This is a genomic window from Herpetosiphon sp. (assembly GCF_003512625.1).
Classification (GTDB): domain Bacteria; phylum Chloroflexota; class Chloroflexia; order Chloroflexales; family Herpetosiphonaceae; genus Herpetosiphon; species Herpetosiphon aurantiacus.
In genome coordinates, this window is the sequence record NZ_DOPT01000089.1 from 1 (window position 1) to 46,497 (window position 46,497).

General features: G+C 51.6%; 37 protein-coding genes. 16 read left to right on the forward strand and 21 right to left on the reverse strand.

Annotated elements, in window-relative coordinates:
- Positions 1-347: 347 nt before the first annotated feature.
- The 7 genes from ychF to DEF47_RS18900 all read right to left on the reverse strand — a co-directional run bounded on the left by ychF (position 348) and on the right by DEF47_RS18900 (position 10,547).
- Positions 348-1,430 carry a redox-regulated ATPase YchF gene (ychF, locus tag DEF47_RS18870; protein WP_012192214.1) on the reverse strand — a complete coding sequence of 361 codons (1,083 nt, stop codon included), beginning with the start codon at positions 1,428-1,430 and terminating at the stop codon, positions 348-350.
- Between the two features lie 13 nt (positions 1,431-1,443).
- Positions 1,444-4,035: a hypothetical protein gene (locus DEF47_RS18875; RefSeq protein ID WP_012192213.1), complete on the reverse strand. Its 2,592-nt coding sequence runs from the start codon at positions 4,033-4,035 to the stop codon at positions 1,444-1,446.
- Entirely contained in the window at positions 4,036-4,803 is a 768-nt protein-coding gene (gene surE, locus DEF47_RS18880) for a 5'/3'-nucleotidase SurE (protein WP_012192212.1), read from the reverse strand. It lies immediately after the preceding gene.
- Between the two features lie 114 nt (positions 4,804-4,917).
- Positions 4,918-8,031 (reverse strand): transglycosylase domain-containing protein, encoded by a 3,114-nt coding sequence (locus tag DEF47_RS18885; RefSeq protein WP_012192211.1) that lies wholly within the window; start codon positions 8,029-8,031, stop codon positions 4,918-4,920.
- A 140-nt stretch (positions 8,032-8,171) separates the two neighbouring features.
- Entirely contained in the window at positions 8,172-8,681 is a 510-nt protein-coding gene (locus tag DEF47_RS18890; protein WP_012192210.1) for a GNAT family N-acetyltransferase, read from the reverse strand.
- Between the two features lie 21 nt (positions 8,682-8,702).
- Positions 8,703-9,737, reverse strand: coding sequence for a type 2 isopentenyl-diphosphate Delta-isomerase (fni, locus tag DEF47_RS18895; RefSeq protein ID WP_012192209.1), 1,035 nt, complete (start codon positions 9,735-9,737; stop codon positions 8,703-8,705).
- Between the two features lie 12 nt (positions 9,738-9,749).
- Entirely contained in the window at positions 9,750-10,547 is a 798-nt protein-coding gene (locus tag DEF47_RS18900) for an NYN domain-containing protein (RefSeq protein WP_012192208.1), read from the reverse strand.
- A gap of 215 nt (positions 10,548-10,762) precedes the next feature.
- Here DEF47_RS18900 and DEF47_RS18905 point away from each other — a divergent pair, with 215 nt between their 5' ends.
- From DEF47_RS18905 to DEF47_RS18935, 7 genes are all read left to right on the forward strand, one after another.
- Positions 10,763-11,830: a deoxyguanosinetriphosphate triphosphohydrolase gene (locus DEF47_RS18905; RefSeq protein WP_012192207.1), complete on the forward strand. Its 1,068-nt coding sequence runs from the start codon at positions 10,763-10,765 to the stop codon at positions 11,828-11,830.
- Between the two features lie 344 nt (positions 11,831-12,174).
- Positions 12,175-12,402, forward strand: a complete 228-nt coding sequence (gene secG, locus DEF47_RS18910; protein ID WP_012192206.1) for a preprotein translocase subunit SecG — start codon at positions 12,175-12,177, stop codon at positions 12,400-12,402.
- A 4-nt stretch (positions 12,403-12,406) separates the two neighbouring features.
- Positions 12,407-14,101: a peptide ABC transporter substrate-binding protein gene (locus tag DEF47_RS18915; RefSeq protein ID WP_012192205.1), complete on the forward strand. Its 1,695-nt coding sequence runs from the start codon at positions 12,407-12,409 to the stop codon at positions 14,099-14,101.
- A gap of 52 nt (positions 14,102-14,153) precedes the next feature.
- Positions 14,154-15,974 (forward strand): M3 family oligoendopeptidase, encoded by a 1,821-nt coding sequence (locus tag DEF47_RS18920; protein ID WP_012192204.1) that lies wholly within the window; start codon positions 14,154-14,156, stop codon positions 15,972-15,974.
- Between the two features lie 39 nt (positions 15,975-16,013).
- Positions 16,014-17,090 (forward strand): sugar ABC transporter substrate-binding protein, encoded by a 1,077-nt coding sequence (locus DEF47_RS18925; protein ID WP_012192203.1) that lies wholly within the window; start codon positions 16,014-16,016, stop codon positions 17,088-17,090.
- A 70-nt stretch (positions 17,091-17,160) separates the two neighbouring features.
- A complete protein-coding gene (locus DEF47_RS18930; protein ID WP_012192202.1) occupies positions 17,161-17,772 on the forward strand; it encodes a guanyl-specific ribonuclease in 612 nt (203 codons plus the stop codon).
- Positions 17,769-18,233, forward strand: a complete 465-nt coding sequence (locus DEF47_RS18935) for a barstar family protein (protein ID WP_012192201.1) — start codon at positions 17,769-17,771, stop codon at positions 18,231-18,233. The genes DEF47_RS18930 and DEF47_RS18935 overlap by 4 nt, the downstream gene beginning before the upstream one ends.
- Positions 18,234-18,273: 40 nt before the next feature.
- On the opposite strand, the gene DEF47_RS18940 is transcribed toward DEF47_RS18935, so the two are convergent.
- Both DEF47_RS18940 and DEF47_RS18945 read right to left on the reverse strand, forming a co-directional pair.
- Entirely contained in the window at positions 18,274-19,290 is a 1,017-nt protein-coding gene (locus DEF47_RS18940; RefSeq protein WP_012192200.1) for a hypothetical protein, read from the reverse strand.
- A gap of 164 nt (positions 19,291-19,454) precedes the next feature.
- A complete protein-coding gene (locus DEF47_RS18945) occupies positions 19,455-20,174 on the reverse strand; it encodes a twin-arginine translocation signal domain-containing protein (protein WP_012192199.1) in 720 nt (239 codons plus the stop codon).
- A gap of 191 nt (positions 20,175-20,365) precedes the next feature.
- Here DEF47_RS18945 and DEF47_RS18950 point away from each other — a divergent pair, with 191 nt between their 5' ends.
- Positions 20,366-21,931, forward strand: coding sequence for a CYTH and CHAD domain-containing protein (locus DEF47_RS18950; RefSeq protein ID WP_012192198.1), 1,566 nt, complete (start codon positions 20,366-20,368; stop codon positions 21,929-21,931).
- Positions 21,932-22,002: 71 nt separating this feature from the next.
- Here the strand turns inward: DEF47_RS18950 and DEF47_RS18955 are convergent, their stop codons facing one another.
- From DEF47_RS18955 to DEF47_RS18965, 3 genes are all read right to left on the reverse strand, one after another.
- On the reverse strand, positions 22,003-23,397 hold the full coding sequence (locus DEF47_RS18955; protein ID WP_012192197.1) for a glucose-6-phosphate isomerase: 1,395 nt from the start codon (positions 23,395-23,397) through the stop codon (positions 22,003-22,005).
- Between the two features lie 103 nt (positions 23,398-23,500).
- On the reverse strand, positions 23,501-23,806 hold the full coding sequence (locus DEF47_RS18960) for a hypothetical protein (RefSeq protein WP_012192196.1): 306 nt from the start codon (positions 23,804-23,806) through the stop codon (positions 23,501-23,503).
- A 62-nt stretch (positions 23,807-23,868) separates the two neighbouring features.
- Positions 23,869-25,941 (reverse strand): molybdopterin-containing oxidoreductase family protein, encoded by a 2,073-nt coding sequence (locus DEF47_RS18965; protein WP_012192195.1) that lies wholly within the window; start codon positions 25,939-25,941, stop codon positions 23,869-23,871.
- A 230-nt stretch (positions 25,942-26,171) separates the two neighbouring features.
- Between DEF47_RS18965 and rpoD the strand changes: the two genes are divergently transcribed.
- Positions 26,172-27,299 (forward strand): RNA polymerase sigma factor RpoD, encoded by a 1,128-nt coding sequence (rpoD, locus tag DEF47_RS18970; RefSeq protein WP_012192194.1) that lies wholly within the window; start codon positions 26,172-26,174, stop codon positions 27,297-27,299.
- Between the two features lie 105 nt (positions 27,300-27,404).
- The gene (locus DEF47_RS18975) at positions 27,405-27,764 is read left to right on the forward strand and encodes an ArsR/SmtB family transcription factor (protein WP_012192193.1); all 360 of its coding nucleotides are present in this window, start codon (positions 27,405-27,407) and stop codon (positions 27,762-27,764) included.
- Position 27,765: 1 nt separating this feature from the next.
- Here DEF47_RS18975 and DEF47_RS18980 read toward each other — a convergent pair whose 3' ends face one another.
- On the reverse strand, positions 27,766-28,197 hold the full coding sequence (locus DEF47_RS18980; protein ID WP_012192192.1) for a PspC domain-containing protein: 432 nt from the start codon (positions 28,195-28,197) through the stop codon (positions 27,766-27,768).
- Positions 28,198-28,415: 218 nt separating this feature from the next.
- On the opposite strand from DEF47_RS18980, the gene DEF47_RS18985 reads away from it, so the two are divergent.
- Both DEF47_RS18985 and DEF47_RS18990 read left to right on the forward strand, forming a co-directional pair.
- Positions 28,416-29,009, forward strand: coding sequence for a TetR/AcrR family transcriptional regulator (locus tag DEF47_RS18985; protein WP_012192191.1), 594 nt, complete (start codon positions 28,416-28,418; stop codon positions 29,007-29,009).
- Positions 29,010-29,060: 51 nt separating this feature from the next.
- Positions 29,061-29,861 (forward strand): MBL fold metallo-hydrolase, encoded by an 801-nt coding sequence (locus DEF47_RS18990; RefSeq protein ID WP_287045294.1) that lies wholly within the window; start codon positions 29,061-29,063, stop codon positions 29,859-29,861.
- A gap of 248 nt (positions 29,862-30,109) precedes the next feature.
- Here the strand turns inward: DEF47_RS18990 and hisB are convergent, their stop codons facing one another.
- Complete coding sequence (hisB, locus tag DEF47_RS18995; RefSeq protein ID WP_012192189.1) at positions 30,110-30,700, reverse strand: imidazoleglycerol-phosphate dehydratase HisB; 591 nt, start codon at positions 30,698-30,700, stop codon at positions 30,110-30,112.
- A gap of 196 nt (positions 30,701-30,896) precedes the next feature.
- Between hisB and DEF47_RS19000 the strand changes: the two genes are divergently transcribed.
- Complete coding sequence (locus DEF47_RS19000; RefSeq protein ID WP_012192188.1) at positions 30,897-31,367, forward strand: hypothetical protein; 471 nt, start codon at positions 30,897-30,899, stop codon at positions 31,365-31,367.
- 42 nt (positions 31,368-31,409) lie between these two features.
- Positions 31,410-32,513, forward strand: a complete 1,104-nt coding sequence (locus DEF47_RS19005) for a glycosyltransferase family 4 protein (RefSeq protein ID WP_012192187.1) — start codon at positions 31,410-31,412, stop codon at positions 32,511-32,513.
- Positions 32,514-32,584: 71 nt separating this feature from the next.
- Here DEF47_RS19005 and DEF47_RS19010 read toward each other — a convergent pair whose 3' ends face one another.
- From DEF47_RS19010 to DEF47_RS19020, 3 genes are all read right to left on the reverse strand, one after another.
- Positions 32,585-33,826: a sensor histidine kinase gene (locus DEF47_RS19010; protein ID WP_012192186.1), complete on the reverse strand. Its 1,242-nt coding sequence runs from the start codon at positions 33,824-33,826 to the stop codon at positions 32,585-32,587.
- The gene (locus DEF47_RS19015; RefSeq protein ID WP_012192185.1) at positions 33,823-34,521 is read right to left on the reverse strand and encodes a response regulator transcription factor; all 699 of its coding nucleotides are present in this window, start codon (positions 34,519-34,521) and stop codon (positions 33,823-33,825) included. The genes DEF47_RS19010 and DEF47_RS19015 overlap by 4 nt, the downstream gene beginning before the upstream one ends.
- A 204-nt stretch (positions 34,522-34,725) precedes the next feature.
- The gene (locus DEF47_RS19020; protein ID WP_012192184.1) at positions 34,726-35,412 is read right to left on the reverse strand and encodes a DM13 domain-containing protein; all 687 of its coding nucleotides are present in this window, start codon (positions 35,410-35,412) and stop codon (positions 34,726-34,728) included.
- Positions 35,413-35,599: 187 nt separating this feature from the next.
- Between DEF47_RS19020 and DEF47_RS19025 the strand changes: the two genes are divergently transcribed.
- Both DEF47_RS19025 and DEF47_RS19030 read left to right on the forward strand, forming a co-directional pair.
- Positions 35,600-36,964, forward strand: a complete 1,365-nt coding sequence (locus tag DEF47_RS19025) for an MFS transporter (protein ID WP_012192183.1) — start codon at positions 35,600-35,602, stop codon at positions 36,962-36,964.
- 76 nt (positions 36,965-37,040) lie between these two features.
- Positions 37,041-38,525, forward strand: a complete 1,485-nt coding sequence (locus DEF47_RS19030) for a S10 family peptidase (protein ID WP_012192182.1) — start codon at positions 37,041-37,043, stop codon at positions 38,523-38,525.
- Between the two features lie 44 nt (positions 38,526-38,569).
- Here DEF47_RS19030 and hemG read toward each other — a convergent pair whose 3' ends face one another.
- The 4 genes from hemG to DEF47_RS19050 form a co-directional block, all read right to left on the reverse strand.
- Positions 38,570-40,000, reverse strand: coding sequence for a protoporphyrinogen oxidase (gene hemG / locus DEF47_RS19035; RefSeq protein WP_012192181.1), 1,431 nt, complete (start codon positions 39,998-40,000; stop codon positions 38,570-38,572).
- Between the two features lie 87 nt (positions 40,001-40,087).
- Positions 40,088-42,571 (reverse strand): hypothetical protein, encoded by a 2,484-nt coding sequence (locus DEF47_RS19040; protein WP_287045296.1) that lies wholly within the window; start codon positions 42,569-42,571, stop codon positions 40,088-40,090.
- On the reverse strand, positions 42,568-45,249 hold the full coding sequence (locus tag DEF47_RS19045) for an ATP-binding protein (RefSeq protein WP_012192179.1): 2,682 nt from the start codon (positions 45,247-45,249) through the stop codon (positions 42,568-42,570). The genes DEF47_RS19040 and DEF47_RS19045 overlap by 4 nt, the downstream gene beginning before the upstream one ends.
- A 6-nt stretch (positions 45,250-45,255) precedes the next feature.
- A partial coding sequence (locus DEF47_RS19050; RefSeq protein WP_287045297.1) for an ATP-binding protein occupies positions 45,256-46,497 on the reverse strand: 1,242 nt, incomplete at its 5' end.

Below are 46,497 nucleotides of genomic sequence, written 5' to 3' on the forward strand. Positions count from 1 at the left end.
CTGAAACCCATGTGCCAAATAAGCTTGGCACGAGAACGATTGTTGTTAAGCCCCCTCACTCACGCCTTACAAGGGTAAGTTTTTAACAATTCATTGATCACCACCCTTCCGTCCCGCCTCCAGGCGGGAGACGCAGTGGGCTTTAATCCCCCTGCACCCCCTCAAGGGCAATCAGTGGGATGCAAGCATTCACTGATGAACCCATGCATTCGTGGTTCGCTGCGGAAACTGACCCTTGTTAAGACCTCTAGAACCCTGCTCTCGCCGAACAGGCGATCATGACCATTAGAACGCCCCTCGCCCGCCGCAGTGGGAGAGGGGTCGGGGGTGAGGGAGCTTAAAAGACCTTACACGTTGAACAAGAAGTGGGCGATATCACCATCTTTGACGATGTAGGTTTTGCCTTCGAGCCGTACTGTGCCCGCTTTTTTGGCAGCAGCCATATCGCCAGCTTTCATCAAATCGTCGAAGGCCACGATTTCGGCGCGAATAAAGCCGCGTTGCAAGTCGGAGTGAATCGTGCCAGCCGCTTCAGCCGCACCGATGCCTTGGCGAATCGTCCAAGCTCGCACTTCGTCGTCGCCTGCGGTCAAGAAGCTGATCAAGCCCATCATGGTATACGAAGCTTTGATCACGCGATCGCGGGCTGGCTCAGTAATGCCTAAATCGTCCATAAACATTTGGGCATCTTCATCTTCGAGCTGAGCCAATTCGGCTTCAACTTTGCCTGCCAAGGTCACAATTGCGGTTTTGGGCTTGTCGTAGGCCAAGACTGGCGGCGTTTTGAGTTGCTTTTCGTCGATGTTAACCACCACCAACATGGGTTTGCCACTCAGAAATTGGAAGCCGCGCAGCACTTTGGCTTCTTCTTCGCTCAATTCTTGGGCGCGAATCGGCACATCTTGTTCGAGACCAGTGTATAAGCGTTCGAGCGCGTTGAGTTCCATCAGGCGCACTTCGCGGTCTTTGCCGACCATTTTGGTCACTTCGCCGCGCAAACGGCTCAAACGCCGCTCGATAATCGCCATATCCGAGAACATCAACTCCATATCGACCGAGGCTAGGTCGCGGGCAGCATTGACGCTATCTTGGGGATGCGGCACGCCTTCATCTTCAAATGCTCGCACCACATGCAACAAGGCATCAACTTGGCTGATGTAATTCAGAAACTGTGGGTTCAAGCCGCCGCTTTCGTGGGCATTGCCACTCATCCCGGCCACGTCGATATATTGAACATCGGCTGGCGTGAGTTTTTTGGGCTTGTACATTTTGGCCAAGGCATCAAGCCGCTCGTCGGGCACTTTGACCATGGCGATATTTGGCTCGATTTGGCCCGATGAATAGGCATTTGTTTCTGCCGTATTGCGGGTTAATGCATTAAAAACTGTGGTTTTGCCGCTGTTGGGTAAACCAATAATCCCGATTTTCATGAAACCCCTTTATTTATGGTGTTGGTGTAATTTGAACCGTTGGTGTTGTGGTTGTGCCGCCCAGGCTTTCGCGTGGTGGCGGCGGCGATGGCAACACCATCGAATAGATTCGATTGCTGTTGGCCAGATAGAGCATTTTGCTGGAGCCGCTGCCAATCACAGCAACATCGTTGAGCAATTCCAGCTTGATCGTGCTCGTGCTCGGCATTTTGAGTTGTTGCACAATCTCGCCTTGGCGATTGACCTCGACGATGCGCTGATTGACTGCATCGACGATGAAGAAATTGCCTTGATTGTCGCGGAAGGTTTCAGCACTCACTTCTTGCTCAACGAACAATCGTCGAGCACGTAATGGTGGATCAAGCGCTGGCACTGTGACGGTATCGATCAACGCTCCGCCCTCGAAAATACCAACTGTGCCATCAGGTTGGAGCATATAAATCCGCCCGTCAATCGCCACATCAACCACAGATTTGGTGTTGAAATCGCCAGTTGATGTGGTGATCCAATTTTCGGGCAAGTTGGCAAATTCGCCGGAGCGATAGCGCAAAATCTCGCCAGCAGTGGCGCTATCAGTTCGCCCCAAATCGTAGACATACAAGCCACCGCCGTAGGTCTCGATATCAGGGAATGGTTGACGCGTCCAAAGTTCGCTGCCTTGAATTGTGCGCGAAACCCAGGTTTTGGTATCGCTCAAGTAGAAATAAATGTTCGATTGAGCATTAAGGTTCGGCGGGGCATCGATCGCTGCTAGCTCGCCTTCGCGCAACATGACGCTGCGAATTGGCGCTGCTGGCAATCCGGCAATTTCATCGCCATCTTTTAATAAGCTGATCGGCGGGCTGCTACTGCCTTCGCTGTAGCTGTAGAGCGTGCCATTTTCAGTGCCAATAAAATAGAGATCGTTCTTGCCTGTATTGGGCGTGACAATCAATTTGCCAATCGTGTCGCTGGTTGGCATGGTCGTCACCAGTTTAAGATCGGTCAAGAACGAGGTGCGATCAATGCTCGCCCGCAAATTATCGGATTTTTTGCGCAAGGCCAGATAATCGGCTTTGCGGGTTGGGTTGCTCATATAGCCCTGGTCGCTACCCAAGGTTTCGAGATGGGTATCAAGTTCGCCTAATTCTTCCAAGGCGGCACGATCATCGGTCGCACGAACGGCGGCGTCAAATTTGGCATTAGCTACATTCAAACTATCTTGATAAGCGGCTTCGGTATTTTGCAAGCGGCGATCTTGTACATAGAACCAACCGCCACCAACTAACACAATCAAAAGTGCAATTAACGTCCATGGGATGTTGCGCCGTCGCGAACGCCGATACGACAAATCGCCGCCACGGGCTTGAGCAAAGCGCGGTAGTGGTGGGGCAATCGGGCGGCTACTGCGTCCGAAATTGGCAATAAAGGTCACAATTGCTGCGAGCAAATAGCGAAACGGCGCAGTAAATTTTTGCCAGCCAGTCAACGGCACAACTGGATCACGCTGTGGCACGGGCACGGCGGCAAAATCAATTGGCAACGGCTCCATGTCGGTCAAATCGATGCTGGGAGCACTGCTGGCGGCCTGAATTGCCGCGACCATGCTGGTTTCGCCTAAATATGAGCTAGGCAGCCATTGCTCTGCATCGCGCAAGCTGCGGGGGCGATAGCGCGGGCGCTCGTTGAGCCAGCCCATATCGCGTGGGTCAACTTCTTCAAGTTCGGCAGGCATTGGCGGCAGTTCGTCGATTGCTGAACTTGGTTCGCCGTTTTCATCATCTTTATCGCGGCGCACCATCAAAGCCGCATTGGCCGTTACATCGCTGATCCATTCGCCAACCACGCTGGCCGCAGCCTTGCCGCGTTCGGCCAAACCTTCAGCCGAGAGCAATTCACTGTTTGGGTCAACAAACGGCAGCATATCAATCAGCGCAACGTGGGCTTCATTTAAATTATTGCGTCGCGTAATGGCATACAATTCTTCCAGCGAAGCCGCTGCCTCGGAAAGACAAAACATGCGTTCAGCATCAGCCCGACCTAACACCCGCGCCAAACGGCTCGAACAGAGCACCAACATATCGCCAGCCTCAACCACGTTGCGAAACATTTCTGGTTCGCTGAAAAGGCTGGTGCCAAGCGCGTTGGGCGGCATAATTGTTGAGCTACTGACGTTGCCTTGCCACGATGGATTGGTTGGCAACGCCCGTAATTGGCCGCGATGAGCAATATAGGCTTGAGTTGGCTGAACTTGAGCAATATACAAATCGTTGTTGCGCAACACCGCACATGTACAACCAACCGCAGTTTTTTGGTGATGCGCGGCCTTGAAATTAAACTCATACAACGCCGTATTAGCAGTTTTCAAGGCATTGCGCAAACCTGAAGTAATACTAAATGAGGTATCGGCATAAAATGCTTTGATGATGGTTTGGGTTACCAGATCGCAGGCTTCTTTGCCGCGTGCACCTTCATTAACTGCATCGGTTAATACAAACAAATGGCCTTTGCGAGCCTCAGGTGCAAATAAATTATTGGGCATCGCACTATTAATGCGATCGCTAACATCTTGGCGCAAGCCGTTGACAATTCCAAATTGATACGTTTGTAATTTATAACGTGACATTTAAGCGTTATTCCATATCGCAGTACTTAATCGTTGCACCCAATCAAGGTTGGTCATATCGAAATGCAGCGGCGTAATTGAAACATGGTTGTTGGCCACTGCGCCAAAATCGGTTCCATCATCGGGCTTGCCATCAGGCGCGGCTCCACCAACCCAATAATAGGGGCGGCCCCGTGGATCAAGCCGCTTAATCAATTCATCACGATAAATCCGATGTCCCAAACGAGTAACTTTGGCATCGTTGACAATTTCTGCCGAGCCTTGCGGCACATTTACATTCAACAAAATATCGCTGGGCAATTGCAGTTCCATGGCGGTGGCGGCGATGCGACGAGCCCAATCGGCAGCTACGCTAAAATCGCTGCCAGGCTTGTAGCCATCAACCAGCGAAACCGCAATCGAGCGAATGCCAACCACAAGGCCTTCCATGGCCGCCGCCACCGTGCCCGAATACAAGACATCGTGGCCGAGATTGGCTCCAAGATTGATCCCCGAAACCACCAAATCAGGCCGATGATCCATTACGCCGAGCAGCGCCAGCCCAACACAATCGGCAGGCGAGCCATCACAGGCGAGGGCGGGGCTACCATCAGCAAGCTGAACTTCGTTGACCCGCAGTGGGGCAAATAAGGTGCGACTATGACTACCTGCGCTCCAATTGCGCTCTGGCGCAACCACGGTCACACAGCCCAGCTGCTCAAGTTGGCATTTCAGCGCCAATAAGCCTGGGCTATGTACACCGTCATCATTGGAAAGCAAAATGTTCATGATCGCTCCTCAGGCCATTAGAGCCTGCTCATTCGCGGGCATTATAGGGCATTATGCCACGACATGCCAAACGCCGAGCGCTTGTCGTTGTCAACAAGCGCTCGATCACGAAATTTAGGGTGTTACCACTGGAGTTGGTTGGGGTTGTTCAGGCACAGGCGATGGCTCAACTGGCGACGGCTGAATAATAATCGTCGTCGGCAATGGTAATGCCGGAGTTGGGTTAACTGGCGGCGGAGCCGTCGTTGGTTGGCCTGTTACTGGTGGAGCCGTGGTTGGCTGGCTGCCATCAGGCGAGCGAATGCCCAAAATAATCACAGTATTCAGATCAACCACCGAGCCAACCCCGGGCAGGCTACTGACCACAGCATAGGCTGGATATTGATCAAAAACTGGCCCAAGTCGATCGCGGCCTTGATAATCGACCACAATCTTATCAGGCGCAAAGCCTAAGCTCATCAACTGTTGGCGAGCTTGATTTTCGCCATAGCCAACCAAATTAGGCATCAAAACTTGACCTGGCCCCAGCACTGGTACGGTTGGGGTCAATGGATCAGGCGTTGGTGTGCCTGGAGTTGGGGTTGGAGCAATCGTATCGCAGCCAGGCAACTTATCCGGATCAAGCGCCACTGGCTCATCTTCGTCGTTGCCACTATTGCCACGATCCGATGTATAGCCCTTCCATTTGCTGAGATCGATCCGTTCGTCATCATTGCTTTCGGGCAACTTCCAAACATAAATTGATGAAATTGCGCCTTCGGGATACTCAGCACCTTCGACTGGGCGGCAGTAGGTCGTGGTTTCTTTGCCCTCAGCATCGGTGACGGTTAGCCGCACAACCGAGACTTTTTCGTAGAGATCGCACTTACCGCCAGCATCCAAGCCATCAATAAACAGCTCGTCGGTGCGACCACCGAATGGCCCGGGAATTTCACAAATGCTCTCGCGATAGACCCCGGGATACGATTTTTCGAAGCTTTGGGGCATATTTTCGATGCCACCATAGAAGCCTGCCAAGCGATTCATGATCTGTTCATTGGCAAAAATGGCTTCCATCGTGCGAGCCCAAATCACGCCACCGCCTTGGGTACTTTCAACTTGGGCGGTTTGTTCGTTATTGTTATTGCCCGTCCAGACTGTAACGGTAACGAATGGCGTGAAGCCCGAAGCCCATGCATCGCGGAAGTCGTTGGTCGTCCCAGTTTTGACCGCTGATGGTTGCGAGAGCTTCAAAATGCTATTCAGACCGAAGATTGGGCGACGTGCTTCGTTATCGCTGATCATGTTGGTGATGATGTAGTTCAAGCGACCATCAACACATTGGGTTCCATTGGGAACTCGCGCACCCAATTGATAATCCTCGCCTTCAGGAATCACACACTTGCTAGTATCGCTGACCGCATCGCTTTCGGGGTTGGCCAATGGCGTGGGCTTGAATTCTTCCAAGGTTTTGCCACGAGCATCGGTAATTTTGAGAATTGGGGTTGGCGCAAAATAGCGACCACCGCTGGCAACCGTATTGTAGGCTGTCGCCAAATCCAATGGGGTAACTTCGCCACCACCAAGGGTCAGCGCCAAGCCATAATAGCCTGGGTCGTTAGCCAAAACATTCGGCGAAATGCCCAAACGATGCAATAGATCAAGGGTTTCGGGAATGCCAGCAGCCTTCAAGCCCTTGACTGCTGGAATATTCAGCGAGTTGGCAACTGCAGTGCGTGCCCGTAATGGCCCATGAAATTGATTATCGAAGTTTTGTGGTTCGTATTTGACCCCGCGTGGGTTGAAAATCGTTGGCACATCCCACAACACACTGGCAGGGGTGATCCCGCGTGCGCCGTCGGTCGCCACATATTGCTCCATCCCCGAAAGATAGGTGAATGGTTTCAAAGCCGAGCCTGGTTGGCGCAAAGCAGTGGTGACATTGACTTTGCCATCAAGCACGTTGCCCTCTTCGCCGGGGGTTGTGGTGGTTTCGGAAAGATCATAGCCAATCGAGCCAACCATGCCCAAAATTTGGCCAGTGTTGGGCTGCATCACCACCACCGCAGCATTGTGAATATTGCGATTATCGGCGTTAAGTTCTTGAATACGAGTATAGGCGATGGTTTGGGCTAGATTTTGGGTTTCCAAATCGAGGGTGGTGGTGATGCTGAGACCACCATTTGAAACCACCTCAGCCCCATAGCGTTGTTGCAAATAATCTTTGACATAAAAGACAAAGTGTGGTGCTAATAAACTGACTTCAGGCTTGGCAAACTGTAAATCTTTAGCCACTGCTGCTCGCGCTTCGCGTTCAGTCAAATAATTGTTTTTGACCATTTGGCGCAGCACTTCGATTTGGCGACCTTTGGGTGGGGCAATCTCGCCTTTGATGTCATTGCTCAAATCGTAGAGCGGATCAATCCAAACATCTTTGGGTAATTTAATTCCTTTGAGCAGCAAATTATCGTCGAGCCACGGCATGGGGTTATAGGTCGTGGGCAATTGGGGAATCCCGCCGAGCAACGACGATTGAGCAATATCCAAATCTTTGGCATCAACCCCGAAATAATTCTGGGCGGCGGCCTGAATGCCATACGACAAGTTGCCATAGGGAATTTCGTTCAGATACAGTTCGAGAATTTCGTTTTTGCTATAAACCGTGTTCAACTCTTGGGCCAAGATAATTTCTTTGACCTTGCGGCTATAGACGTTGGGATCTTGACGCTCTTCGGTGGTCAGTACGATCAAGCGCACAACCTGCTGGGTAATGGTTGAAGCACCGCCAGCCCCAACACTTTGCTGGGTAAGGTTGGCATAGGTTGCCCGCGCAATACTGAAATAGTTCACACCAGAGTTTTCGAAGAACGAGGCATCTTCGGCGGCAACCGTCGCGTTAATCAAATGCTTAGAAACTTCTTCAAGTTTAACTGGTGTACGCCGACCTTCGCCAACAAATTCATATAGCAGCGTGCCATTGCGATCGTAAATTTTTGATGGCTGAAAAGCCGTATAGGTATGAATTTGATCAAGCCGTGGCTTGAGGTTGGCGGCAATACCGTTGTAGGTAACGGCCATGGCCACCCCAGCCACGCCCATGAGCACGAGCCCAGCCACCAACAAGCCCACAAAGGCCAGCACAATGCGGCGGCCCATAGGGCGTGGAGCTTGCTTATTGCCAAGCCGTGAGGGAATAAATCGTGTAGTGCGGCGTTGTCGCCGTGAGATTACATTTCGAGTTTGACGCATAGTAGACACATACCCCTTTATGGTGTTATGGTCGCCGGATATATACAACAAGGCGGCTCGCGCCGCCTCGGGTATTCTACCATGCTCAGATTGCCAAGTTGCAAAATTTGGGGCTTTTTCAGCTAACCATCAGTTGAACATCAGGCAGACGTTGGCGCTAAACGAGCCATGGTATAAGCATCGCTGAGCTTGCCACCACGATAGGCATAGTTGCGCAATGTGCCTTCGACCGCGAAATCAAAGCGCTTGTAGAGCGTGATCGCTGGCGTGTTATCGGTAAAAACGACGATTTCAAGCCGACTGAGGCCAAGCCAATTTTCGGCCAAATCGATCATGGCCGCCATCAAGGCTGCGCCAATCCCACGGCCTTGATAATCGTCGCGCACCGCTAATTCCAAATCGCCAGCATGTCGCCGCCGACCCTCGCCAATCTCCAAACTGATGATGCCAACAACCATGGCATCGATTGTGGCAACCAAGCGCGGCGTTTCGGTATCGGGGTTTTCCACCCGTCGTCGCCAGACATCCTGCGAAGGAAACGGCACATGCAACGATCCATCAAGCACATTTGGCCCGCTAAATATGGTTGCAAGGTCAAGGTAATCATCTGGCTCCAAAGCCCGAATGATAATATCCAAGGTTTTACTCATGAAACTACTTTCTCGAAAAACTTAGCCAACCGAGTATAAAGGTGTTTGGCGTAATTCTGCCAGATTGGCCGCTCCAGTGCAAAACATGCTGATCCGCAATTCGTCAATTACTGCCAAAATAGCTTCGTAGACAGCTTCGCTGCCGCCATCGTTTTGGGCCAACAAATTTGGCGCAGCAGATGCGCCTAAATCAGCGCCGAGCGCAATCGCTTTGGCCAAATCTAGCCCGCTGCGCAATCCACCAGAACCAATAATCCCAATGTTTGGCAACGCTGCCCGCACTTGCTTAATCGCCTCGGTGGTTGGAATACCCCAACCTGCGAAGGTTGCAGCAATCCGTTGGCCTGCCTGAGTGCGATGGCGGAAGCGTTCGACTTCGCTCCAACTTGTGCCACCAGCCCCCGCCACATCGATCGCCTGCACGCCAGCTTCAACTAAACGCTTGGCAGTTTTGGCTCCAATGCCGTTGCCAACTTCCTTGGCGATAACTGGCACGGGCAAAGCACGACAGATTGCCTCAACTTTTTGCAATAAGCCTGCAAAATTGGTGTCGCCTTCAGGCTGGACGGCCTCTTGCAACGCATTAAAATGCAAAATCAGCGCATCAGCTTGAATCATATCAACTGCGCGTAGGCATTGTTCAACGCCATAGCCATAGTTGAGTTGCACCGCGCCCAAATTGGCAAACAAGGCAATATCAGGTGCAACGCGGCGCACTTGATACGAAGCAGCAACACTTGGGTCGAAAATTGCTGCCCGTTGCGAGCCAACACCCATTGCCACGCCCAAGGCTTGAGCGGCTTCGGCCAATTGTAAATTAATTTTCTCAGTTGGCGCAGCACCACCGGTCATCGAGCTAATTAAAAATGGTGCTTTGAGCTGCTTGCCCAAAAATGTTGTGCTCAAATCAATCCTGCGCATATCCAATTCTGGCAGGGCATCATGCTCAAAATGATAACGCCCAAAGCCAGTTGTTATGCCTTTGGCGTTGACATCTTCTTTAATCACAATATTAACATGATCGATTTTACGGCCTTCGGTTGCAGTTTCTGTCATGATCCAGCCTCGTTATTGCTCATCAGCCCCAAAAAATTCGAGCCACTCATCAATCTCATCTGGGTGAACTGGCGGCGGTGGTTTATGCAGCCGTTCGCCAGTGCTAGCTTGGGGGTTTTTGCCACCGCGCGAGAGTCGTGGTCGGCCATCAGCATCACGCGGAATCGGATCAGGCTGATCTTTGCGGCGTGGTGGCAATTGCCAACGCTCTGGCGGCTGTGGCACAACAATTGGTTTAGCAGCCTGCGGCGAGCGCCGTTTGGCTTGGGTGGCGCTGCGTTGCTGCGTTGGTTGATTTGGCTTGGGTTTGCGCGTCAAGTCAACTTTGCTCTCAGCACTCTCTTTATCAATGCCAAAAAAATCTAGCCATTCTGGCAGTTGATCTTGGCGAACATGGGCATGCATTTCTTGGTGGGTTGGGGCGTTGGGGTCAGCCGCACCCATCGATTCAAGCAGCGCGGCAAAATCCCGCGCAGTAATCACCCGAGCGCCAACCGCATCAGCCACCGAGGTAATCGCCCGATCCGATGAGACTAAAACCCACTCGCTGGGCCGTGATAAGCGCACAAGTTGCGATTTAATAATCTCATCGGCATCGCTAGGCGAGCGGGCAAAACGCACACTGACCCCGCCGCCGCCAAGCGAGCCTTGGGTGTATTGACCACGATCAAAGACGACTGAAACACTCACTTTACGGGTAATCGCAAAGCGTTGCAGCAGTTGAACCAATTTGGCTTCATCGTCGGGGTCGTTCAGGCGAATAGTCGCTAGTTGACCGATTAAATTATGACCATCAATTATATAGGGCATACCAGCCTCAGTTTGGATATTTGTATGATCGCCGTAAGCTACGGATGATCAGTCGGTTTAGTTTTCGTTGCTGTAAATCAGGGATTATGATTCGCCGCTAAGCTAGTGTGCCAGTGCTTGTCACAATGCTGTAGGATATACATCATAACAAATAATTGGCTACTTGGGCGGTTTATTTCTCGGTTTGCAGTTAATTGTACGTCAAGGAGCAGGCTATGCAGCATCAATCTGTGCGGCAATTTTTCGAAGCAACTGAACGTGATACGCTCTCGCCATTGGCCGCCTTGAGTGCTCAGGCCAAACGCGATCAGCCAGAGCCAGCTTCGCCAGTGCGCACCGAATTTCAGCGCGATCGCGACCGCATTTTACATTCCAAGGCTTTTCGCCGACTCAAACATAAAACTCAAGTCTTTATTGCGCCGATTGGCGATCATTATCGTACTCGTTTGACCCACACGCTTGAGGTGACCCAAATTGCCCGTACCATTGGTCGCGCTTTGCGGCTAAACGAAGATTTAATCGAGGCGATTGGCTTGGGCCACGATTTGGGGCACACGCCATTTGGCCATGCTGGTGAAGCCGCGCTCGCCAAAGCAATTGGCCGCAAGTTTCGGCATAACGAGCAAAGTGTGCGGGTGGTTGAGCTGTTGGAGAAACATGGCGAGGGGCTGAATTTAACCCAACAAGTGCGCGAGGGTATCTATTCGCACTCCAAATCGCGCAAAGATATTACCACCGCAACATGGGGCACAGCCTCAACCCTCGAAGGCCAAATTATCAAATTGGCTGATAGTGTGGCCTACATTAATCATGATATTGATGATGCGATGCGGGCTGGCATTTTACAGCTGGGCGATTTGCCAAGCGCCTATGTGGCAGTGCTTGGCACAACCCACGCCGAGCGGATTAATACCATGGTTTGCGATATGATCGACCATAATTGGTGGGCACGCGGTGAGCAGCCAGCCCCCGGCGAATTGAGCATCAGCATGAGTCCGCAAATTCTAGAGGCAACCAACGGCGTGCGCGAATATATGTATGCCAATGTTTATTTGCGCGGCCCCGCCAAAACCGAGGATGGCAAGGTCGAGTATGTGATCAACACACTCTACGAATATTATTGTCAGCATCCCGAAGCCTTGCCAAGCGATCTGTTGGCAATTTGCGAGCAGCGCGGCGAGCCAACCGAACGCGCCGTGATCGATTATATTGCTGGCATGACTGATCGCTATGCCCTGAAAAAATTCAACGATTTGTTTATTCCTAAAACGTGGGATATGTAGTAGAAGTGGGGTCAGGGGCTAGGGCTTAGAGGTCAGGGGTAATAGATTATAAGTTTAGCCAACCAGTTCCAGCGTTCCCTCACCCCCAACCCCTCTCCCACGACGGCGGGCAAGGGGAGCACGCTTGGAGCGGTTCCCCTCGCCTCGCGTGCGGGAAGGGGGTCAGGGGGTGAGGGAATGAACCATTACACATAGCCTATAGCCCTTCGCTTCGTGTGCTTCGTGGTTAAAAGCCTACTCTGACTCCTGACCCCTGATCCCCGATCCCTCGTTCTATATTCTTGGTTTATAATAGCGATCTATTGACAATTAACTAGACACAGCCAACTGTGGAGGTTTACCAGGTGCAAACGTATTTGTTTTCGGCAGAAGTTGTTTTGGGGATTGCCTTGATTACTTTGGTGCTTTTACAAGCCAAAGGCAATAGCGCGAGCGTTTTGGGTGGCCGCAACACCTCAGCCACCTATCGCACCCGCCGCGGCGTTGAAAAAACCCTCTTTAATGTAACGATTGTGATCGCCAGCGTGTTAATTATTTTAGCACTCGTGCATCCCTTCTTATTAACAGTATAAGCGTATGGTTCGACGTATTCGTTGGCAAATTGGAGCCACGTTGGTTTGTGCTAGTCTGGTTTTGTTGTTGTTGGCGCATCTTGCGCTAGCAACAACAGCAGGCGGCGAGGCAGGCGTTGGCGGGGTCTATCGCGAGGCCTTGGTTGGCGAGGTCAATGATCTTAACCCATTGCGCGGTAGTGCCCAAACCCGCGCCGAGGCCGACTTAAGTGCTTTGTTGTTTGAAGGCTTGACCCGCGTTGAGGCAACTGGCGTGGTCGTGCCCGATCTCGCCGAAAATTGGCAGGTCAGCAGCAATAATCTGGTTTATACCATGACCTTGCGCACTGATGTGCGCTGGCACGATGCCACACCTTTTTCTGCAAACGATGTGATCTGGACGATCGACTGGATCAAAAGCCCACAATTTAATGGCGACCCCAGCCTTAAGTTAGCTTGGCAAAATATCGCCGTCACCGCGTTGAATCCGCAAACTGTGCGTTTTAACTTGCCAGTTGCTTTTGCGCCCTTCCTCAACCAACTAACTGTGCCAATTTTGCCCGCGCATCTGTTGCGCAACGCTACGCCCGACCAATGGCAAGCTTGGAATCAGCAACCAGTTGGCACTGGCAGTTTTCGCTTTGGTAAACGCGATGGCAACTTAATCGAGCTATTGGCCAACACTGATTACCGTCCGAATATTCCCAATAGTCGCCCCAATTTGGAGCGGCTGGAGTTTCGGCTTTACGCAACCATGGAAGCTGCGCATGAAGCACTGCGCCGTGATTTGGTCGATGCGTTTGCCTACGATGTGACTGAACAAGGCGAATTACCGTTGCCAATCGGCTATCGCCAGGTGCGTGCGCCTTTGGCTGATTATGTGGTCCTGACGATTAATTTGCGTCGTCCGCCACTTGATGATTTACGGGTGCGCCAAGCGATCGATTATGCAGTTGACCCAACTACGTTGATTACTGAAGTGTTGCAAAATCGGGCGTTGCCCTTGAATTCGCCAATTTTGCCTTCGTCGTGGGCGGTTGCTGAGGGTCTCACCGGCTATATTGATGATGCTGAGCAGAGTCGCGCCAATGGGTTGCTTGATCAAGCTGGTTGGCAGCGTGATGCCGAAGGGTGGCGGCGTAAAGCTGGCCAATTGTTGCGCTTCGATTTGGTCAGTGCCAACAGCCCCGAACGCAGCGCCATCGCCGAACGCATTCAAGCCCAATTAGCCACGGTCGGTATTTCAAGCAGTTTGCAATTGGTTCCGAGCAGCAATTTGCAAGATACGCTGAGCCAACATACCTTCGATTTAGCAATTCATGGTTGGTCGAATTTAGGCAGCGACCCCGATGTTTACGAGTTATGGCATTCGTCGCAGGTCAACGCCGCCAACTTTGCTGGCCTCGAAGACCCAGCAATTGATGATTTATTGGTGCGTGCTCGCCAAACCACCAGCCAAGAAACCCGCCGCGAATTGTATGCTGAATTTCAGGCCAAATGGCTAGCACTCGCGCCCTCAGTGATGCTCTATCAGCCGTTGTTGGAGCAGCAGGTTGGACCATCGATCGAGGTGCTTGGTCTGGCTCCAATCAACCAACAAGCTGAAGTGCTCTATCGGCATAGCGATCGCTTCCGGCGGATCGCCAATTGGTATCTAGTATCCACCCGTCAAGTCTTGCCCAACTTCCGAAATGAACCACAAAACGAACGCCCACGCTAATCAGCGGGGCGTTGCGGCTTTTTAGGGTTGTTGATGAGAAAGGATCAGCCAAATGACTACCCAAACGCTCCCACACTGGGATCTTTCAGTTGTCTACCCCAGCCTAGACTCGCCTGAATTTGCCGCAGGCTTTCAACGGATCAAGCAACAAGTGAGCGATCTCAAAAGCCTGTTTGATCAAGCTGCTATCCAACGTAGTGAAAACCAAGTGCTTGATTCCGCCACCATCGCGACCTTTGAAACCGTAACTACTGCCTTCAACCAAACCCAAGATGCGATGATGACCAATTTTAGCTATGTGATGGGCTTTGTCGCCACCGACACCCGTGATACGCTAGCCCAAGCTCGGTTTAGCGAAATGCAACAATTGGGCATGCAATTGCAACAATTGGGTCTGCGCTGGGTCGCTTGGATTGGTGGCTTGGATATTGATCAATTGATTGCTCAATCAAGTTTGGCCGCCGAGCATGCCTTTATTTTGCACAAAACCAAGCAAGAAGCGTTGCACCTGATGTCGCCAGCCGAAGAAGTGTTGGCAGTCGAACTCAATTTGAGCGGTGGCAGCGCTTGGAGCAAATTGCACACGGTGGTTAGCTCACAGCTTAGCGTGCCAGTCACGCATGCTGGCGAAACCAAGCATATGCCAATGAGCATGGTACGCAATTTGGCGTTTGATCCAAATCGTGAAGTTCGGCGCAGCGCTTACGAGGCCGAATTGGCTGGCTGGAAAGGGGTCGAAACGCCCATGGCAGCGGCAATCAACAGCATCAAAGGCCAAGTTAACACGTTGGCTGGCCATCGTGGTTGGGCTACAGCGTTGGATGAGGCGCTGGCGGATAACAATATTGATCGCCAAACCCTTGATGCAATGTTAACCGCCGCCCGCGAAACCTTCCCAGATTTCCGCCGCTACTTGCGGGCCAAAGCACGGTTGGTGGGCAGCGAACGGTTGGCATGGTTCGATCTCTTCGCGCCGATTGGCAACGATGTCAGCACTTGGGAATACGCCGAATCGGAAGCCTTCATTTTGGAGCATTTCGGCAGCTATTCACAACGCTTGCGTGATTATGCCGCCCGCGCCTTCGATGAAAACTGGATCGATGCTGAGCCACGGGCTGGCAAACGTGATGGCGCGTTCTGTATGCGTTTAGTTGGCGATCAATCACGCATCCTGAGCAACTATAAGCCCTCGTTTGCTGGAATGCGCACCCTTGCACATGAGTTGGGTCACGGCTATCATAACCTTAACTTAGCCGAAACCACCCCATTGCAGCGCCAAATTCCGATGACCTTGGCTGAAACTGCCAGCATTTTCTGTGAAACGATTGTGCGCAACGCCGCCTTGGCTAAGGCTGATGCTGCAACCCAATTAGCAATCATCGAATCATCGTTGCAAAATAGCTGCCAGTTGGTTGTCGATATCAGCAGCCGCTTTATTTTCGAGCAAAGCCTGTTCGAAGCCCGTCAAGCGCGTGAGCTAAGCGTGCAGGAAATTAACGACCTAATGCTCAAGGCCCAAGCTGAAACCTATGGCGATGGCTTGGACGAACAGTACTACCATCCGTATATGTGGGCGGTCAAAGGTCATTACTATAGCACTGAACGCTCATTTTACAATTATCCCTATATGTTTGGCTTATTGTTCGGCTTAGGCTTGTATGCCCAGTATGTAGCAACACCCGATGAGTTTCGGGCCAAATACGATGATTTATTGGCGGCTTCGGGCAAGCATGACGCAGCAACCTTGGCCGAACGTTTTGGGATTGATATTCGGACCCCCGATTTTTGGCGGGCAAGTTTGGCCACCATCAAGGCCGATATTGACCGTTTCGTTGAGCTAAGCGAGCAGTTGTTGGATACCGCTGCCCACTAAACGAAGCCAGCGTCCGCCAATGCACAAGGAGTTTTAGCTATGCGACGCAGGTTTGTGCTATTGGTACTTTTGCTGGTGCTAGTTGGATGTGGTGGAGCGGAAGCGCCCAAGGCCAAAATTATTGCGCTGTTGTTGCCAGAGCAAACCACCAAACGCTATGAAACTGTGGATCGGCCATGGTTCGAGCGCGAAATGAATTTGCTCTGCAACGATTGTCAGGTGTTGTACTACAACGCCCAAAATAACCCAAGCTTGCAACAACAGCAGGCCGAAGAGGCGATCAAGGCTGGGGCACGGGTGTTGGTGCTTGATCCAGTCGATTCGGTCGATGCTCGCACGATTGCTGATCATGCTGCTGAGCAATCGATTCCAGTTGTGGCCTATGATCGGCTGATTCTTAATTCGCCTGGCGTTACGGCCTATATCTCGTTTGATAACCAAAAAATCGGCGAATTACAGGCCGAAAGCTTGATTGCCGGCCTTGCCGCGCGTGGCCTGAGTAATCCCAAAATTCTGCTGCTTCACGGCTCGCTGAGCGATAACAATGCCAGCGAGTACAAGCGTGGAGCCAAAAAGGTTTTTGATCCATTAGTCGCTGCTGGCAAATTGACGATTATTGGCGAGTTTGATACGCCCGATTGGAAGCCCGCCGAGGCGCAGCAATATGTTGAACGAATGCTGGCAGCTGGCGATCAGATCGACGGAATTTATGCGGCCAATGATGGTACTGCTGGTGGTGCATTAGTCGCTGTCCAAGCAGCCAAGCTTGAGCCATTGCCCTTGATTACTGGCCAAGATGCTGAACTCACCGCCGTGCAGCGGATCATCACTGGTGAGCAACATATGACGGTGTATAAGGCAATTCGGCCTCAAGCCGAGGCTGCCGCCAAAATCGCTCATGCCTTGATGGTTGGTCAGCCCATTCCAACCAACTTGGTCAACAATCGCACGGTGGCAAACGGAATTATGAATGTTCCAGCGATTTTGCTCAATCCAGTTGTGGTCACCAAAGCCACGGTCAAAGATACCATTGTGAGCGATAATTTTTGGTCGCCGCAACAACTTTGCCCAGTCAAATTAGTACCCGCTTGTGAAGCAGTAGGCATCAAGCCCTAAACGACAATCAGCATCACACTACAACACCCGATCTGCCTGTGCGGTCGGGTGTTTTTGCGAGGAAATAGCAATGTCAACCCGTTTACGTCGCGGTTTGGAGTTTGGCCTTGGCCTGATTATCTTAATCGGCTTGATTTGGTTCAACAATCTGCCCAGCAGCGATCAACCAACGCCCAGCCCAAATCCTAGTGCAACTATCGAAATCAGTTCGCGGGGTTTGCCATCGAGCACGCCACAACAAGCGACCAGCCGACCACGCCAGACTGCCGTGGCAACCGCCAAACCAACCACGCGGCCACGCCAGACGGTCATGCCGACTGCCAAACCAACCACGCGGCCACGCCCAAGCCCGACGGTTGCGCCGACCGCCCGCGCTACGCGCACGCCTGAGCGCGATTCGGCTGGATTGCGCTATGTGGCGTTTGGCGATTTGCCAATTCAAGCCCAAGCTACAATTCGCTTGATCGAGCAGGGCGGGCCGTTTCCCTATAGCAAAGATGGGGCAATTTTCAACAATCGTGAGCAAATTTTGCCGAGCAAACCACGCGGCTACTATCGCGAATACACCGTCGAAACGCCTGGCTCAGCCGATCGCGGGGCACGCCGAATTGTGGCTGGCGATAATGGCGAGTTGTATTACACCGATGATCATTATGCAAGTTTTCGGAGAGTACGCCAATGAAATTGAACAATCTGGCTCGTGATCCCGCTCAATCAGGTTTATATCGGGTGCAAGCTTCGCATATTGGCCGTTTGTTGATGGGCGTGCAACACCATCAACTCCAAATTATCGAGCTTGATGGCCGTGAAATTAGTAGCAAGGCCGATTTGCTGCATGCCTGCGCTCAGGCCTTGCAGTTCCCCAGCTATGTTGACCACAATTGGGATGCGCTCGAAGAAGCGTTAAACGATTTAAGTTGGTTGGAAACAACAGGTCTGATTATTATTTTCTATGAGGCCGATCAATTGTGCCGCCATGATCACGGTGCTTGGCAAATTTTCTGTGAAATCGCTCAAAGTTGTGTTGAGCAATGGCGTAGTCGAGGCTATGTGTGGAGCATTTGGTTTAGCGGCTTGGAATATAGCCAGCCAGAATTGCTCGATTTGGCTGAGGTTTTGGATGAGCCAAATCTCCAAGCATAGCGCGTTGGATAATGACCCAACGCGCTCAATATCGCCAAACTTATTTGATTATAAAGCTGGTTGTAGCAGTTTGACCTGTGCTGAAACTGGCCCGTACATCATTGCGCCGCCCACTTGATTGGCTGCCAACTTTGAACTGAATCGTGGCAATGCCGCTACTATCGGTCAAGCCAATCAGCGATTGGGTTCCGCTGGCCAAATCGATTTCAACGGTGGCAGTTGCCCCGCTCTTAGGCTTGGCACTAATCGTCAAGCGCACACAGACCGTTTGGGTTGTATTGCTAGCAATTTCGGGATAGACCACCCAAGCCTGTGCGCCTTCGGCGACTGCTGGCGCGTTCATGGTGCAATTGGCGGTCGTTGGCGGTGAAGTGGTTGGCGGCGTGGTTGGTGGAGTGGTTCCGCGCACCTCTTTGCCGAGCAAGCCCAACAACACCTTAAAATTATTGGGATTATTGGGATGCCACTCGAAGCGAGCACGCTCAAACCATTGGGTTTCGACTAAATCGCCACTGCTGTTCCGCTCCATTTTTGGCTCAGTCAAGGGCAAACCAAACAACTGTAACGAACGTGCATAGGCATCCAATCCATCGATTTTCAAGCCATTGGCTTGCCAATAGCTTTTGAAGCCAATCCCATTGCCTTGATCACAGACATTGTGCCCAGTTTCTTTGAACCACAAACAGCCAGCCTTTGGCCCAGATTCTGCTGAATCAGGTTGGCGGCCCAGTTGTGCCAAGCGATCTTTGCCCAATAAACCCAGCAAAACCTCATAAGGCGTGCCCGTATTTTCCGGATGCAACTCAAAACGATTGCGTTCCATCCATTGGGTCCGATAGACTTTGCCAGTTTCGCGATTTTGTTCGCGGTTGACCGTGGTAATTGGATAACCAAAAACGGGCAGGCCGCCGTTAGCTTCCCAATAATCGCTAAATGGGTCACTCAAACAGTGAGGGCTTTGATCTTCGGGGAAGCAGACTTCATGAGCTGAGGCCGCTCTGGGCCAAAGGGTTAACCCCAGCAATAACCCTAAAATCAGCATGACACGTTTTGGCATATCAATCACCTTCCTATCGTACAATTGTATGGTAATCATTTAAAAATGATATAGATTAAGCACGTTTAGCTGGCCACCGTAACAGCAGCCAGCCTCACTGGAAACCAAGCGCACGGCGGATCAAAGAGCGCAGCGGCTCAACGATCGCAGGCAACTGTTACAAACTAGAAGACTTGCGTGAATGGTGGGACTTTGAGGGCCATGTCTTTGCCAAGCAACATGCGCACAGCATCAGCACCTGGGTAATCGACTGGGCCGATGAAGCCTGCGCCGCCTTGCAAGAAAGGCCCAAGCGTTGGTACTGCATCGGAAACGTTGTAGTAGATTGGGGCGGGCAAGGTATTTGGATTTGGCAAATAGCCACCAAGCTCACGGGTGATCGCCAAGTGTTCGGCTTCGGTTGCGGCATGCTGGGCGGTTGTGGCGGCGATACGTGGTTCGCCAAGCTCAGCAAAGCGCCGAGTTGCGGCCAAATATGCACCGGTAAAGGCCGTTTCTGCTGCCATAAAGGTGTTGGTGTTGACCCCAAAATCGCTCAAGAACTTGGCAGGAACATAGAACTTATCGGTCAGCGCCTTACCACCAAAGCTTTCGACAACCTCAAGGTGATGCAATTCTGAGCTAAGCGCATACTTCAAATACAATAATTCTGCTTCGGATAGCCCAAATGGATTGCCCTTGATCGTGTTGTAATACGAGGTGATTGCCAGACGTTCAGCGGTAGCGGCTAACGACACAATCGTCAGTGGCGTATCTTTGGCATCATGGGCTTGAGCGTTGTAATCGGCTGCTGAAACATCATGCAGACCGAACATTGATGCAAAACTTGCGACCGCAATTCCACCGCCGACACCTTTCAAGAATCCGCGTCGTGACACATTCATACGTTGCCCCTCCTAACAAGAAATATGTTCAAACATCAATGATATGTATGATGTTCTTGTGGAGATATTCGCAACCTATCCCATTATGGATGTATCAATCATCTCACCCTTTGGGGTGATATTTTACTCTATGCTCAAATCAAGCCCCATGCTATACTAACCGATGGATGATGTTGTCACGGAGATGATCCATGGAACAAGAAGCCAAATACCGCGCAACGCAACCGATTCGCCCCAAACAACTTGAAGCCATTAATATCGCGCCGTTTAGCCTTGGCGAGCGGGTAACCGTCGAAATTCGCGATAGCATTTTGGATACCGCCAGCCGCCAACTCGATCAGCAGCGCTACACTCTACGTATCCGCCGGATTGACCAACAATTATGGCTAACCTTGAAACTGCCGGGCAAAGTTAAAGGTGCTGTCCATCAACGCCAAGAATTTGAGCATGAAATTACGCCGAATGTGCGCGATCATCCTGAATTGTGGCCCAGCGATATTCGCGAGCCACTGCAGGCAGTAATTGGCGACGAGCCATTATTGCCAATGCTGACCGTGCGCAATCGACGACGGCTCTGGCGGATCGAGCGCGATGGCCAAGAGATCGCCGAATTGGCACTTGATCGTGGCTCTTTGGTCAGTGGCGAACGTTCGTTGCCGTTCCACGAGATTGAAATCGAACTCAAAGGCGTAGGCACTGCTGCTGATCTCGCAGTGTTGGCCTCGATTTACACCACGCAACTGCCGCTGGAGCCAGAAACCCGCTCCAAGAGCCAGCGCGGAATGCTGCTTTTGAACCATGCCGAGCATCTCGAACAACTCAAACAAGCGGTTGATCGCACACCGATGGAGTCAACTAACAATTTGGCCGAAGCAGGGCGCTCAATTTTGGCCAAACATGTGCTGAAATTACACAAAGCTTGGCCAATCGCGGTAGTTGGCGATGATTCCGAGGGTGTGCATCAGATGCGCGTGGCAACCCGCCGCTTGCGCACAATTTTGGCGATTTTGGGTGAAACCCTCTACGAACCAGAAATTGTCGCCAAATTGCGGCGAGGTTTGCGCCAATGGGCCAGCGTTTTGGGCGCGGTGCGCGATGCCGATGTGTTTTTGGGTAAACTTGATGATCATCGCGCCGACTTGCCTGAGCAAGAACAAGCAGGCTATGCACCCTTGATCGAGTCGATCAGCCAGCAGCGAGATGCGGCACGGGTTGAATTATTGAGCTTTTTGGAAAGCCGCAAAGCCAGTAAATTTGCCCAGCGTTTGACCGACTTTGTACTGACTGCCGGCGCTGGAGTGCGCGAGGCTGATACTAGCGAGGGCCGAGTCGAGCGTAGTTTGGTGCGACATTGGGTTGGCAGCACGGTTTGGAGCCACTACGAGCGCATTCGCGCCTACGATGTGATCTTAAATGATGCACCAGTGGAGAGTTTGCACCGCCTGCGGATTGAAATTAAGCATCTGCGCTATACGCTTGAGCTATTTAGCGCGGCCTTGGCCGAAGAACACGAATCGCTGCTTGAGCAATTAGTCACCGCTCAAGATTATCTGGGCGATTTGCAAGATGCCGAGGTGGCTTTGGCGGTGGTTGAACAAAGTTTAGCCGAAAACCCTGAAAACGGTGCACTCTTGGCCTATCAAGCTGCCAAGCAGCAAGAGCATGATCAGCTTCAGTTGAATGCACCCAAAATACTGCGCTCGTTGTTTGATCTACCCTTCCGACGACGTTTGGCCTCGATTCTTTCAAAGTTGTAGGATTCAAGCATCGGGCGTAAGGAGTAAAAAACCTGCCATGGTTTGAGCATGGCAGGTCTGATCAATTGGGTTTAGATGATAAATTCGCTACGGCTGCGGCCACGAGCTTGTTCAATTTCGTGGCGGCGAGCATCGTAGCCTTCGCGACCCATCAAGGCGTAGGTAGCGATTTTACCAGCCTCAACTCCAGGCTGATCAAAAGCATTGATGTTGTACAACTCGCCAGCAAAGGCGGTTTGCATTTCGAGCATGTAGTAGAATTGCCCAAGCGTAAAGGCATTGACTGCTGGGAAATAATGGGCAATGCTGGGGCGACCAGCTTCGGCAATCGCCAACTGGGTTGCTTCGCCCTCGGCTTTGAGCAATTGGCTAAAGCTCTTGCCATCAAGATACGAAAGCTCGTTGATATCGGGGTAGGCATTGCTCAACGGTGCTTCCACTTGGAACTGCTCAACAAACAAGAAGTGCATCAATTTATCGAATGGGCCTTCAGCATAGAGTTGCACTTGCGAATGTTGGTCGGTCGCGCCCAACGATTTGATTGGTGTAGGGCCAACATTGACCACATTGCCAGCCCGATCAACCCGCTTGCCCAAACTTTCAGCCCACAATTGGCGGAACCAATCAGCCACATCGCGTAAACGCTGAGCATAGGGCATCATCACAACCATATTCTTACCCTTCTTATCGAGCAAGAATTGGATTAATGCACACATTGCGGCGGGATTTTTGCGCGGGTCGCGCTCTTGGCTACGTTTGTCAGCATAGGCTGCCCCCGCCAACAATTCATCAATATCGATGCCAGTAACAGCCGCTGGGAACAAGCCAACTGCGCAAAGTTCCGAGAAGCGGCCACCAACGCTGGCTGGTAAGGGCAAGGTTGGGTAGCCCTCGCGATCAGCAATTTGGCGCAAGGCTCCCTTCTTAGGGTCTGTCGTCAACACCAAGTGATCAACTAATTTATCCTTACCAAGGCGTTTGGCCAAGGCTTCGCGGAAGTAAATGAAGGATGCCATGGTTTCGGCAGTCGTGCCCGATTTGGTGATCACATTGAACACGGTGCGCTCAAGATCAAGCACATCGAGCAAGCCAGCGTTTAATTCAGGGTCAACATTATCGGGTACAAACAACGTGGGGCCACGGCGCAATTCACGCGGCAAATTATTATAAAATGGGTGCTGGAGAGCCGTTTGGGTTGCGATTGGGCCAAGCGCTGAGCCACCAATGCCTAAAACCACCAACGTGTCGGCGCGAGCACGCACAGCTTGGGCTTGAGCAATAATTTCACTGGTATCTTGATAGGGCAAATCCATCCAGCCGAGATCGGCGCGTTGAGCATAGACAGCTTCAATCGCGGCGGCGGCATGGGGCAATGCTGCCTCAATTTCAGCCTCAGTCAATCCATGTTCACCAATCACATCGGCCATCACATTGTTGTAATCAAAGCGAATAGCTTGAGTACTCATGACACTCCTTATTGTTTGCGAAATTGGGTCTTTGTCGTAGGCTGCGGCGGTGCAGTTGCAAGGCTTCGTTGCCCAGCGGCCAACTTTGCCCATCGTACCACACTCAGCGCGTGCTGGTGGTAGTATTCTCTTCACCAGCCACAAGCGTGCCACCATTAATCTCACAATTGAGCAATTGACGTTTGGGGCTGAACACCGCTTCAAGCTCGATACGACTGTAGCAGCGATCATCAACCAAGGTTTTGCGCACAAACAAGTTATCATCCTCGTCGCGCTGTGATAGATCGTTGCGGCTATCAATTCGCACCCGAATCAGGCTGCCACAACGTTTGCAGCGCACCTGCAAATAAATTCCAGCATCGCTGGCAGGTTGGCTGCTACTGCCAAAAAGCTTACGCAAAAAACTCATACACACTCCTCAACGTTTGGGTATCGTTACGCTAACCACGAATATACCAGCAACCACATAGCTTAGCTGACAATACGCTCAACCTCAACCAAATTATCGTAGAACGTTGCACCGCCGCCCATATCCGAAAGCGCTTGGGGTGTGGTATGGTTGACGTTGCGGCCATCGACGGTTAGCTCCGACCACCAAATTGATGGCGCAACCACCACAGCTTGCCGCACCCGATCAGTCACCACTGCTGTTGCCACAAAACCGCCACGATCGTTGCGAATCAATACTTGATCGCCATCGTCGATATTGCGCTCAATCGCATCAAGTGGATTAATTTCTAGGGTCGGGCCACTTTCGTAGCGCTGCAAAATATTGCCAAAGGTGCTATTTAAAAAGTGATGGGCTGGCGGCGAAATTAGGGTCAATGGATAGCGCTCAGCCAAACGTGGGTTAGTCACTGGGCTTTCGTAAGGCGCGGTATAGGTCGGCAATGGATCAAAACCATCAGCCAACATCCGTTCAGAATAGAGTTCGCACTTGCCCGATGGTGTGAGAAAATTGCCCTCAGCAAACGGTGCCCAATTGCTTGGTACATTTAAACGCAGCCAACCCGCTTCTTGCAAACGTTCGAGGGTAATGCCTGCCAAGGCTGGATGATTTGAATTGAGTGCTTGGCGAGCGATCGTTTGATCATCATCGCTAAAACATGGCTCGCTAAAGCCCATTTTGGCCGCCAAGCGCCGAAACAACTCGGTATTCGGAATCGCCTCGCCTAGCGGCTCAATCGCTTGGTTGCTCCAAGCTAAATACCAGTGACCATAGGCTTTATGTAAATCTACATGCTCTAGTTGGGTGGTTGCAGGCAAAATAATATCAGCGTAGCGCGTCGTGTCGGTGTAAAACTGCTCGTGCACCACCGTGAACAAATCTTCGCGCTCCAAGCCACGCTTGACTGCTTCCAAATCGGGGGCCACGCTCGCCGGATTAGAATTGTAGACAAACAAAGCTTGCACTGGCGGGTCGTTTAATTCGGTCAGGGCATCACCAAGCTGATTCATATTGATCATGCGAGTGCCAGCAGGAATCAGATCAGGGCGCTCCAAGGCCGCATTATTAATTGGAAATGTGCCGCTAGTGGAAAGCAAAATGCCGCCTGCTCGCTCACGCCACGAACCGATTACCGCAGGCAAACAAGCCAAAGTACGCACGGCCATGCCGCCGCCAGCGTGGCGTTGCAAGCCATAATTAATCCGAATCGCAGCGGGTGCAGTCGTAGCATATTCGTGGGCCAATTGCTCAATCGTTGCGACATCCAAACCAGTCAATTCGGCCACAAGCTCTGGCGGATATTCCTGCACGCGCTGGCGCAATTGTTCGCCACCAAGACAATATTCATCAAGATAGGCTTGATCCTGCAAGCCATCACGAAAAATAATATGCATCATGCCCAGCGCCAAGGCAGCATCAGTGCCTGGCAAAGGTGCAATATGCCAATCGCATTGGGCGGCAGTGCGCGAACGCCAAGGATCGATCGCAATCACCCGTGCGCCAGCTTTACGTGCCGCCTTGATGAAGGTCCACAAGTGCACATTCGACGTGAGTGTGTTGGTTCCCCACAAAATAATTAATTTGGCATCAACATAGGCCTCGGGGTCAGTGCCAACACTCGCGCCAACCGTATAGCGATAGCCAGTTGCCCCAGCGCTGGCACAAATCGTGCGGTCGAGCAATGAAGCGCCCAAACGATGGAAAAAGCGTCGATCCATCGAGCCATAATGCAGCAAACCCATAGTGCCAGCATAGGAGTAGGGCAAAATTGATTGCGGGCCATGGCTAGTGCTGATTGCTTGCAAACATTCGGCGATGGTTGTTAAGGCTTCGTCCCACGAGATCCGTTCGAATTGGCCTGCACCCTTGGGACCAACCCGCTTGGCCGGATACAACAACCGGCCTTGGTGGTAGGTACGCTCAACATAGCGCGAGACTTTGGTGCACAAAAAACCATTGGTTATAGGGTGCTCAGGGTTGCCCTGAATCTTAATCGCCTTACCATCCTGCACGGTTACAAGCATCGAGCAGGTATCGGGGCAATCGTGGGGGCAAACCGCATGAATAATCTGCTGATCAAGGGCAATCGTTGTCATGGCATCAATCGGGCTGAAAAACCCGCCTCCTTCGCAGTTGTTGCCAACTACTATACAACTTTTCGTTTTTTTCAACGAATTATCAGCTGCATGTTATGGAAACTTCACCCCCAATGTGCTTGAATAGGGTATTGAATCGCAGATCTATCCGTGATATAGTGGTCTATCATTAGGCTTTTCTATAGCAGTAGAAAGTCGGTGCTTACTTGAAAAACGTACTCGAAGTTCTGATGGGGGCAGCCCGTCAGCATCGTTATCTAACGCACGACCAAGTGCTGCTCCACCTTCCTCCCTCCGACAAAAACACAGCGCTGTTCGACGAATTGTGTGTCCGCTGCCAAGCAGAAGATATTCCAATTTTGGAAGAACCGCCAACCGCTGCAGTGCATCTCCGTTCACGCGATGTCGATGATGACGATCTCGAACGGTCTCTGATTCGGGAAGGGGTAAGCCTCGATGATCCGGTGCGCATGTATTTGCGCGAAATTGGCCAAGTGCATCTCTTAACCGCCCACGAAGAAACCATGTTGGCCAAACAATTGGAACGCGGCGAACGCGCAATGATTCGGCTCGCCCGCCACGAATATCTCCTCGAAGAAAAAGCCCGCCTGCAACAGCAAGTTCTCGAAAGCGAAGCAGCCCGTCAACATCTCATCCAAGCCAATTTACGCCTCGTGGTGTCGATTGCAAAAAAATATGTTGGCCGCGGCATGTCGTTTTTAGATTTAATTCAAGAGGGCAATATTGGCCTGATGCGGGCAACCGAGAAGTTCGATTATCACAAGGGCTTTAAGTTCTCAACCTATGCAACATGGTGGATTCGCCAAGCAATTACGCGCTCGATCTCTGATCATAGTCGCACTATTCGCCTGCCAGTTCACGTGGGCGAGACGATCAATCGGGTCAAGCGCACGGCCCACAAGTTGCAACAAGCCTTAGAGCGTGAGCCAAGTGCCGAGGAGATTGGCGAAGCCCTTGGGTTGCCCGCCGATAAAGTGCGGCGCGTGCTCGAAGTTGCCCGTCAGCCAGTTTCGCTGGAAACGCCCGTTGGCAACGAAGGCGATAGTGTGTTAGGCGATTTTATCGAAGATGATCGCTCATCCGAGCCACTTGATCATGCGACCGAGCATTTATTGCGCGAACAACTTGATGAAGTGCTGTGCAAGCTCGATGAGCGTGAACGGCGGATTATTGAGCTACGCTATGGCTTGGTCGATGGCAAATATCGTACCCTTGAAGAAGTTGGCCGCGAATTTGGCATTACCCGCGAGCGAATTCGCCAAATTGAGGCCAAAGTACTGCGAAAACTGCGCCACCCAGCGTTTGGTGGGCGCAAATTGCGAGCCTATCTTGAATAACTAAGTTGCAGATTGAACGGCAAAGCAACACACGCGTAGCGCGGACATAATGCCGTGATGCGCGTGTGTTAGTTTTTAATCAACACCACAATCGGAGGTTGTCAGATGGAAACGATTCAAGCTGATGCTGCATTAACCCAACTCGCCAGTATGTGCCATGCCCTCGGCCATCCATTGCGCTTAGGCATTGTGCGCTACATCGCTCAGCATCCTCGCTGTATTTGTAATGATATTGTGCAGCGAACCAATCGTGCTCAATCGACAATCTCGGAACATTTGCGGGTGTTAGCTCAAGCTGGCGTGGTGGAAAGCGAACAGGAAGGCCAAGCCACGGTCTATTGGCTGGCTCCGCAGACACTCAAACTGTTAGAGCAAGAAGTTGAGCAACTTTGTGATTCTGCCCAACAAAAAACGGCCGCTGAGCGCTGTGCTCAACGACCGTTGTGGTATCAGCTCAATCGTTAGATTAGTCGTTCAATGGCTGACCAGTGTATGGATCAAACCGTGGTTTTTCTGGTTGGGCTGGAGCTGGATTGATTGGTTGACCCGTTTGTGGATCAAACTTCCAATTGCTTTGTGGTGCAGCCGAGTTAGCGTTGCTGGTTTGAGCATTGTTAACCGCAGTTTTGACCTTGTTGAACACATTTTGGGCTTGGTTACGCATTTCATCAATCCCGCTGTTGATGCCTGGGCTTGGCAAGCCAGGTGCGGTTACCACTGGCAACACGGCCCACAAAATGATGTAGAGCAACACGCCCGAACCACCAGCCAAGGTCACTAGCACAAAGGCCAAGCGCACCAAGGTTACATCAAAAGCGAAATATTGAGCCAAGCCCGTACACACACCAGCAATCATTTGATCTTGTTGAACACGCACTAAGCGATTTGAATTTTGCATTGTAAACTCCTTATTTGGCTGCAACTTGTGGTTGCTTATCTGCTAACTAGGACGTAGGCCAGCAAAAATTTGTTGCAGCAATCATGCTTGGATTGTCAAGCAAATGAGCGAAAAGCCTTCCTTCGCGTTCTTCGTGCCCTTCGTGGCTCCATAGTTCATCTTTGGAGCACCGAAGATTCATGCTTGCATAAAATACGAACGTATGGTATTTTATCAATATGAGTCGCAAAGATAGTGCCAAAGAACTTATTTTGAATAAAGCAGTGCAGATGGCTTCGGTTGCTGGCCTGAATGGCTTGACGATTGGGAGCTTGGCTGAGGCTGTCGCCATGTCCAAGGGCGGTATCAGCGCTCACTTCAAATCGAAGACTGAACTGCAAGTTGCGGCGGTTGATCGCGCCTCTGAGCTGTTTCAAGCAGCGGTGATTGGTCAAGTGCTGGCCGAGCCAGCTGGAATTGCCCGCCTTAGCAAGCTTTGCGATTCGTGGTTTAGCTATTTGCAGCAGGGCATTTTTCTAGGCGGCTGTTTTTTTACCAACGCTGTGCTTGAGCTTGATGATTTGGATAACTCGGAAGTGCGGGCGGCTGTGCTGCGCTATTATCATAATTATCTAAATTTTATTGAGCAATGCATCGCCGAAACCGTGCAGCTCGGCCAGTTTCGCCACGATACGCCAATTGCCGAGGTTGCGCTGCAATTCCATGGCATCGAAATCGCCGCGCTGGTTTGGCGAGCAGTGCGTTCTCACGAAGCTCAATTTGCCACCGCCCGCGCCGCCATCGACAATTTAATTGCCACCTATCGCAGCTAAAATTTTTTAGCATCAATAAAACACGAACGTCCGTATTTATAAGGAGTTGTTATGCAGATCAATGTAACCTACATCGGCACAGCCACGGTCTTGTTGGAAATTGACGGCCTGCGGATTTTGACCGATCCGGTGTTTGATCCGGCTGGGAGTGCGCGGGTTTACCAGGTGCGGCCACAGGTTGAATTTGCGTTGTACAAGCAAACCCCAGCGGCCTTGCCAGCAAGCGAAATTGGCGCGATTGATCTGGTTTTGCTCTCGCACCACGATCATTATGATAATTTGGATGATGCAGGCCGCGCCTTGTTGCCGAACGCAGGCCATGTGTTGACCACCGAATCGGGCCGCCAGCGCTTGCAACAACAGGGCGCAACCAACGTGCAAGGCCTCGCCGAGTGGCAATCGATTACAGTTAACACGCCCCAAGACTTGCCGCTGACGATCACCGCCGTGCCAGCCCAACATGGCCCGGTCGAGTTGCTACCGATTATTGGCGAGGTGATTGGCTTTGTGTTGGAATACCCAGCTTTTGAGCATGGGCCAATTTATATTTCTGGCGACACCGTTTTGTTTGATGGAATTACGGCGATTGCTGAACGCTACGCGATTGGTACGGTCTTTTTGCATGTTGGGGCAGCCCAATTTGCGCCAACCGGCCCAACTTTATTTACCTTTGATGCAACTCAGGCCTATCAAGCGGCGCAACTACTCAAGCCCCAAAGCTTGATTCCAATTCATTTTGATGGTTGGCAGCACTTTAGCCAAGGCCAAGCAGAAATTGATCAAGCTTTTGCTGGGAGCGACATTCAACCACGTTGGCTGGATTTAGGGGTTGAAACTAAGCTAACGGTTTGAGATTCTTTCACTCCCAGCCCTCATCTCGCGGATGGGAGAGAGGTTTATTACAATACAAGGGTAGCTTTTAAGACCCCTCACCCCTAGCCCCTCGCCCACTGCGGCGGGAGAAGGGCGTTCTAACCGACCCGCTAGTTCCCCCTCGCCTCGCTCGGCGGGAGAGGGGGCAGGGGGTGAGGGCAGGTCAATCGACGGCAAATTACACCCAATTATCATTAAAACCTACCCTTATAATGAGGGGGGAACGATCAAATCACGCCTTTGGTGCTGGGAATCGCATCGCCCAAACGTGGATCATGTTTGGTGGCGCTATCGAGTGCCCTCGCCAAAGCTTTGAATAAGGCTTCGGCCTTGTGGTGGTCGTTGCGGCCATATTCGATTTTCGCATGCAAATTCATGCGGGCATGAATCGCAATACTTTCAAACACATGCTCAACCAAATCGCAGGTCAAGCCACCGATACTAGGGTTTGTCCAGCTAAAGTTGAGCACATGAAACGGTCGGCCACTCAGATCAAGCGCAACAAACGCCAGCGCCTCATCCATCGGCACATAAGCATGGGCGGTGCGGGTGATACCAGCCTTATCGCCCAGCGCCCGATCAATCGCCATGCCCAAGCAAATTGCCACATCTTCGACCGAATGATGGTCGTCGATATGTAAATCGCCATTGCAGGTCACTGCTAAATCAAATTGACCGTGGCGAGCGAAACTCTCCAACATATGGTTATACATCCCGATGCCCGTATTGATCGCCACTTGACCAGAGCCATCGAGATTGAGCGTGAGCTTAATTTGGGTTTCACGGGTGTTACGTTCGATCGTTGCAATCCGAGCCATACTTATGCATCCTTTCGCTAAAGCTGCCTGATCGTACCTGCTCTGGCGATTTTTGCCAACCAGTCTTGATAACGATTTCACGCTGATAGCTCATCGCCATCTCATCAAATTTTCATCAGAATTTCAGATTAGCGCAGCATACTAGATTGGCCTGAATCATTGTTCAGGCATTAATTTGTGAAATGGATGCGCAATTATGAAGGTTAGCCTCAATCGTCGCTGGTTCCCGTTGTTGGGAGCTTTTGCTGCCTACATCGCTTGGGATCTCGTCGATCATCAAGTTCTCACGCCGCGCTCGCCAGTGTGGCTGTGTTATTTGATCGATTGGGGCGTGGCTGGGATGGCAGGTTGGTCGATTTTTATCCTGCTCGAACGCCAATATCAGCATAAAAAACCGCTGATCGATGCCAGCACGATCAACTTGCCGCCAGCGGTATTTGCCCAATTAACCCAAGCCGCCCAAGGCTTGCAGGGCGAAATTCACGAGCTGCAACAAGCAATCGGCAATTCAATCAACGAAGAGGGCATTCAACAGCAGCGCAGCTTGCGGCAGGCTTTGGTTGCCAGCTATCGGGCGCAGGCAATTCTTGAGGAAGTTAGCGGTATAGTCGATAAGCCGCAAGTTGCTCCGCCGCCAGTTGAACAATTGATCACCCAGCGCTCTTAGGCTGTGGTAGCATAACGATCATATTTTGCTACGAGGCCGCTGATGATTGCGATCGATGCTCGTTTGAATGCCTACCGCCATGGTGGCATTGCCCAATACACCCAAAAATTGCTGACCTACTTGCCCAAGATCGCGCCTGAGCAACAATGGTTAGTACTGGAGCATCGCAAAAGCCCCAAGCCCTTGGCGCTTGGCCCCAACATTCAGCGAGCACGCTTATTCACCCCACCCCATCATCGCTTAGAACAAGTGCTTTTGCCCATGGAAATTGGCCTGCGCCGCCCCAAACTGCTGCACTCGCCTGATTTTATTCCGCCGCTGTATCGCACCTTTCCAGCCGTGATCACCGTGCATGACTTAGCATTTAAATTGTTTCCTGAAATTTTGGATGCCAACGCCAGCCGTTATTATGGCCAAATTGAGCGAGCGCTGGCCTCAGCCAATGCAATTATTGCCGATTCGCAGAGCACCGCCAACGATCTGACCAACTTGTTAAATGTTGATCCAGCGCGAATTGATGTGATTCATCTGGCAACCGATATGCAACCAATCGCGCTCGCCAGCGTTGCTCAACGCCAAATTGGCAACAATATTTGGCAGGCTGATCAATTTATGCTGTTTGTTTCAACCCTAGAGCCACGCAAAAATATCCCAATGTTGCTACGAGCCTTGCGAATTGCCGTTGATCGCAAGCCGCAAGCTGGCTATCGCTTGGCGTTGGCGGGGCGGCGCGGCTGGCTCGATGGCGAAATTTGGCAAACCCTCGCTGAATTACACTTAGAAGATGTTGTGACTTGGATCGATAGCCCAAGCGATGAGGAAATTCGCTGGCTGTTGAGCGCCTGCCGCTTGTATCTCAACCCTTCGCGCTATGAAGGCTTCGGCTTACCAGCCTTAGAAGCCTTGGCTTGTGGCGCGGCGGTAGTGGTAGCTGATGCCTCAAGTTTGCCTGAAGTGGTCGGCGATGCTGGCCTCAAATTGCCAGTTGCTGATCCGCTAGCCTGGGCTGATACGATTGAACATTTGTGGGAAGATCAAACTGCTCGGCAAGTTTTGCGCGATCAAGCCCCTGCCCAGGCCGCTAAATTTTCATGGCAACGCACTGCTGAGCAAACCTTGGCAGTTTATCGGCGCGTGCTTGATTAATACCCTCACCCCAACCCCTCTCCCACTGCGGCGGGCGAGGGGCTTTTGGTTTCGTGGTTCCCCCTAGCCTATTAGTTAACTGGAGTTTGCAGGGTAAAGACAAAGCGTGCGCCATGCTGAGGCTGGCTTTCAACCCAAACGTTGCCACCATGGGCCTCAACAATCGCCCGTACAATCGCCAAGCCCAAACCTGCCCCGCCATAATCACGCGAACGCGATTTTTCGCCGCGATAGGTACGCTCGAAAATATGTGGTAAATCGTCGGGCTGAATGCCTTCGCCAGTGTCGCTAACTTCGACATGCACGGTTTGGTTGATCGTTTGGGCCTGAATCGCGATTGTGCCATCGCTCGGCGTGTGGCGCAGCGCATTGCTAATCAAGTTATACAACACTCGTTGCAATTTGGGCGCATTCATCAGCACCAAATCGGCTTCGGGCGCGACGCTACCACGCAATTGCACGCCATGGGCTGCGGCATGCGGCTGCAAGTTGCTCAGCGTATCAGAGATTAAATCGCCGAGCGAGGCGCGTTCTAGTTCCAAACGCAACACTCCAGCATCAAGTTGGGCCATCTCAAATAAATCATCAACTAAGGTGCTTAGGTTAGTCAATTGAGAATTGGCCGAATTGAGGTAGCGCTGCTGCATGGCTGGCTCAGTTACCACACCATCAGCTAAGGCCTCGATCATCGCCCGCACCGCCGTCAACGGGGTACGCAAATCGTGCGAGATCGCCGCAATCAAATCGCGGCGCGATTGTTCAAGCTCGTGCTGGCGCTCAGCACTTTGGGCTAAAGCATCGGCCATTTGGTTAAAATCGGCGGCCAAAATACTGACTTCATCATTACCATGTTCAGGAATTCGCAAAGCCAAATCGCCCTTGGCCAGCGCAGCGGCTCCTGCGCGAACCTCGGCCAAACGCGCCACCAAGACATTACCAACCGCAATGCTAAACCCCAAAGCCAGCACCAACATAAAAATCAAAACCAATAAGAGCAAGGGCAAATCGTGGTCGGTACTGATGAACATGGCCCGCGCTACGCCTTGCAACAAGGCCGCAACCAAAATTCCACCAAGGCCAATCGCGGCAATAATTTGCGCTCGCAAACTACGCAACAGCGAGAGCATCCGGCTTTGTAAGGCGACGATTGCCACGATGCCAGCACCAAAGCCCAGCGAGCCAAACAGCTTGATGATGCCTTCTAATTCGCTCATTGGCAGCATCAAGCCAAAGTGACCGACCAAACTTACCAAGCCCAGAGCAATCGCCAAGGTCAACAACAAAAGGCTCGATTGATGCAAAAAACGTCTCATTGTTCGCCTGCGCTGAGTTTGTAGCCCACGCCCCAAACTGTTTGCAAATAACGCGGGGCAGTCGGATCGTCTTCGATTTTTTCGCGCAAGCGCCGAATATGCACCGTCACGGTGCTGGTATCGGCAGAAAATGTATAGCCCCAAACGAGTTCCATCAGTTGGTCGCGGGTAAACACACGCTCGCGATGGCGTGCCAAAAAATAGAGCAAATCAAACTCACGCGCAGTTAGGCTGATCGATTTGCCCGCCACTTGCACATCACGAGTGCGCGGATCGACCCGCAGTGCGCCAAGTTCAATTGGGCGTTCGTCGGGTGGTGGAGCATCGGGCTGCGGCTGAACACGGCGCAACACCGCTTCCACCCGGGCCACCAATTCGCGTGGGCTAAATGGCTTGACCACATAATCATCAGCACCAACCCCGAGGCCAATGATGCGATCGTTCTCCTCGCTCTTGGCGGTGAGCATAATCACTGGCGTGCGGCGATCGCTCTGCAAGCGCCGACAAACTTCTAAGCCAGTCACTTTGGGCAACATCAGATCAAGCACGACCAAATCGGGTGGTTGCTGACGCGCCAAGCGCAAAGCGGCCTCGCCATCGCTGGCCTCAAGCACCGTATGGCCTTCGCGCCGCAAATACAAGCCTACCACTTCGCGAATATTCGGTTCGTCATCAACCACCAAAATATTGGCCATACCTCATCCTTTTTTTAGGGTTCAGGGGCTAGGAGTCAGGGATTAGAATATTGATCCACGAAGGACACGAAGGGCTGTTGTTTCGCCACAGATTGCCCCAGATTTGTTTGATTAGCCCTATATGCTGATCGGCCTGATCCCTAGCCTCTGCCCCCTGATCCCTATATTCTTTTTGCCTTTTGCCTTTTGCCTTCTGACTTTATTCTACTGGATTGGCGCAACTGCCATCAAGACTTGATATTTTTCGCACCAAATGACCACATTGGCATAGAGCGCAGGATCGAAATCGGCAGGCAGGCTGTAGTTTTGGTTGCCCTCGGAGCCTTTGAGTTTGCCTAATTCAAGGTAGCCCGCTTGTAAATCGCTGGGTTGGTTAATTTCGGCTGCCTTAGCGACAAAAATATACATATCTGGCCCTGCTTCAACGAAGAAATCGCTGAGGCGCAACAAATTGCTGCCATCGGGCTGCTGATAGAGCGTTGCAATCCCGCCACTTTTGTGATCGATGCCGCGAAAACTGCCCGAACCCAACACAACAGGTTCGGCTGGCACGGTGGTTGGCTCAACTCGCGCTTCGGTGGTTGGCTCAACGGTTGGCTGGATCATCGTATCAGCCGTTGGTATTACGGTTGGTTGCATCATATCGTCAGCCGTTGGCATTGCGGTTGGTTGCATCATATCATCGGTCATCGACATCGCATCGGTCGGTTGCATCATATCATCGGTCATCGTCAGGGCATCAGTTTGCATCATGCTATCCATAGTTGGTTGAGCTGTAGCCATGGCTGCACTACTAGTGGTTGGAAAAGGCTCATCGACCTTGGTTGGAGCCGTTCCACAAGCCGTTAACAACCCAAAAATAATAATCGTTGTTGAATATCGCAATTTCATCGCCGCTAGCCTCCATAAAATGTCATAGCCTAGTTATAACCGCCAGCACTTAACCAAGCCTTGCCAAAAACTTACAAAACCCTAAACAAACCCACCCTAGAACTAAAGACTGATATGCAATTATTGGCATAGCGATATACTAATTCAATCAACATTCCAATCTCAACCATAACCAGAAGGAGCCGTAATGGCTGAAGCAACCAGAAAGCAACCGAGCGGCATGCTCGCATTTAGCATTATGTGGTTTGGCCAAGTCGTTTCATTGCTTGGCAGCTCCATGAGCAGCTTTGCCCTGACGATTTGGGCTTGGCAAATTACAGGTCAAGCCACAGCCTTGGCGCTCGTAGGCTTTTTCTCGTTTGCCCCAAGCATTATTGTTAGCCCCTTTGCCGGAGCCTTGGTCGATCGCTGGAATCGTAAGCTGGTGCTGATTTTGAGCGATTTAGCCACAGGCTTATCGACGATCGCTATTTTATTGCTCTACCACAACGATGTACTGCAAATTTGGCATTTGTATGTGGCTGGAGCATTTGCCAGCATTTTTCAATCGTTTCAATGGCCAGCCTATTCGGCGGCAGTTTCGACGATGTTGCCCAAACAGCACTATGCTCGCGCCAGCGGCATGATGTCGATGGCCGAATCGGCAGCGGGAATTGTCGCGCCAGCCCTAGCCGGCTTTTTGCTAACCGTAATGGGCATTGGCGGTATCTTGATTATTGATATTGTGACGTTTGTGTTTGCCGTCAGTGCAGTGCTCTTTGTTAATATTCCCCAACCAACGCAGAGCGAGGCGGGGGCGCAAGGCAAGGGCAGTTTATGGAGCGAGGCAGGCTTTGGCTTTCGCTATATTTTGGCACGCCCCAGCCTCTTGGGCTTGCAACTGACCTTTTTTATGATTAACTTCGTTGGTTCGTTTGAAGCCACCATGACCGCTCCCATGATTCTGGCCCGCACCGATAGTAACTCGGCAATTATGGGCACGGTACAATCGGCAATGGGCATTGGCGGAGTGATCGGCGGCTTGATCCTGAGTGTCTGGGGCGGCCCCAAACGCAAAGTTCATGGCGTGCTCGGTGGAATGGCGCTCTCCAGCTTTTTTGGCGGCATTCTCATGGGCTTGGGCCAAAATACGCTGGTTTGGTCGATTGCGGGCTTTGGTTTGCTATTCGTGCTACCAATGTTGAATGGCTCGAATCAAGCGATTTGGCAAGCCAAAGTGCCACCCGATATCCAAGGGCGGGTGTTCGCAGTGCGACGCATGATCGCCCAAATTTCGGGGCCAATCGCAATTTTGATCGTTGGACCATTGGCCGACAAAGTGTTTGAGCCACGTATGGCGGTTGGCGGCGCTTGGGTCGATATGTTTGACAGTTGGGTTGGCAGTGGCAAAGGGGCGGGCATCGCCTTAATTATGGTCTTGAGTGGCATTGTTGGCATCGCCGTAGCCGTGATCGCTTATGGCGTGCGAGTCGTGCGCCACGCCGAGGATCTAATTCCTGACCATCAAGATAGCCCAAGTAGCAGCCCTGAACTGCAAGCCGAACCAGCCTAAAATTGACAATCAATGAGCCAAAACTTGTTACAATCAAATCGATTGATATGCTTCTAGTGTGAGGATATGCAACCCTATGGCAGATGCAGGTAGCGCTGAAAAACGCAGCGATTCGGAAAGCCCCAAGCCACCACAAGAGATTGTGAGCGTGACCCATGGGCGCGTGAAAATCAAGGGCAACGATGTGCCTTACACCGCCACCGCCGGAACAATCGTGCTCTACGAAGACGATCCGGAGTTTAAGCAAGCGCCCAAGGCCAAAGCGACGGTATTTTATGTAGCCTATACCCGCAGCGATGTTGATGATCAAACCACCCGCCCAATCACCTTTTCGTTCAACGGCGGGCCAGGTTCGGCCTCAGTTTGGATGCACCTTGGCTTGTTGGGGCCAAAACGGGTTTTGATGGCCGATGAAACTGGCAATTTGCCAGCACCGCCATTTCGCTTGGTCGAAAACGAATATTCCTTGCTCGATCAAAGCGATTTAGTTTTTATCGATCCAATTAGCACGGGCTATAGTCGTGCGGCAACTGGCGAAAATCCCAACCAATTCCATCAATTTACCAAAGATATTGAATCGATCAGCGATTTTATTCGGCTCTACACCTCTCGGGCCAAGCGTTGGCTCTCGCCCAAATATATTATTGGCGAAAGCTATGGCACAACTCGCGGCTCTGCCATCACCAACTATCTGCAAAATCGCTATGGCATGTATCTGAATGGGATTATGCTGATCTCCTCGATTCTCGATTTTCAAACCGTCGAGATGGACCCAGGCAACGATATTGCCTATGTGGTGATTTTGCCAACCTACGCCGCGACTGCGTGGTATCACAACAAGCTTGATGCCAAATTACAATTGAGTTTGAGTGATACCTTGGCCGAAGTTGAGGCCTTTGCTGCTGGCGAATATGCTACGGCATTGTTGCAAGGCGATAGTTTGGCCGAGGGCAAACGCCGCTCGGTTGTGCGTAAATTGGCTCGCTATACCGGTTTGAGCGAACGTTTTATCGATCACAGTAATCTACGGATCGACTTGATGCGGTTTACTAAGGAATTGCTGCGCGATCAGCAACGCACGGTTGGCCGCTTGGATAGCCGCTTCGTGGGCATCGACCGCGATCCAACCCGTGAAGCCTTTGAGTACGACCCAAGTTATGCGGTAATTCATGGACCATACAGCGCCACCTTCAACGATTATGTGCGGCGCGAACTCAAATTCGAGAGCGACGAACCCTATGAAATTCTAACTTCAAAAGTTCGGCCTTGGAAATACGATAAGCATGAAAATCAATATGTGAGCGTCACCGAAGCGTTGCGCTCGGCCATCTCGCAAAATCCCTATCTCAAGGTGTTTGTGGCCAGCGGCTTCTTCGATTTCGCCACACCCTACTATGCCACGTTGCACACCTTCAACCACCTTGGGCTTGACCAAACCCTACGCAATAACATCGTAATCAAGCATTACGAGGCTGGGCATATGATGTATACCCATTTGCCGTCGCTGGCTGAGCTAAAAAGCGACCTCGAAGCCTTTATCAGCCAAACCAAAAACGTCTAAAATAGCAAGCCCACGGCAAAGCTAAATGCCGTGGGCTTTTTAAATTAAGCGTTAGCCAAAGCGAACAATTGGCTAATGGCCTGAGCGGTTGCTTGGCCTTGGCGCACACAATCGGGAATGCCCACGCCCCGAAAGCCGCTGCCACACAACAACAAGCCTTCTGGACACAAGGCCTCAAGCTGATCCATACGTTGGAAATGACCAACATCGTATTGGGGATTAGCCTCGTTCCAACGGGCAACCCCGCTCCAAATTGGCTCGGCGGTCAGGCCAAAAATCGATTTAAGCTGATCACGCACCAATTGAGTTAATGCCTGATCATCCAAGCGCAGCACTTCGGGATGTTTCGAGCCGCCCACAAAGGCCCGCAACAGCATATAATCGGCGGGAGCACGCCCAGCAAATTTGCGTGAGTTGATCGTTACAGCATTAATCAGCCGATATTCGCTGCGCGGAATCACCAAGCCATAACTATCGAAGGCCATGTTGGTTTCGCTACGCCGAAATGCCAACGAAACTGTGCCAGTGCTGACATAACGAATCGCCTTCAAGCGCTCGGCCAAGGCTTCAGCCCAAGGTGCGACCAACTCAGCGGCCACAAAACTAGGCACTGCCAACACCACTGCATCAGCATCAATCTTCGTGCCATCATCGAGGGTCAGTTGATAGGCTGAGGCGTTGGTTGGGTCGTAGCGCAGCGCTTGAACCCCACAATTTGTCCGAATTTCAACGTTGAGCTGCTCAACCAGCGCGGTAATTAATTGCTCGATCCCGCCGCGTAAGCTAATAAATGGGCTAAGTTGCTGACCTTTGGGCTTGCCTGCTTTAAGTTTAGCCGCCAGAATCCCACGAATCACACTGCCATGGCTGCGTTCGGCCTCGATAAAGCGTGGAAAGGTGGCTTCGAGGCTTTGGCGATCCGATTCTGCATTGTGAATGCCTGCCATCAACGGCTCGGCCAATTTATCCAGCGCTTCGGCCCCAAATCGGCGGCGCACAAAATCGGCCAGCGATTCATCAGTATTACTTTGGCGGGCAGGCAAGACCAAATCGAGCAACATACGCAATTTGCCTGGCAGCGAGAGAATCGGCGTGCGCAGCAACGGCCAAAACTCAGTTGGGACAACCAAGTTAATGCCATCAGGCAAGGGTTCGGGCTTGCCACGATGCAACACAAACACCTTATGGCGAGCTGGCTCAGTTGAAATTAACTGATCTTCCAAGCCCAACTCACGCGCCAATTGCAAGCCCCAAGGCTTTTGGCTGATAAAGGCATCGGGGCCAGCTTCGACCAGCAATTCGCCAGCGCCATCGGGCAAGGCAACATGGCTGGTGCGCAATTTGCCGCCCAGCCGTTGATCACGTTCAAAAAGCTGAATATTCGTGAGACCTTGTTGTTGTAAATACCATGCTGTACTAAGGCCAGCGATACCACCGCCAATAATGGCAATGCGTGGCTGATCAGCAACATCCATTGCAAACCTCATCGTAGTGAAAACTAGGCTTAGTTTGCAAGGGTTGGCGGATTCTGTCAATCGGTTATTGAATGGATCTGGTGGAGATTAGGCAACGTTAAGCGGTAAGATTCTTCGCCCGCGCAAGCCACTGAGCAGAATAGCTAGCCCGCCCGCCAGCAACCAAAGCATTTGGCCACCCGACATTGGTGGAAACCCTGAGCTTTGACCAATTACTGGCAAGGTTGGTTCGAGCGTCGCTTTTGGCTCAGCTGTTGGTTGATCGGTTGGCATAGCGGTTGGCGCAAGAGTTGCCGTTGGTTCAGCGGTAGCCGTAGCTGTGGCAGTTGAAGTTGCCGTGGCAGTTGCAGCAATCGCTGGTTGATTTAGTGCGGTATTGACCACGGTAAAACTACTATCAACACTGACGGTATTGGCGTTGCTGGCACTAAATTGAGTGCGGAACGAACATGAGCCAACTGCATTACCCGTCACAATGACTGATAACGAGCGATTTACGCCGCCATTCAAATCGCTTGAATCGCTTGAGCCAGGCTGAGCGCTAATACATGCCCCGCCACTGAAACTGAAATTCAAGCCAGTTGCCCGCGAGCCGCTAGCATTATTGCCAAACACAACCGTTACATTTTCTTGCGCCCCAGCCGCCAATGTCATCGAGCCTGCTGGATTAACCACACCATTGACGATGTGGAACACAAACAGATCTGGAGTTGGGGTTGGCGTACTAGTTGGTGTTGGCGTTTCACTCGGCGTTGGTGTTTCGCTTGGCGTTGGTGTATCAACGGGCGTATTGGTCACCGTTGGCGTACTAGTTGGCGTTGGCGTACTAGTTGGCGTTGGCGTGTTGGTCACCGTTGGCGTGTTGCTCGGCGTTGGCGTGTTGGTAATTGTTGGTGTATTGGTTGGTGTGCGCGTATTGGTCACCGTCGGCGTGTTGCTCGGCGTTGGCGTATTGGTTGGTGTGTTGCTGGGCGTTGGCGTGTTGGTGACCGTCGGCGTGTTGCTGGGCGTTGGCGTATAGGTCAAGGTTGGAATTGTCGTTGGCGTATGAGTATTGGTCGCCGTTGGCGTGTTGCTTGGCGTTGGCGTGTTCGATGGAGTCGCAGTATTGGTTGGTGTTGGTGTGCGGGTTGGCGTGTTGGTTGGTGTACGGGTTGGCGTGTTGGTTGGTTGCGGGGTTACAGTAGCACAACCATCACACACAATCGTCCAATTCAAGGTTGCTTGAACTGGGGTTTGACCAATCGCCGTTAATACTGCGGTAATCGAACAATTGCCAACATTATTGGCTGAAATTGTGGGCGAAAGCGTAAAGCCTTGGTGCGCCCCAAGCGTAATTGGTACGCCACTGCTGCTAATACTTGAGCTAATACAAGTTCCAGTTACGCTAATATTAACTTGCGCCCCTGATGCCGGAGCATCGCCAGCATTGCCAAACACCACGAATACCTGTTTGGTATCATTATTTTCCATCGATGGATTAACTGGATTGACAATCGCATCAACGCGCCAAGCAATATACAGCTCTGGTGCTGGCGTGGCAGTTGGCGTAGCCGTATCGGTTGGCGTTGGTGTGTTCGATGGCGTAGCCGTATTGCTTGGTGTCACCGTATCGGTTGGCGTGTTGCTCGGTGTATTCGTCGGTGTCGCCGTATTGGTTGGCGTATTACTCGGCGTATTGGTCGCCGTATTGGTTGGCGTGTTGCTCGGCGTAGTAAAAATTGGAATTGGCGTATTGGTCGCCGTAACGATCACAGGCGTATTGGTTGGCACGTCGGTTGGCGTGTTGCTGGGCGTTGCTGGTACTGGTGTGATCGTTGCTACGTCGGTTGGCGTGTTGGTCAGCGTCGCTGGCACTGGCGTGATCGTAGGCACGCGCGTGTTGGTCGCTGTTGGCGCTGACGTTGGAATTGCAGTATTGGTTGAGGTTGCACTGGCTGGCACAACCGTAGTAGCCACCACAACACTCGTTCGGGTTGGCGTGCTCGTAAAGGTTGGTTCAAAGGTTGGTCGCGTTGGATTAATCGTTGGATTCAGGGTTGGCGTGCGCGTACCAGCCGTCGAGCTTGGATTAACCCGTGGCGTTGAGCTTGGTTCGGCAGTTAATTCGATAGTTGGCTCGGTCGTTGCCGCCGTTGCACTACCAATCGGAATACCCTCATCCTTGGTGGGAGTAGGGGTAGTCGTTGTAGTTGAGGTTACAATTGCTTCATTTGCTGGCGTAGGTCGGCCAGTTGGCGTGGCGGTTGGCAACAAATCAACAATCCCAATAGGAATCGGCGTTTCGGCTGCAACTAAATTTGGGTTAGCTGGCTGATCGCTAATTTTGCTACGAATCGCTTCTTGTCCAATCGGAAATGGTGCTGTGCCATTCCAAGCCTCATAATTGGCAAATGGTGGCAGCAAGACCTCAGGCCCAGAAGCATTAACCGGAGTTGTCCAGCGCACAACCATTAATGATGAGCAGCCCATCACCAACAACACCGCTAAAATCACAATCGAACCGATAGCTAACAACAATCGGTCGCGTGGCTCTTGGGTATTTGGTTGTGGTAAGGCGCTATTGCTCATGCGTTGGTTGCCGTTGCATTCACTAAGTTATATTCGCTTGGCTCAAGCTGCATCAGCGGAAATTGCATAATAAAGCTTGAACCAACTCCTTGCTCGCTCTCAACCCAAATTTTACCATTATTCTGCTCGACCAATTGTTTGGTAATTGCCAAACCAAGGCCGATACCGCGCTCTTTGGAAGTCAGGCCGCTTTGCTCACCGCCACGTTGAAAGCGCTCAAACAAACGCTCAAAATCTTGGCTAGCAATCCCAGGCCCAGTATCAATTACTGCAATTTGAATTCGCTGCTCAACCGCTTTGGCCTGCACCGTCACTGTGCCAGTTTGGGTATAGCGACGGGCATTTTCCAGCAGTTGGGTCAACATAATTTTGAAGTGATCGCGATCCACTACAATGTACGGCATGTTCTCAGGCAGGTCAATGATCAATTTGAGTTGCTTTTGATCAAAGCCTTTTTGTAAAGCTTGGGCAATTGGCGGCAACAACTCGTCCAGCGAATGCTGCTCAATTTGTGGTTCCATATTCCCAGCTTCAATACTGGCAATCACAATCACATTTTGCAGCACTTCGACCATGCTTTGGCCTTGCTGACGAATGGTGCTCATAAATTGGGTTTGTTCGTCGGTCAAAGGCCCGACAAAACCGCGCAATAGCAAATCGGCATAACCGCAAATTGAGGTCAATGGCGTGCGTAGTTCGTGCGAAATTGTGGCGATAAAATCGGTTTTGGCGCGATCCATCGCCCGTTCTTCGGTCACATCGTGCAGCACCAAAACTTCGCCCGATTGCAAGCCTTCGCGCTCAACGGGCGCTGCATTCATAGTCAAAATGCGCTGCGAGGTTGTCTCATAGAAGGTTGTGGCTGTGGGCGTGGCAAATAATTCAGCGCCGCCCGACAATGGCGTAAGCTGGAATTCCGCAAAGCTTTTGCCTAGCAAATCGGCTTCGCTGGCTCCCAGCATGGCCGTGGCGGTGTGGTTGACCAAAATCACTTTGCCATCAGGATCAAGCACAATTACGCCGTCGGCGATACTTTGCAGAATTGCCTGTTTACGGCTAGCTTCATCTTGGACGGTGGTGTAAAGCACCGCATTTTGCATGGCCGTGGCGGTCATGCTGGCAATTGCGCTGAGTGGTTCGCGAATGCTGCTGGCTGGTGGCAAAGCGCGATCATTCTTAACCAACAGGCTGCCAATCACCTGTTGCTGAGTGCGCAACGGCAACACTAATTGCAGATTTGGGGCAAGTGGCCGCAAGGCGCTATCCAAGGCTGGATTTTCGGTAATCGTCACCATTGGCGCAAGCGTTTCAAGGCTAGTCGCAGGGAAGGGACGCTCGATTTCGCGCACGCTTTCAGTTGTGACATAGTGCCAAACGCCTTGCTCAACCACCAAGGCATCAACTTCAGAATCGGGAATCAAGCGTTGAACCGCAGCAGTGGTTTGGGTCAAAACGCCATCAAGAGTGAGTTCTGTGCCCAGTTGGCGGCTGGTACGATACAAATCGAGCAAGCGATCAGTCATATCATTTAAGACTGTCGCCAACGTGCCAAGTTCGTTTTCCTCGGAAACAAAACTACGGCCTTCCAAATCGCCGCTTTTAATCCGCAAGGCGGTACTGACCAACTCGCTAAGGGGAACAGTAATGCTACGGGTTACCCGCACGCTGATCCAAATAATTGAAATTAGCGAAAGCACGCCGAACAGGAAAATCAGCACCCGCGCTTGTTGCCAAGCCCGATCAATATTGCTACGTGGCAAACCAACCGCAAAATAGCCATTCAGCGCCCGTCGAATCCGCATTGGGCTATACATCACTTGATAGCTCGTGTCGCCGCGTTGAATCGTGGTGAATAAGGTTCCACGAGTTTCGGGGTCGGGGTTAGTTTGGCTGGCCTTGATTTGCTCGATTTGGTTGGCATCAATCAGCAACTCATCGGCCTCTTGGGGTGGATTGCTGGTGAGCACACTGCCATCGCTATTGAGAATCGCGGTGATGGTTGCGCCGTTGCGTGGCGGTAATTCCTCGTTGACAATCCGCTCAAGTGGCTCGGCATAAATAATTGCCCCAACCACTTGTTCACTGCTGCCGACCGTTAATTTAACCGGAGCAACCACAAAAAACATCGTGTAAGGCGGATTCGCACCGATGCGCAAGAGGCTGGCATATTTATCGCCATAATCATCAACTTGGCCGCGCAGGACCGCCTGAATCAAGGAATCTTTGGCTAGCTCAGTGCTACCAACCAACGAAGGGCTACGGCTCAGCACAGTTGAACTAGCGGCATCGACCAGTACTTGACCATCAGCATTCAGCGCAATTAGGCGTGAGGGCTTGAAATAATTAAAGGCATTGTTGATGATCTGCTCAACCTGATCAACATCATTTTTGCTAAATGCCTCGGCGGTACTCAGCAAAGCTTCTTTTTCGTTGGCAGGCGACGTGACGATCAAACGCAAATTATCGAGAATTTGGGCTTCGATGGTTTCCAAGCCCACGCCAGTATTGGTAGCACTGGTGCGCAGTGATTGATTGAGTTGGTTCTGCAAGCTCTGAGCATACAGCCAAAAAATAATCACAATCAATAAGCCCGACAAAAATGCTAGCAAGAGCAAATATGGCAGGGTGATTTTATACCGAATGCGACTTTTTAGCCGTCGCCGCAGGTTGACAAACATAGAAGGCTATTTCACTGCTGGCTCATACGGAATGGTAAACGAGAATGTACTACCTTCGCCCTCAACACTTTCAACCCAAATCCGCCCGCCGTGGGCTTCTGATGCAAGTTTGGCAAAGGCCAGGCCCAAGCCCGTGCCTTTTCTCTGGCCAGCAACCTGCACAAACTTATCGAAAATCTTGGCACGATAGCTTTCGGGAATGCCCGGTCCGGCATCAATTACACTCCAGCAGATCGTCTGCTTTTCATTATCAGTTAATTGGCGCACGCGGATTGTAACACTTCCGCCAACTGGCGTAAATTTGATCGCGTTATCCAGCAGGTTTTGCAAGATCCGCACAATTTTATCTTGGTCAGCATCGATAATTGGCAAATTCAGGGCCATATCCAGATTGATGCTGATATCAACGCTGCGAGCTGAGTTAATCAAACGTTCCGAAGCACGATCAACAATTTCGTAGGCTGAGCATGGCGCACGATTCAGCACCAATTCGCCAGCTTCCATCTTGCTAATATCCAGCAAGGTATTGATCATGCCAACCATTTCTTGGCTGCTATTGTTGGCAATATCTAGCAATTCGCGTTGCTGGTCGTTAATTGGGCCAGCAAAACCACGGCGCACCATGGTCATACCATTGATGATCGCCGTGAGTGGCGCACGCAAATCGTGCACCAACATGCCCATATAATCTTCGCGAATTTGGGCTAGCTGATATTCCTCGGTAATATCGTGGAACACAATCAGCGTGCCAATCACATTGCCAAAATTATTGCGCACTGGCAATGGCTCTTGGCGCACATAGCGGGTACGAGGCCGCAACACTTCAATTTCGCAGGTTTCGCTATTGGGCAACTCGTTGACCACCCGCGATTGCTCTTTGATGCGAGCCAGAATATCGCTGCCAGCCTCGCCGATGATATTGCGCCATTCCCAGCCAAACAACTCACCCAGCATTGGATTAGCAGTCAACACCACATCATCAGGGTCGATCATCAAAATACCGTCGGTGGTGGAGTTGAGCAAGGCTTGGAGGCGATTGCGGTTTTGCGAAACTTCGTGAAACAGATTAGCGTTATCGATCGCCACGCCCACCGTGTTAGCCATAGCTTGCAGGCGTTGGGTATCTTCAGTGTTAAATACGCCTTCTAGCTTATTCAACAACTGAATCACCCCAATTTCACGATTTTTCACCAGCATGGGCACGCACAAGACCGAGCGCGTCACAAATCCAACATCCTCGCTAACCCG

Coding starts and splice junctions, on each gene's coding strand:
- ychF (WP_012192214.1), bottom strand. CDS start 1,430: ATGAAAATCGGGATTATTGGTTTACCCAACAGCGGCAAAACCACAGTT.
- DEF47_RS18875 (WP_012192213.1), bottom strand. CDS start 4,035: ATGTCACGTTATAAATTACAAACGTATCAATTTGGAATTGTCAACGGC.
- surE (WP_012192212.1), bottom strand. CDS start 4,803: ATGAACATTTTGCTTTCCAATGATGACGGTGTACATAGCCCAGGCTTA.
- DEF47_RS18885 (WP_012192211.1), bottom strand. CDS start 8,031: ATGCGTCAAACTCGAAATGTAATCTCACGGCGACAACGCCGCACTACA.
- DEF47_RS18890 (WP_012192210.1), bottom strand. CDS start 8,681: ATGAGTAAAACCTTGGATATTATCATTCGGGCTTTGGAGCCAGATGAT.
- fni (WP_012192209.1), bottom strand. CDS start 9,737: ATGACAGAAACTGCAACCGAAGGCCGTAAAATCGATCATGTTAATATT.
- DEF47_RS18900 (WP_012192208.1), bottom strand. CDS start 10,547: ATGCCCTATATAATTGATGGTCATAATTTAATCGGTCAACTAGCGACT.
- DEF47_RS18905 (WP_012192207.1), top strand. CDS start 10,763: ATGCAGCATCAATCTGTGCGGCAATTTTTCGAAGCAACTGAACGTGAT.
- DEF47_RS18915 (WP_012192205.1), top strand. CDS start 12,407: ATGGTTCGACGTATTCGTTGGCAAATTGGAGCCACGTTGGTTTGTGCT.
- DEF47_RS18920 (WP_012192204.1), top strand. CDS start 14,154: ATGACTACCCAAACGCTCCCACACTGGGATCTTTCAGTTGTCTACCCC.
- DEF47_RS18925 (WP_012192203.1), top strand. CDS start 16,014: ATGCGACGCAGGTTTGTGCTATTGGTACTTTTGCTGGTGCTAGTTGGA.
- DEF47_RS18930 (WP_012192202.1), top strand. CDS start 17,161: ATGTCAACCCGTTTACGTCGCGGTTTGGAGTTTGGCCTTGGCCTGATT.
- DEF47_RS18935 (WP_012192201.1), top strand. CDS start 17,769: ATGAAATTGAACAATCTGGCTCGTGATCCCGCTCAATCAGGTTTATAT.
- DEF47_RS18940 (WP_012192200.1), bottom strand. CDS start 19,290: ATGCCAAAACGTGTCATGCTGATTTTAGGGTTATTGCTGGGGTTAACC.
- DEF47_RS18945 (WP_012192199.1), bottom strand. CDS start 20,174: ATGAATGTGTCACGACGCGGATTCTTGAAAGGTGTCGGCGGTGGAATT.
- DEF47_RS18950 (WP_012192198.1), top strand. CDS start 20,366: ATGGAACAAGAAGCCAAATACCGCGCAACGCAACCGATTCGCCCCAAA.
- DEF47_RS18955 (WP_012192197.1), bottom strand. CDS start 23,397: ATGAGTACTCAAGCTATTCGCTTTGATTACAACAATGTGATGGCCGAT.
- DEF47_RS18960 (WP_012192196.1), bottom strand. CDS start 23,806: ATGAGTTTTTTGCGTAAGCTTTTTGGCAGTAGCAGCCAACCTGCCAGC.
- DEF47_RS18965 (WP_012192195.1), bottom strand. CDS start 25,941: ATGACAACGATTGCCCTTGATCAGCAGATTATTCATGCGGTTTGCCCC.
- rpoD (WP_012192194.1), top strand. CDS start 26,172: ATGGGGGCAGCCCGTCAGCATCGTTATCTAACGCACGACCAAGTGCTG.
- DEF47_RS18975 (WP_012192193.1), top strand. CDS start 27,405: ATGGAAACGATTCAAGCTGATGCTGCATTAACCCAACTCGCCAGTATG.
- DEF47_RS18980 (WP_012192192.1), bottom strand. CDS start 28,197: ATGCAAAATTCAAATCGCTTAGTGCGTGTTCAACAAGATCAAATGATT.
- DEF47_RS18985 (WP_012192191.1), top strand. CDS start 28,416: ATGAGTCGCAAAGATAGTGCCAAAGAACTTATTTTGAATAAAGCAGTG.
- DEF47_RS18990 (WP_287045294.1), top strand. CDS start 29,061: ATGCAGATCAATGTAACCTACATCGGCACAGCCACGGTCTTGTTGGAA.
- hisB (WP_012192189.1), bottom strand. CDS start 30,700: ATGGCTCGGATTGCAACGATCGAACGTAACACCCGTGAAACCCAAATT.
- DEF47_RS19000 (WP_012192188.1), top strand. CDS start 30,897: ATGAAGGTTAGCCTCAATCGTCGCTGGTTCCCGTTGTTGGGAGCTTTT.
- DEF47_RS19005 (WP_012192187.1), top strand. CDS start 31,410: ATGATTGCGATCGATGCTCGTTTGAATGCCTACCGCCATGGTGGCATT.
- DEF47_RS19010 (WP_012192186.1), bottom strand. CDS start 33,826: ATGAGACGTTTTTTGCATCAATCGAGCCTTTTGTTGTTGACCTTGGCG.
- DEF47_RS19015 (WP_012192185.1), bottom strand. CDS start 34,521: ATGGCCAATATTTTGGTGGTTGATGACGAACCGAATATTCGCGAAGTG.
- DEF47_RS19020 (WP_012192184.1), bottom strand. CDS start 35,412: ATGAAATTGCGATATTCAACAACGATTATTATTTTTGGGTTGTTAACG.
- DEF47_RS19025 (WP_012192183.1), top strand. CDS start 35,600: ATGGCTGAAGCAACCAGAAAGCAACCGAGCGGCATGCTCGCATTTAGC.
- DEF47_RS19030 (WP_012192182.1), top strand. CDS start 37,041: ATGGCAGATGCAGGTAGCGCTGAAAAACGCAGCGATTCGGAAAGCCCC.
- hemG (WP_012192181.1), bottom strand. CDS start 40,000: ATGGATGTTGCTGATCAGCCACGCATTGCCATTATTGGCGGTGGTATC.
- DEF47_RS19040 (WP_287045296.1), bottom strand. CDS start 42,571: ATGAGCAATAGCGCCTTACCACAACCAAATACCCAAGAGCCACGCGAC.
- DEF47_RS19045 (WP_012192179.1), bottom strand. CDS start 45,249: ATGTTTGTCAACCTGCGGCGACGGCTAAAAAGTCGCATTCGGTATAAA.